Origin of the sequence: Micromonospora sp. URMC 105 (assembly GCF_051386295.1) — a bacterium.
Taxonomy (GTDB): Bacteria; Actinomycetota; Actinomycetes; order Mycobacteriales; family Micromonosporaceae; genus Micromonospora.
In genome coordinates, this window is record NZ_JBPQTL010000048.1 from 1 (window position 1) to 41,893 (window position 41,893).

The 41,893-nt window shown below is 73.6% G+C and carries 35 protein-coding genes and 2 pseudogenes; 18 read left to right on the forward strand and 19 right to left on the reverse strand.

Annotated features, from left to right (window positions below; genetic code table 11):
* The first annotated feature begins 186 nt into the window (after positions 1–186).
* Positions 187–1,191 (forward strand): NAD-dependent epimerase/dehydratase family protein, encoded by a 1,005-nt coding sequence (locus ACSNN7_RS16960; RefSeq protein ID WP_436681772.1) that lies wholly within the window; start codon positions 187–189, stop codon positions 1,189–1,191.
* Positions 1,192–1,259: 68 nt separating this feature from the next.
* Here the strand turns inward: ACSNN7_RS16960 and ACSNN7_RS16965 are convergent, their stop codons facing one another.
* Positions 1,260–2,234, reverse strand: coding sequence for an Acg family FMN-binding oxidoreductase (locus ACSNN7_RS16965; RefSeq protein WP_436681773.1), 975 nt, complete (start codon positions 2,232–2,234; stop codon positions 1,260–1,262).
* A 185-nt stretch (positions 2,235–2,419) separates the two neighbouring features.
* Between ACSNN7_RS16965 and ACSNN7_RS16970 the strand changes: the two genes are divergently transcribed.
* On the forward strand, positions 2,420–3,058 hold the full coding sequence (locus tag ACSNN7_RS16970) for a response regulator (RefSeq protein WP_436681774.1): 639 nt from the start codon (positions 2,420–2,422) through the stop codon (positions 3,056–3,058).
* 42 nt (positions 3,059–3,100) lie between these two features.
* Here the strand turns inward: ACSNN7_RS16970 and ACSNN7_RS16975 are convergent, their stop codons facing one another.
* From ACSNN7_RS16975 to ACSNN7_RS17005, 7 genes are all read right to left on the reverse strand, one after another.
* Positions 3,101–4,774 carry a GAF domain-containing protein gene (locus ACSNN7_RS16975; protein ID WP_436681803.1) on the reverse strand — a complete coding sequence of 558 codons (1,674 nt, stop codon included), beginning with the start codon at positions 4,772–4,774 and terminating at the stop codon, positions 3,101–3,103.
* 95 nt (positions 4,775–4,869) lie between these two features.
* On the reverse strand, positions 4,870–5,883 hold the full coding sequence (locus ACSNN7_RS16980) for an Acg family FMN-binding oxidoreductase (RefSeq protein ID WP_436681775.1): 1,014 nt from the start codon (positions 5,881–5,883) through the stop codon (positions 4,870–4,872).
* 157 nt (positions 5,884–6,040) lie between these two features.
* Positions 6,041–6,889: a universal stress protein gene (locus ACSNN7_RS16985; protein ID WP_436681776.1), complete on the reverse strand. Its 849-nt coding sequence runs from the start codon at positions 6,887–6,889 to the stop codon at positions 6,041–6,043.
* A 31-nt stretch (positions 6,890–6,920) separates the two neighbouring features.
* Entirely contained in the window at positions 6,921–9,323 is a 2,403-nt protein-coding gene (locus ACSNN7_RS16990) for a phosphoketolase family protein (RefSeq protein ID WP_436681777.1), read from the reverse strand.
* A 126-nt stretch (positions 9,324–9,449) separates the two neighbouring features.
* Positions 9,450–10,280 carry a universal stress protein gene (locus ACSNN7_RS16995; protein WP_436681778.1) on the reverse strand — a complete coding sequence of 277 codons (831 nt, stop codon included), beginning with the start codon at positions 10,278–10,280 and terminating at the stop codon, positions 9,450–9,452.
* A 116-nt stretch (positions 10,281–10,396) separates the two neighbouring features.
* The gene (locus ACSNN7_RS17000; protein WP_436681779.1) at positions 10,397–10,960 is read right to left on the reverse strand and encodes a TetR/AcrR family transcriptional regulator; all 564 of its coding nucleotides are present in this window, start codon (positions 10,958–10,960) and stop codon (positions 10,397–10,399) included.
* A 30-nt stretch (positions 10,961–10,990) separates the two neighbouring features.
* Positions 10,991–11,797 carry a PP2C family protein-serine/threonine phosphatase gene (locus ACSNN7_RS17005; protein ID WP_436681780.1) on the reverse strand — a complete coding sequence of 269 codons (807 nt, stop codon included), beginning with the start codon at positions 11,795–11,797 and terminating at the stop codon, positions 10,991–10,993.
* Positions 11,798–11,911: 114 nt separating this feature from the next.
* Between ACSNN7_RS17005 and ACSNN7_RS17010 the strand changes: the two genes are divergently transcribed.
* From ACSNN7_RS17010 to ACSNN7_RS17055, 10 genes and pseudogenes are all read left to right on the forward strand, one after another.
* Complete coding sequence (locus tag ACSNN7_RS17010) at positions 11,912–12,148, forward strand: helix-turn-helix domain-containing protein (protein ID WP_436681781.1); 237 nt, start codon at positions 11,912–11,914, stop codon at positions 12,146–12,148.
* A pseudogene (locus tag ACSNN7_RS17015) lies at positions 12,148–12,333 on the forward strand (Clp protease N-terminal domain-containing protein); the annotation flags it as partial. The gene ACSNN7_RS17010 and the pseudogene ACSNN7_RS17015, both read left to right, overlap by 1 nt.
* Positions 12,334–12,522: 189 nt before the next feature.
* Positions 12,523–12,699: pseudogene (locus tag ACSNN7_RS17020) on the forward strand (Clp protease N-terminal domain-containing protein); the annotation flags it as partial.
* Between the two features lie 191 nt (positions 12,700–12,890).
* Positions 12,891–13,898: a diacylglycerol/lipid kinase family protein gene (locus ACSNN7_RS17025; protein WP_436681782.1), complete on the forward strand. Its 1,008-nt coding sequence runs from the start codon at positions 12,891–12,893 to the stop codon at positions 13,896–13,898.
* Positions 13,891–14,895, forward strand: coding sequence for a YihY/virulence factor BrkB family protein (locus tag ACSNN7_RS17030; protein ID WP_436681783.1), 1,005 nt, complete (start codon positions 13,891–13,893; stop codon positions 14,893–14,895). The genes ACSNN7_RS17025 and ACSNN7_RS17030 overlap by 8 nt, the downstream gene beginning before the upstream one ends.
* A 79-nt stretch (positions 14,896–14,974) precedes the next feature.
* Positions 14,975–16,465: a phosphatase PAP2 family protein gene (locus tag ACSNN7_RS17035; RefSeq protein WP_436681784.1), complete on the forward strand. Its 1,491-nt coding sequence runs from the start codon at positions 14,975–14,977 to the stop codon at positions 16,463–16,465.
* Positions 16,466–16,475: 10 nt separating this feature from the next.
* Positions 16,476–17,285, forward strand: coding sequence for an endonuclease/exonuclease/phosphatase family protein (locus ACSNN7_RS17040; protein ID WP_436681785.1), 810 nt, complete (start codon positions 16,476–16,478; stop codon positions 17,283–17,285).
* A gap of 266 nt (positions 17,286–17,551) precedes the next feature.
* Positions 17,552–18,325 (forward strand): hypothetical protein, encoded by a 774-nt coding sequence (locus ACSNN7_RS17045; RefSeq protein WP_436681786.1) that lies wholly within the window; start codon positions 17,552–17,554, stop codon positions 18,323–18,325.
* A 74-nt stretch (positions 18,326–18,399) separates the two neighbouring features.
* Positions 18,400–18,921, forward strand: coding sequence for a SigE family RNA polymerase sigma factor (locus ACSNN7_RS17050; RefSeq protein ID WP_436681787.1), 522 nt, complete (start codon positions 18,400–18,402; stop codon positions 18,919–18,921).
* The gene (locus tag ACSNN7_RS17055; RefSeq protein ID WP_436681788.1) at positions 18,918–20,090 is read left to right on the forward strand and encodes a hypothetical protein; all 1,173 of its coding nucleotides are present in this window, start codon (positions 18,918–18,920) and stop codon (positions 20,088–20,090) included. The genes ACSNN7_RS17050 and ACSNN7_RS17055 overlap by 4 nt, the downstream gene beginning before the upstream one ends.
* A 113-nt stretch (positions 20,091–20,203) precedes the next feature.
* Here ACSNN7_RS17055 and ACSNN7_RS17060 read toward each other — a convergent pair whose 3' ends face one another.
* Both ACSNN7_RS17060 and ACSNN7_RS17065 read right to left on the reverse strand, forming a co-directional pair.
* On the reverse strand, positions 20,204–21,103 hold the full coding sequence (locus tag ACSNN7_RS17060; RefSeq protein ID WP_436681789.1) for an alpha/beta fold hydrolase: 900 nt from the start codon (positions 21,101–21,103) through the stop codon (positions 20,204–20,206).
* Positions 21,100–22,062, reverse strand: a complete 963-nt coding sequence (locus tag ACSNN7_RS17065) for a TIGR03557 family F420-dependent LLM class oxidoreductase (protein WP_436681790.1) — start codon at positions 22,060–22,062, stop codon at positions 21,100–21,102. The genes ACSNN7_RS17060 and ACSNN7_RS17065 overlap by 4 nt, the downstream gene beginning before the upstream one ends.
* Positions 22,063–22,476: 414 nt before the next feature.
* Here ACSNN7_RS17065 and ACSNN7_RS17070 point away from each other — a divergent pair, with 414 nt between their 5' ends.
* Positions 22,477–23,823, forward strand: coding sequence for a cellulase family glycosylhydrolase (locus ACSNN7_RS17070; RefSeq protein ID WP_436681791.1), 1,347 nt, complete (start codon positions 22,477–22,479; stop codon positions 23,821–23,823).
* A gap of 88 nt (positions 23,824–23,911) precedes the next feature.
* Positions 23,912–24,274, forward strand: a complete 363-nt coding sequence (locus tag ACSNN7_RS17075; protein WP_436681792.1) for a DUF4440 domain-containing protein — start codon at positions 23,912–23,914, stop codon at positions 24,272–24,274.
* Between the two features lie 223 nt (positions 24,275–24,497).
* Here the strand turns inward: ACSNN7_RS17075 and ACSNN7_RS17080 are convergent, their stop codons facing one another.
* The 6 genes from ACSNN7_RS17080 to ACSNN7_RS17105 form a co-directional block, all read right to left on the reverse strand.
* Positions 24,498–25,751, reverse strand: coding sequence for an RNA polymerase sigma factor (locus ACSNN7_RS17080; protein WP_436681804.1), 1,254 nt, complete (start codon positions 25,749–25,751; stop codon positions 24,498–24,500).
* Positions 25,752–25,754: 3 nt separating this feature from the next.
* Positions 25,755–26,147, reverse strand: coding sequence for a YciI family protein (locus tag ACSNN7_RS17085; protein WP_436681805.1), 393 nt, complete (start codon positions 26,145–26,147; stop codon positions 25,755–25,757).
* 113 nt (positions 26,148–26,260) lie between these two features.
* Positions 26,261–28,507: an alpha-galactosidase gene (locus ACSNN7_RS17090; RefSeq protein WP_436681793.1), complete on the reverse strand. Its 2,247-nt coding sequence runs from the start codon at positions 28,505–28,507 to the stop codon at positions 26,261–26,263.
* Positions 28,508–28,643: 136 nt separating this feature from the next.
* Entirely contained in the window at positions 28,644–29,555 is a 912-nt protein-coding gene (locus ACSNN7_RS17095) for a carbohydrate ABC transporter permease (protein ID WP_436681794.1), read from the reverse strand.
* Positions 29,552–30,511: a carbohydrate ABC transporter permease gene (locus ACSNN7_RS17100; RefSeq protein ID WP_436681795.1), complete on the reverse strand. Its 960-nt coding sequence runs from the start codon at positions 30,509–30,511 to the stop codon at positions 29,552–29,554. The genes ACSNN7_RS17095 and ACSNN7_RS17100 overlap by 4 nt, the downstream gene beginning before the upstream one ends.
* A gap of 22 nt (positions 30,512–30,533) precedes the next feature.
* Positions 30,534–31,859 (reverse strand): ABC transporter substrate-binding protein, encoded by a 1,326-nt coding sequence (locus ACSNN7_RS17105; RefSeq protein ID WP_436681796.1) that lies wholly within the window; start codon positions 31,857–31,859, stop codon positions 30,534–30,536.
* A gap of 278 nt (positions 31,860–32,137) precedes the next feature.
* Here ACSNN7_RS17105 and ACSNN7_RS17110 point away from each other — a divergent pair, with 278 nt between their 5' ends.
* The 3 genes from ACSNN7_RS17110 (at position 32,138) to ACSNN7_RS17120 (ending at position 36,089) form a co-directional block, all read left to right on the forward strand.
* Entirely contained in the window at positions 32,138–34,174 is a 2,037-nt protein-coding gene (locus ACSNN7_RS17110; RefSeq protein ID WP_436681797.1) for a beta-galactosidase, read from the forward strand.
* Between the two features lie 40 nt (positions 34,175–34,214).
* The gene (locus ACSNN7_RS17115) at positions 34,215–34,991 is read left to right on the forward strand and encodes a DeoR/GlpR family DNA-binding transcription regulator (protein ID WP_436681798.1); all 777 of its coding nucleotides are present in this window, start codon (positions 34,215–34,217) and stop codon (positions 34,989–34,991) included.
* A gap of 147 nt (positions 34,992–35,138) precedes the next feature.
* On the forward strand, positions 35,139–36,089 hold the full coding sequence (locus ACSNN7_RS17120) for a sporulation protein (RefSeq protein WP_436681799.1): 951 nt from the start codon (positions 35,139–35,141) through the stop codon (positions 36,087–36,089).
* 67 nt (positions 36,090–36,156) lie between these two features.
* On the opposite strand, the gene ACSNN7_RS17125 is transcribed toward ACSNN7_RS17120, so the two are convergent.
* Together ACSNN7_RS17125 and ACSNN7_RS17130 are read right to left on the reverse strand one after the other, a co-directional pair.
* Positions 36,157–36,537 carry a hypothetical protein gene (locus ACSNN7_RS17125; protein ID WP_436681800.1) on the reverse strand — a complete coding sequence of 127 codons (381 nt, stop codon included), beginning with the start codon at positions 36,535–36,537 and terminating at the stop codon, positions 36,157–36,159.
* A 193-nt stretch (positions 36,538–36,730) separates the two neighbouring features.
* The gene (locus ACSNN7_RS17130; RefSeq protein WP_436681806.1) at positions 36,731–38,764 is read right to left on the reverse strand and encodes a glycerophosphodiester phosphodiesterase family protein; all 2,034 of its coding nucleotides are present in this window, start codon (positions 38,762–38,764) and stop codon (positions 36,731–36,733) included.
* Between the two features lie 183 nt (positions 38,765–38,947).
* Here ACSNN7_RS17130 and ACSNN7_RS17135 point away from each other — a divergent pair, with 183 nt between their 5' ends.
* A complete protein-coding gene (locus ACSNN7_RS17135) occupies positions 38,948–39,370 on the forward strand; it encodes a hypothetical protein (RefSeq protein WP_436681802.1) in 423 nt (140 codons plus the stop codon).
* Positions 39,371–39,460: 90 nt separating this feature from the next.
* Here ACSNN7_RS17135 and ACSNN7_RS17140 read toward each other — a convergent pair whose 3' ends face one another.
* Positions 39,461–41,680: a HelD family protein gene (locus tag ACSNN7_RS17140; protein WP_436681807.1), complete on the reverse strand. Its 2,220-nt coding sequence runs from the start codon at positions 41,678–41,680 to the stop codon at positions 39,461–39,463.
* Positions 41,681–41,893: the final 213 nt, after the last annotated feature.

Genomic DNA, 41,893 nt, shown 5'->3' on the forward strand with positions numbered 1-41,893 from the left:
CCCGTGACCGGCGGCATCCCGGGGGCGGAATGGCGGCCGGGCCGGGACACCCTTGGACGGGGTGCTGCCCGGACCACCCGCGAGCCACCACGCCCACCGCCTCGGACGCCCGGTTCTGCCGATGGCAGATCCGCTACCGGTGAACGGGGGGTCCGTCGGCGCCCGGGACAGGACACGCTGGGACGCATGAGACTCCTGGTGCTGGGCGGAACGGGGTTCGTCGGCGGCGCGACGGTCGCCGAGGCGGTACGCAGAGGCTGGTCGGTGACGGTGTTCAACCGGGGTGTGCACGGCGCCGTGCCGGCGGGCGTACACCGGTTGCGGGGTGATCGGACGGCGCCGGATGGCCTGGCGGCGCTGGCCGGTGGGGAGTGGGACCTGGTGGTGGACACCTGGGACGGCGCGCCCCGGGCGGTGCGGGACGCGGCGCGGGCGTTGGCCGGGTCGGTGCCGCACTACGTCTATGTCTCCAGCGGCTCCGTCTACGCCCAGCCGGTGCCGGCCGGGGTGGGGGAGGAGGCGCCGGTGGTGGACGCCGCGCCCGACGCCGACGACGGCGACTACCCGCAGAACAAGGCGGGCGGGGAGCGGGCCGCGGTCCAGGTGTTCGGGGACGCCGCGCTGCTCGTCCGGGCCGGGCTGATCCTCGGGCCGGGGGAGGACATCGGCCGGCTGCCCTGGTGGCTGGAGCGGGTCGCCCGGGGCGGGGACGTGCTGGCACCCGGCCCGGAGGACCTGCCGATCCAGTACGTGGACGTGCGGGACCTGGCCGCCTGGATGCTCGACCGGGGCGCGGAGCGGGTCGGCGGGGCGTTCAACGTGATCGGCCGCACCGGGCACGCGACCATGGGGGAGTTGCTGGCGGCGGTGGTGGCGGCGACCGGGTCGGGCGCCCGGCTCCGGTGGACGGATCCGGAGCACATCCTGGCGGCCGGGGTGCTGCCCTGGAACGACCTGCCGGTCTGGGTGCCGCGCGGCCACGAGTTCCGCTGGTTGCAGGAGCGGGGCGTGGAGAAGGCGTACGCGTCGGGGCTGACCTGCCGTCCGGTGGCCGAGACGGTCGCGGACACCTGGCGGTGGCTGCGGCAGGTGGGGTCGGTGCCGGCCCGGGCCGGGCGGCCGGCGCGCGCGGCGGTGGGGCTGGACCCGGAGCGGGAGGCGGTCCTGCTGGGCAGCCCGCGTCCCGCCTGAGTCCCTGCCGGCCCCGGCGACGGGGGCGGGGCCGGCAGCCGCCCGGCGGCGCGGGCGAGGGGTACGGCTCAGGCCGACACGACGGGCAGGTCGAGCACCTCGTCCACGCTCCGCCGGGGGGTGGCCACGCCGGGCAGGCCGTAGCCGACCCGCATCACCATCTGCGGCGTGCCGAACCGGCCGAGCGACAACCGCAGCGCCTCGCGTGCCCCCGGCACCTCGATCGGCTGGGACAGCAGGGAGACGCTCAGCCCGGCGTCGGTCGCGGTGAGCAGCACCCGTTGCAGGGCCTGCCCGGCCAGGACCTGGTCGGCGGCGGTGTTGCCGGCGGAGCCGAGGACGGCGACCAGTGGCTCCGGCTCGAAGTCCCGGCCGGGGGCGCGGCTGTGGTCGCCGAAGCCGCGCATCGGCAGCAGATCCTGCGGTTCGCTCTGCGGGCCGCCGGCGGCGGCCGGTACTCCGTCGGGCGCGGGTTCGCGGCGGATCCACGCCGCCCGTTCCCGCCGGTAGTCGGGGTCGCGTTCGAGCACCCGGTGGGCGCTGCGGGCGACCGCGGCGAAGGCGTTGACCGCGCTGGTGCCGATGACCAGCTCCAGCCAGCACTGCTCGGCGCGGGCCGCCTCGCCGAGACGCCATCGAACGTCGGCCGGCACCGGGTCCGGCCAGAACGGCGCGCGGTTGCTGAACCGGCGCGGGACGGCCGCGTACAGGCTGCGGTCGGTGGGGGTGGCGGGCCGTGGGGTGGCCGGGACCAGCCGGGCGAGCACGTCCGGTTCGGTCGGGTACGGCCGTAGCCGCACCGTGGCCGGGGTGCCGGCGACGGCGAGGGCGAGGCGCAGGTTGAACAGGGCCGCCCCGCAGGAGATCCGGGCGCCCCAGCCGCTCGGGTCGGTGGCGGGCAGCCGCCGGGCCGGGTCGAGCGACAGCTCGATGCCGCCGTCGCGGAGCCGGAACCGCCAGGGCTGGGTGTTGTGCAGCGACGGCGCGCGGACGGCGTCCGCGGTGGCGGAGCGCAGCTGCGCGACGGTGAAGCCGGTGTCCATGGTGATGCTCCTTCCGTGGCAGGTCGGGCCGCCACCCGCTGGTTCACCTGTAGAGTGCGTCACCGCCCGGTGGGCGGGGCAGGGCCGGACGTCCCGTCCGCCCGGGCCCCCCTTCCCGCGCTGACGCCGCAGGGTAGGGACCTTCGGCCCGTGCCGACGACGGCCGGGGCGGGTAGAAACGAGGAATGATCCGGGTGTTCCTCCTCGACGACCACGAGGTCGTCCGTCGTGGCCTTGCCGACCTGCTGCAGAGCAGCGGTGACATCGAAGTGGTCGGCGAGTCCGGCTCCGCGCAGGAGGCCGTCCGGCGTATCCCCGCCCTCCGGCCGGAGGTGGCGATCCTCGACGCCCGGCTGCCCGACGGCAACGGCATCGACGTGTGCCGGGACGTCCGGGCCGTGGACTCCTCGATCAAGGGCCTGATCCTCACCTCGTACGAGGACGACGAGGCGCTCTTCGCCGCGATCATGGCGGGGGCGGCAGGTTACGTGCTCAAGCAGATCCGCGGCACCGACCTGGTGGACGCGGTGCACCGGGTGGCGGCCGGTCAGTCCCTGCTGGACCCGGCGATCACCACCCGGGTGCTGGAGCGCATCCGCAGCGGCGTCGAGCAGCCCCGGGAGCTCAAGACGCTCACCGAGCAGGAGCGCCGCATCCTGGAGTACGTCGCCGAGGGGCTGACCAACCGGGAGATCGCCGGGAAGATGTTCCTGGCCGAGAAGACGGTGAAGAACTACGTCTCCAGCGTGCTGGCCAAGCTGGGCCTGGAGCGGCGTACCCAGGCGGCGGTGCTCGCCACCCGCCTGCTCGGCAAGACCCGCTGAGCGCGTCGCCACCCGGGCACCCGCCGCCCTGACGGCACCGGCTCAGTCGCGCAGTGGGACGGACCAGAACAGCTCGGTGCCGTGCGGCTGCGCCCGGCTTACCTCGAACTCGCCGCCGTGGCGCTCGGCGCGCTCGCGCAGGTTGACCAGCCCGCCGCGCGCGGCGGCCGGGTCGCAGCCGACGCCGTCGTCGGTGACGGTGACGGCGACCCGGGCGGCGTCGACCCGGACGGTGACGGCGACCCGGGTGGCCTCGGCGTGCCGGACGGCGTTGGACAGCGCCTCGCGCAGCACGGCGGTGAGGTCGGGGCGGACCGGTTCCGGCACGGCGCTGTCGATCGGCCCGTCCAGCTCCACGGCGGGGCGGAAGCCGAGCGACTCGGCGGCCAGGTCGATCGCTTCCCGGATCTCGGTGCGCAGCGCCGCGCTCATCGGGGTGCGCAGCTCGAAGATGGTCCGCCGGATGTCCCGGATGGTGGCGTCGAGGTCGTCGACGGCGGCGTTGATCTGCTTGGTGACCTCGGGCCGGGCGGTCATCGGGGCGGCGCTCTGCAGTTGCAGGCCGGTGGCGAAGAGCCGCTGGATCACCACGTCGTGCAGGTCACGGGCGATCCGTTCGCGGTCCTCCAGGACCACCAGCAGCTCCCGTTCCTCCTGGCCGCGGGCGCGTTCCATGGCCAGCGCGGCCTGGCCGGCGAAGCTGCCCAGCAACCGCACGTCGTCGTCGGCGGTGCGCGCGGAGTCCGGCCGGTGCGCGATCACCAGCACGCCGTGCAGGGTGTCGGCGGCGGCGAGCGGGGACACCACGGCGGGGCCGGCGACCACCGGCGCCGGCCAGGGGGCGGCCTGGGCGAGGTTCTCCACCAGCTCGTGCCGGTGCTCCGTGACCGGGCCGGCGAAGCTGGTCTCGGCGGCCGGCAGCACCGCACCGACCAGCCCCCGGTCGGTGCCGTCGGCGGTGTCGACCACCTCGACGGTGAACTGGCCGGCGTCGGCGTCGTAGAGCAGCACCAGAGCCAGCTCCGCCTCGGCGACCTCCCGGGCCCGGCGGGCCACCAGGGTCAGCGCGTCGGTACGCCGGACCTCGCCGAGCAGCACCGAGGTGATCTCGGCGGTGGCGGCGAGCCAGCGTTCCCGCCGGTGCGCCAGCGCGTAGAGGCGGGCGTTCTCGATGGCCACGCCGGCCGCGGCGGCGAGCGCGACCACGATCTCCTCGTCGTCCTCGGTGAACTCCGGGCCGCCCTGCTTCTCGGCCAGGTAGAGGTTGCCGAAGACCTGGTCGCGGATGCGGACCGGCACGCCGAGGAAGCTGTGCATCGGCGGGTGGTGCAGCGGGAAGCCGTACGACTTGGGGTGCCGGGTGATGTCGGGCATGCGTACCGGGCGCGGTTCGTCGATGAGCAGGCCGAGCACGCCCCGCCCGTGCGGCAGGTCGCCGATCCGGGCGTGCAGCTCGTCGCTGATGCCGTGCACGATGAAGTCGTGCAGCAGCCGGTCCGGCCCGATCACGCCGAGCGCGCCGTAGCGGGCGCCGACCAGCTCGCAGGCCGACTCCACGATGCGTTGCAGGGTGCTGCGCAGGTCGAGGTCGGTGCCGATGCCGACCACGGCGTCCAGCAGGGCGCGCAGCCGCTCCCGGCTGGTGACCACCTCGCCGACCCGGTCGAGCATCTCCTGGAGCAGCTCGTCGAGGCGTACCCGGGACAGCGGGCTCAGGCCCAGCGACGGGGCGAGGGGCTCGTGCCGGGGGCTCGGCGTGCTGGCGACCACGCAGGCGATGCTATCGCCGGTGGCCGCCGGGCACGAGATCGTCAGGAGTGCTGATCGCGTACGGCCGAGGTGTCGACCACCTGCTCGGCAGGGAGCCGCGGGGTGTGCGGCGGCCCCGCGTGAGCCGGGTCCGCGATCCCCAGCCGCACCACGAGGTACGGGAAGCCGAGCCCGCTGAGCAGCTGACGCAGCGTCTGCCGGGTGCCGGGCACCTCGGCCACGCCGGAGAGCGGCACCACGGACACGCCGAGGCGGGTGGCGGTCAGCCAGAGCGCGGAGAGCGCCTCACCGGCGCGCAGCCAGCTGTCCGGCTCGTCCTCGTCGCCGTAGAGCAGCGCGTACACGGCGGCCTTGTCGTGGCCGGGGCCGACCGGCAGGGTGCCGGGGCGGCCGAAGTCGCGGCCGGGGACGGTGGTCTGCGGCTGCTGCTCGGGCAGCACCTCCGGCGGCAGGCCGGTGCCGGCATCGGCCGCCCGGCTGGTCCAGTACTGCAGCTCCTCGCGCACCTGCGGGTCCTTCGCCTCGACCACCTCGGCGCGGGAGGCGGCGGCGGCCAGCTCCATCACCTGGTCGGAGTCGAGGAGCTGCAGGCGGGTGCCCTCGGCGGCGGCCGCCCGGGCGAGGTCACCGACGGCGGCGGTCGGCACCGGCTCGTCACTGACCGGCCGCCGGTCGGTGTGCCGCACCTGCATGCACTGCACCATGCGCATGGCATCCGGATCCGTCCCGGAGCGGTGCAGCCCGGTGAGCCGGGCCAGCAGGTCCGGCTGGGCCGGGTCGGGCAGCCGCTCCACGACCGCCGTCCAGCCCTCGGCGGCCAGCGCGAGCCGGGCGTGGTGCAGCGCCGCGCCGCAGCTGATGGCGAGCAGCCGCCCCTCCGGGTCGGTGGCGGTGAGCTGACGGTCCCGGACGATCCGCAGTTCCAGCGCGTCGGGCAGGACCACCCACCGCCAGGGTTGCGTGTTGTGCACCGAGGGGGCGTAACCGGCGGTCGCGGCGGCCTCCGCGAGCGCGGTGGTCAGCGGGCGATCCTGGGCCGGCTTCTCGTGGCTCATCGTGACGACCTTTCCGTGTTGCTCATGTTGCCCGTCGCACCCATCCCGGCGGGCAGCGGGGCGGGTCGCATTCCATCCATCCTGCGCGATGTCCGGGTCCGCCGCAGCGCAGGCGGACCGGGCCCGGCCACCGGGCGCGCAGCCGCGCCCGGTGCCGTCAGCGTTCCCGGGCCACCACGACCGGGCACGAGGCGTGCTGCAGCAGTTGCTGGCTGACCGAGCCGAGCAGCATGCCGCGCAGCCCGCCCAGGCCGCGGCTGCCCACCACCACGAGCTGGGCGCTGCGGCTGGCTTCCACCAGGGCCGCGGCCGGGTTGCCGGGCAGCACCTCGACGTCGACGCCGGCGTCGGGGAGGGCGTCCCGCCAGGGGGCGAGGGCCTCCTGGACGGCCGCCCGTCCCGCGGCGACGGCGGCGCGCTCGTCCTGTTCCGGCGGTGCCGCGAGGACCCGCACCACCCGCAGCGGCACCCGCCGCTGCGCGGCGCTCTCGACGGCGAAGCCGAGCGCCACCCGCGCGGCCTCGGAGCCGTCGACGCCGACCACCACCGGCCCGGCCGCGGGGGCCTGCCCGGCCCGGACCACCGCCACCGGGCAGTGCGCGTGGGCGGTCACCGCGACGGCGGTCGAGCCGGCGAGCAGGCCGGCGAAGCCACCGTGCCCGCGACTGCCCAGCACCAGCAGCCCGGCGTCGGCGGACCGCTCCTGCAGCACCAGGGCGGGCGGCCCGTCGTACACCTCGCCCCGCACCGTCAGGCCCGGCCGCGCGGCGGCGGCGTCGGCGACCGCCTTGCGGACCAGCTCCTCGACCTGGCGGCGGGCGGTCTCGTCGGGCCAGATGCCGGGGGCCACCCCGGGGCCGATCCAGCCGGTCACGGCCAGCCACTCGAAGACGTGCGCCAGGCGGACCGCCCGGCCGCTGCGCTGCGCCTCGTCCAACGCCCAGTCCAGTGCCACCCCGGCGTCGGCGGAACCGTCGTAGCCGACCAGGATCTCGGCGCCGCTCATCGGGCCCACCGTCCCGCGCCGGGCGATCGGCTCACTGCCCACTCCGCAGGGCGGGGTCGGTCTCGCGGATCCAGCGCCACTCGGCGACCCGGGGGTCGTCCTCGCCGTGACGGCGGGTGTAATCGCGGCAGGACTGCCGGGCGTCGACCATCTCCTGGCGCAGGTGGGCGGCGCGCGCGGCGAGCCCCGGCACCCGGTCGATGACGTCGATGACGAGGTGGAAACGGTCCAGGTCGTTGAGCATCACCATGTCGAACGGCGTGGTGGTGGTGCCCTCCTCCCGGTACCCGCGCACGTGCAGGTTGTCGTGGTTGGTCCGCCGGTAGGTGAGCCGGTGGATCAGCCACGGGTAGCCGTGGTACGCGAAGATGATGTGCTTGTCGCGGGTGAAGATGGTGTCGAACTCGTTGTCCGTCAGGCCGTGCGGGTGCTCCGACGGCGGCTGCAGCCGCATCAGGTCGACCACGTTGACCACCCGCACCTTCAGCTCGGGCAGGTGCCGGCGCAGCAGGTCCGCCGCGGCGAGGGTCTCCAGGGTCGGCACGTCGCCCGCGCAGGCCAGCACCACGTCCGGTTCCGCGCCCTCGTCGGTGCTGGCCCAGTCCCAGATGCCCAGGCCACGGCGGCAGTGCTGGATCGCCTCATCCATGGTCAGCCAGTTCGGCGCGGGCTGCTTGCCGGCCACCACCACGTTGATGTAGTGCCGGCTGCGCAGGCAGTGGTCCATGGTGGAGAGCAGCGTGTTGCCGTCCGGCGGCAGGTAGACCCGGACCACCTCGGCCTTCTTGTTGACCACGTGGTCGATGAAGCCCGGGTCCTGGTGCGAGAAGCCGTTGTGGTCCTGCCGCCAGACGTGGCTGGAGAGCAGGTAGTTCAGCGACGCCAGCGGCTTGCGCCACGGGATGCCCCGGGTCACCTTGAGCCACTTGGCGTGCTGGTTGACCATCGAGTCGACGATGTGGATGAACGCCTCGTAGCTGGTGAAGATGCCGTGCCGGCCGGTGAGCAGGTAGCCCTCCAGCCAGCCCTGGCACAGGTGCTCGGAGAGCACCTCCATCACCCGGCCGTCGGGGGAGAGGTGGTCGTCGCCGTCGACCGTGCCGGCGACGAACGTCCGGCCGGTGACCTCGAAGGCGGCGCCGAGCCGGTTGGAGGCGACCTCGTCGGGGCCGAAGAGGCGGAAGGTCTGCGGGTTGGCGGTGATCACGTCGCGGACCCACGGGCCGAGGACGCCGGTGGCGCCGGCGGCCGGCTTGCCCGGCTGCTGGACGTCGACCGCGTAGTCCCGGAAGTCCGGCAGCTCCAGGTCGCGCAGCAGCAGGCCGCCGTTGGCCACCGGGTTGGCGCTCATCCGGCGGGCGCCCCGCGGTGGCAGGGCGGCCAGCTCGGCGACCGGGCCGCCGGTGGCGTCGAAGAGCTCCTCCGGGCGGTAGCTGCGCAGCCAGCGCTCCAGCTCGGCCAGGTGGGCCGGGTTGCTGCGCACCTCGGAGACGGGCACCTGGTGGGCCCGGAAGGTGCCCTCGACCCGCTTGCCGTCGACCTCGCGCGGACCGGTCCAGCCCTTCGGCGTGCGCAGGATGATCATGGGCCAGCGGGGGCGCTCGACGGCGCCGCCGGAGCGAGCCCGCCGCTGGATCCCGGTGATCTCGTCGACCGCCCGGTCCAGCGTGGCGGCGAGGGCCTGGTGCACCGTGGCGGGGTCGTCGCCGGCGACGAGGTATGGCTGGTAGCCGAAGCCGTGCATCAGCTCCATCAGGTCCTCGCCGGGGATCCGGTCGAGCACCGTCGGGTTGGCGATCTTGTAGCCGTTGAGGTGCAGGATGGGCAGCACCGCCCCGTCGCGGGCCGGGTTGAGGAAGACGTTGGAGAGCCAGCTGCCCGCCAGCGGCCCGGTCTCCGCCTCGCCGTCGCCGATGACGCAGGCGACCAGCAGGTCCGGGTTGTCGAAGGCCGCGCCGTACGCGTGGCTGAGGGCGTACCCCAGCTCACCGCCCTCGTGGATCGAACCCGGCACCTCCGGCGCCACATGGCTCGGGATGCCGCCGGGGAAGGAGAACTGGCGGAACAGCCGGGCCATGCCCCGCTCGTCCTGGCTGACGGCGTGGTACAGCTCGCTGTAGGTGCCCTCCAACCAGGTGTTCGCCACCAGGGCCGGACCGCCGTGGCCGGGGCCGGTGACGAAGATGGCGGACAGGTCGCGCTGGACGATGACCCGGTTGAGGTGCGCGTAGAGCAGGTTCAGACCCGGGCTAGTGCCCCAGTGGCCGAGCAGGCGCGGCTTGAGGTGCTCGGGCCTCAACGGCTCGCGCAGCAGCGGATTGTCCAGCAGGTAGATCTGCCCGACGGTGAGGTAGTTGGCCGCCCGCCAGTAGGCGTCCAGCCGGCGCAGCTCGTCTTCGGTCAGTGGGCTGTGCAGGTCGAGAGCGGTGTCCATGCTGCAATAGCCTCTCGCGCGTCGGGGACTTCTGCGTCCCTAAGGCGGATATCCACCCGGGCCGGTCCAGCGTCGCCTGCCGGGGCGCGAGCGGATCAGGGTCGTTGGTCCCGGAACCGGGGGGCGTCATGGCCCGTCCGGCGAGGTGCCGGTCAGTCCGCGTACGACGATCACCGGCGACGGCGCGTGGTAGAGCAGGCTCTGGCTCACCTCGCCGAGCATCCCGCGCCACGGTTCGTCGCCCCGGGCGCCGACCAGCGCCAGCTGGGCCGACCGCGACTGCTCGACGAGGACGGCGCTCGGGTCGCCGTGGATGGTGTGGCACTCCGCGGCGACGCTGCCGTGCCGCCGCCCGGCCTCGGCCACCGCCTCGATGAGCAGGTCCTCGCCGTCGTCGGGGCGTCCCGGCTCGATGACCCGCACCGCGAGCAGCCGGGCCTGCCGGCGGGCGGCGCAGTCGAAGGCGAAGTCGAGCGCGATCCGCGAGCTCGGTGATCCGTCCACCCCGATCAGCACCGGCCCGGCGACGGGCGGGTCAGGGCGGACCACCAGCACCGGGCAGCCGGCCCGGGCGGCGAGCTGCACCGCCGGGGCGTCGGCCGGCGCGCAGCCTCCGCGACCGGCCATGCCGCTGTCGCCGATGGCCACCAGGAACGCCGACTGGGAGCGGCGGATCAGCGCCGCGACCGGCGGCCCCTCGACGACCTCGCCGCTTACCGACAGCTCCGGCTCCACCGCGGTGGCGGCCGCGGTGGCCTGGGAGATCATTTCGTCGGCCTCGACGCGGGGTTCGAAGACCGAGCTGGCCTCGAACGCCGCCTGCCAGTTGAAGGCGTGCAACAGGGCCAGGTCGCGGCCGTGCTCGGCGGCCTCCCGGGCGGCCAGCCGGACGACCTCCAGCGCCCGCGGTGACGTGCTGACGCCGGCCACCACGGGCGCGCCGCTGGATGTGGTCATCCGGCTCACCTCCCGGGCGTCCCGCACCGTACGGCCACGCCGACGCCACCGACGCTAGTCGCGCCGCCGCCCGGGCGGGCCGGGATCGGTACACCGGGGCGGGCGCGTTCGGCGTGTCAGGCGGGAGTTGCCGGGTGGGCGAGGCCGGCGACGACCAGCGCGACCCCGTCGCGCAGCCGCCGCCGTGGCAGGTCGGGGTCGGTGAGGTCGGCCTCCAGGCCGCGGGTGAGCGCGACCAGCACGTCGGCGACGGCGCGGGCACGCGGGCCGGCGGCGTCGGCGAGCGCGCCGGCGACCACGTCGGTCAGCTCCCCGGTGTACGCCTCGACGAGGTCCCCGGTGAGCCGGGTGCTGGTGTCGAGGAGTTCGGCGGCGTGCCGGCTCTCCCGGTGCAGCCGCAGGGTGAGGTCGAGCTTGGCGGCGAGCACGTCGTGCAGGCGCTGCGCCAGGTCGGCGCCGGGCGCGGTGGCCGCGCTGCGGGCCTGGGCGAGGGAGTCGGCGAATAGTCGTTCGGCCAGCCGGCGGTACGCGTCGTCCTTGTTGCGCACGTACTGGTAGACGGCGGGGCGGGACATCCCCGCGGTGGTGGCGATGTCGTCCATCGTGGTGCGGCGCACGCCGTGCCGGGTGAAGCACTCGTACGCGGCGGCGAGGATGGTCTCCAGACGCTCGGTCGACATGCTGACGATAATTGCACGGAATGTCAGCAATCAGGGGTGTGCGCCGTCACCCTCGCCCGCGGGCTGGACGCGGAGCACCACGGCGGTGGCGTTGTCCTCGCCGCCCTCGGCGAGGCTGATGGCCAGCAGGCTCCGGACCGCCCGCGTCGGGTCGCCGCCCGCGAGGGCCTCCCGCATCCGGTGGTAGTCGACCTGGTCGCTCACCCCGTCGGTGCACAGCAGCCAGGTGTCGCCGATCCTCAGCGGCACGGTGAGCAGGTCCGCGTCCGGGTTGTCGGGGTGACCGACGTAGCGCAGCAGCTGGTAGCGGGCCCGGGCGGCCTCCGGGGAGCCGGCCCGGTGCCAGCCGTGCAGCAGCCCCAGCCAGGCGGCCGTGTGGTCGACGGTCATCAGCTCCAGCACGCCGTCGCGCAGCCGGTACGCCCGCGAGTCGCCGAGCTGGAGCAGCCACACCTGCTCGCCGTCCGGCTCGACCAGCAGGGCGGTCACCGTGCAGCCGGTCAGCTCGGTCAGCCGCGCGCCGGCGGCGCGTACCAGGGAGCGGGCGTCGGCTACCGCCGCGCGCAGCTGGCGCGGGCCGACGGCCGGCCAGTCGGCGCGCACCGCCTCGACCAGGGTGGTCATCGTCGTGGTGCCGGCCACCCGGGCACCCTCGCCGGAGCCCATGCCGTCCACCACGGCGGCGAAGGGCAGCGTCGGGTCGACGTGCAGCACGTCGAAGTTGGCCGGATAGCGGTGGCCGACCACGCTGCCGCCGGCGATCTGCAACGCGACCCGCCCGGCGGTGAGACGGCAGGTCGTCGGCTCGGGTCGGTGGGTGGGGGCGCGGCGGAACATCAGCGGACCGTAACACCGCCGACCCCCTCGGTACGGGCCGTCCGGGGCCGTGTCGGCGACCGAACCTGTCAACGAAGGTTGACAGACCGGCGAGTGTCAACGTAAGTTGACGGCATGAGTCAGGCAACGGAACTCGCGGCGGCCGCCGGCAGCACCGACCCGAAGGTCGGGCTCCGGGCGGTGCTCGCCCTGCGCCGGCTCCTCGAACGGCTCGAGGTGGTCCAGGTGGACAACGCCCGACGGCAGGGCTGGTCCTGGCAGGACATCGCCGACGCGCTCGAGGTCAGCCGGCAGGCGGTCCACAAGAAGCACGCCGGGCGACCGGCGGTCCACCGAACCTGGGAGGCGTGATGTTCGAACGGTTCACCGACCGGGCCCGTGCGGTCGTCCACCGGGCGCTCGACGAGGCGCGGGCCGAGCGGCAGCGGCCGGTCGGCACCGAGCACCTGCTGCTCGGCGTCCTCGCCGACGACGACGCCCTGGCCGGCCGGGTGCTCGCCGAGGCGGGGGTGCGCGCCCAGGACCTGCGCGCGGCCATCGCCCGGCACACCGCGCCGGGCGCCAGCGGGCTCGGCGAGGCCGACGCCGCCGCGCTGCGGGAGATCGGCATCGACCTCACCGCCATCGTCGCCCGCATCGAGGAGTCCTTCGGCCCCGACGCGCTGCGCGAGGCCGTGCCCGCGCCGCGCCGCCGCTGGGGCTTCCGGCGGCACGACGCCGGACGGTTCTCACCCCGCGCCAAGAAGGTGCTGGAGCTCTCGCTGCGCGAGGCGATCCGGCTGCGCCACCGCCACATCGGCACCGAGCACATCCTGCTCGGACTGCTCCGCGAGGGCGGCGGCCTCGCCGCCCTGGTGCTCACCGAGGCCGGGCTGAACCTGGACGACCTGCGCCGCCGGGTCGAAACCGCCCTGCGGACGGCGGCCTGAAACGAGGGTGCTCCTCCGGCGCCGGCCGGGCCGGGGACGACCGAGCGCGCGGGCCGGGGCGAGCGGGCCGACCGGTGGCGGCGGACTTCAAACCTGATTGCGGCTTGTGCAACGTCGCCCCGCGTCGGCTCGCTGACCGGCCCCGCTTGCTGCACACTTGCGCCGTGGATGGTGGAGAGCAGACGCGCCCGGTGACCGCCGACGACGCCCCGCCGCGCTCGGCGGTGGTGGTCAACCCCTCGAAGGTGACCGATCTGGACCAGTTCCGCCGTATCGTGGACGACGCCCTCGCCGCGGCGGGCTGGCCCGCGCCGGCCTGGTACGAGACCACGGTCGAGGACCCGGGCCGGGGCCAGACCGAGGCGGCCGTCGAAGCCGGCGCCCAGGTGGTCTTCGCCTGCGGCGGCGACGGCACCGTGATGGCCTGCATCAGCGGACTGGTCGGCACCGAGGCCGCCCTGGCCGTGCTGCCGCAGGGCACCGGCAACCTGCTCGCCGCCAACCTCGGGCTCTCCAACGACCTCGCCGCCGGGCTGCAGGTGGCGGTGGAGCGCGGGATGCGCCGGCTGGACGTCGGCGCGGTCGAGGACCGGTACTTCGCGGTGATGGCCGGAATGGGCTTCGACGCCCAGATGCTCCAGGACACCTCCGAGACGACCAAGGCGCGCATCGGCTGGCCGGCGTACGTCGTGGGGGCCGCCAAGCATCTTCGCGACCGGCCGATGCGGGTGTCGATCCGCGTCGACGGCCGGCCGCCGCTGCGCCGCCGGGCCCGCACCGTGCTGGTCGCCAACGTCGGCCGGCTCCAGGGCGGGGTGCGCCTGCTCACCGACGCCGAGCCCGACGACGGCTGGCTCGACGTGGCCGTGCTCACCCCCCGTACGCTGCGCCACTGGCTGGCCATGGGCTGGGCCCTGGTACGCCGGCGGGGCAGCGTGCCCCGGATGGAGGTGTTGCGGGCCCGCCGCGTGGAGATCACCAGCAACCGGCCGCAGCCGCGGCAGCTCGACGGCGACCTGATCGAGCCCGGGCGCTCGCTCAAGGTCGAGATCAAACCGGAGTCGCTCTGGCTCTGCGTGCCACGCCCGGAGCGCCATCCCGACCTGGCCGCCGACGCCGACGCCGCGGCGGAGCGGGGTGAGCGGCTGATCGAGGAGGCCCGCCGTGAGTAGCACCAGGCTCGTCCCCGAGACCCGGTTGATGTCGGAGGAGGAGCTCTCCGCCGACGACGCCTGGCACACCCTGCGCCGGCAGGGCGGCTGGTGCCTGCTGCGGGACGCCTTCATCCGGTTCCGCTACGGCGACGGGTTCAGCCACTCCCGCGCCTTCGCCCTCCAGCTCTGCCTCGCCGTGGTGCCGTTCATGATCGCGTTGACCGGTCTGATCACCGAGCTCGGCGTGGAGGAGGGCGGCCAGGTGGTCGCCGACACCGTGCTGGCCCTCACCCCCGGCCAGAGCGAGTCGGTGGTCCGCGAGCTGCTCGGCGACGGGGAGCGCACCGAGCGGGCCGGGGAACTGGCGCTCACCCTCGGTCTGCTCACCGGCCTGGTCGCGCTGACCACCACGATGGCCCAGATCGAACGCGGCGCCAACCGGATCTACGGCGTGGAACGGGACCGCCCGGCCCTGGCCAAGTACGCCCGGGCCGCCGTGCTCGCGGTGACCGCCGGCGTACCGGCGCTGGCCGGGTTCCTGATCCTGGTCGGCGGCGGGGCGATGGGCGAGTCCGTGCAGCGGCACTACGAGTGGGGCGCGTTCGCCGCCGGCGCCTGGGACGTGATCCGCTGGCCGCTGAGCCTCGGGTTGACGGTGCTCGCGGTCGCGGTGCTCTTCCGGCAGGCGCCCCGGCGCAACCAGCCCGGCCTGTCCTGGCTCTTCTTCGGCGCCGGGATCGCCACCGTGCTCTGGTGGGTGGCCAGCCTGCTGCTCGCCGGGTACGTGCGGTTCAGTGACGGGTTCGGGCAGACCTACGGCGCGCTGACCGGGATGATGGCCCTGCTGCTCTGGGCCAACCTCACCGGCGTGGCACTCTTCGGCGGCCTGGCCTTCGCCGCCCAGCTGGAGGCGATGCGGATCGGGGTGCAGGAGCCGGCCCAGCCGGACCTGTGGGAGCCGGAGTCCGAGCGGGGGGAGCCGCTCTACGACACCGGTGAGATGACCTCGCTGTAGCCGTCGCCGCGGTCACCCCCGGTGTACGCGGAGCGCGGATCGGGTACAGCGCCTCGCCAGGAGCGAGAGGGAGGCTGCCGTGAGCGCGGTCATCGACGTGTTACGACGACCACTGGGTCACTTCACCGAGCGGACGCTCGCCGGCCTGGCACTCGTGCTCGGGACCGGCGTCGGCTTCGGGCTGCTGCTGGTGCTGGTCCGGGTCCGCTGGACCCCGCTCTACGACGTCGACCACGGCGTGGCGGCCTGGCTCAACGACCTGGTCGCGCCGCACGGGCCGCTGGTGACCGTGCTCAACGCCCTCACCGACCTGGGCGGCCGGGCGGTGCTCATCTGGCTGATCTCGGTCGCCGTGATCGGGCTGCTGATCCGTCGGCAGAGCCGGCTCGCGGTGTTCCTGATCGTGACCGGGCTCGGCGCGCTGATCCTCGACCCGGCGCTGAAGACCCTGGTCGACCGGTTGCGCCCCGAGGTGGAGGTGCCGATCGGCACCTACGCCGGGGACAGCTTCCCCAGCGGCCACGCGCTGGGCTCCTTCGTCGCGTACGGGGCGCTGCTGCTGGTGTTCCTGCCGGCCCTGTCGCCCCGCTGGCGCAAGCCGGCGATCGCCCTGGTCGCCCTGGTCGTCTTCCTCATCGGCCTGACCCGGGTCGCGCTCGGCGTGCACTTCGTCTCCGACGTGCTCGGGGCCTGGCTGCTCGGTGCCGCCTGGCTCGGCGTCACCGCGTACGCCTTCCGGCTGTGGCGGCTGGAGCGCGGCCGCCGGGTGCCGGCGCTGACCGAGGGGCTGGAGCCCGAGGCCGCGCACGAGGTCGCCCCCGCCCCCGACGAGGCGCACGTGCTGCCGCACCCCCGGGCCGCCGTCTTCGAGCTGCTGGCCGGCTGGGTGCTGGTGCTCGGCGCGCTCTACGGCTTCGGGATGTTCGTCAGCTACTACGCCGGCGGAACCTTCTTCGCCACCTTGGACACGGAGGTGCCGAGGTGGTTCGCCGAGCACCGCACCCCGGGCCGGGACGACGTCAGCTACTGGTGGAGCAAGGCCGGCGACACCCACGCCATCCTGCTCATCTCGCTGGTCTTCTGCCCGCTCGTACTGGCGGTGTGGCGGCGCTGGCGGCCGGTGCTCTTCGTGGCGCTGACCATGTTCGGCGAGCTGAGCCTCTTCCTCGCCTCCTCCGCGGCGGTGGACCGGCCGCGCCCGCCGGTGGGCAACCTGGACGGCCCCATGCCGACCTCCTCCTTCCCCTCCGGCCACATCGCGGCGACGATCTGCGTCTGGGCGGCGATCACGCTGGTCGTCCTGCCGCGCACCGACCGCTGGTGGCGCTGGCTGTTCGTGGCGCTGGCCGTGATCATGCCGGTCGGGGTGGCCGTCTCCCGGATGTACCGGGGCATGCACCACCCGACGGACTTCATGGGCGCGATCCTGCTCAGCGCGCTCTGGATCGGCCTGCTCTACTGGGTGGTCCGCCCCAACGCCGACGTCTACGAGGGCAACCGGCCGGCGATCGAGTCGGAGCAGATCGGCGAACTCGACGACGAGCTGGCCAAGGCCGCCCGGCCGCAGTGAGGCGGCGCCCATGCTGCGGGTGATGACCTGGAACATCAGGACCGGCGGGCGGGACCGGCACGGGCCCGACCGCCGGGACCTGCTGCTCGGGGTGGCCACCGCGCAGCGGCCGGACGTGCTGGCCCTGCAGGAGCTGCGGGGCTTCGACCGGGGCGGGCTGCTCGACGACGTCGCGCGCCGGGTGGGCATGCGCCCGCACCTGGCGCGTTCCTGCTTCGGGCAGCCGGTGGCCGTGCTGGTCCGCCCGCCGCTGCAGGTGCTGGCGACCGGCCCGGTGCGCCGGCCGTTCCACCACGCCGCCGCCTGGGTACGGGTGGCGACCGCGTCGGGGCCGTTGACGGTGTTCAGCACCCACCTGCATCCGTACTCGGGCGGCCGGCGCCGGATGGAGGCGGACTGGCTGGCCGCCGCCGTGCGGCGTACCGGCTCCCCGCTGGCGCTGCTCGCCGGTGACCTGAACACCCTGGAGCCGACCGCGGAGCACACCGACCGGCTGGCGGGCCTGCCAATGCACTACCGCCGCCGGCACCTGCGCCGCGACGGCGGCACCGTCGACACCCGGGCCGTCGCCCGCCTGCTCGACGCCGGCCTGGTCGACCTCTGGCGGGCCCGCGCCCCCGGCGCGAGCGAGGCGGACGGGCTGACCGTGCCGACCCGGCACGGCGGGGCGGAGTTCGCCGGCATGCGGCTGGACTACCTGCTCGGCACGGCGCCGGTCGCCGCGCTGACCCGCGAGGTACGGGTGGTCCGGGGCGGCGACGCCGACCGCGCCTCCGACCACTATCCGGTCGTCGCCGAGCTGGACCTGCGCCCGGCCTGACCCGGCTCGCCGCCAGCGCACGAAGGCCGGCCGCCCGATCGGGGAGGTGACCGTCCGCGTCACCCGCGAGGGCGGGGAAGCTGTGCGCCGCCCACAACCCCCAATCGCGGCGGGTCGGGGCATCCCCGCCGCCGGTCACCCCGACACGCCGCATGTCGTGTCGACCGACGGCATCCCGGCCGCACCCCGGCGGCTGCCGGTGCAACCCTTCCGGCCGCCACGGCCATCACCACGGTGACGGCACTGACGACGCGGGGGAGCGGCCGATGCACGGCAGGGAAGACCTGGACCTGGTACGGCCGCTGTTCCGCACGGACTGGCTGCCCGACGGGATGACCCACCGGACGTGTGCCAGCCACCGGGGCGAACGGTCCCTGATCGCCTGGGAGGGTCCGGTGACGGGGCCGATGGCCGGCAGCCGGGTGGTGTCGGTGCGGGTGGGGCCCGCCGTCGACCTGACCGCGACACGGCGCGGCTGGCGGCGCGGCCCGGACGTGTCCGTGCAGGGCCGGACGGCACGGCTGGACGCCGACCCGGACGACGGGCACACCTCGCTGTCCTGGGAGCACCAGCCCGGCGTGGCGGTGACCGTGCTGGGCACCAACCTGTCCCGCCCGGCGCAGACGCTGGGCCGGATCGCCGAGGGGCTGGTCTGGACGGACCATCCGGCCCGGGTGCCCTTCCGCACCGTCGCCGCACCCGACGGCGCGCGCTGGGCGACGACGGTCCTGGACTGGCGGCACGGGCGATGGCACCGGGCGCGGTGCGGATACCGGGTGCCGGGCGCGGCGGGCCCGCACGAGGACCTGACCGTCGGTGTGGTCCGGGACGCCACGCCGGCCGCCGGAATGGCTGCCGCGCCGGGCGGCCTCGGGGCGTACCGGGTGGGTGGGCTGGGTGCGGACTGCGCCGCCGAGGTCGTCGTGCTCACCATCCGGGGTCTTGCCGCGCTGGGCGGCCCCGACGGCGCCCTCGCCCTCGCCGCCGCCGTGCGGCTGGTCGACCGTCCCGGAGACGAGGCGGCGTGGCTGCTTCCCTGACCCGTGCAACCGAACCGGGCCCCACGCCCATCCGTACGGTAAGGACGCCGGCGTCCGGGAACGGGGAGTGGTCGATGCATGCCGCGCAACGGCAGGAGTACGTCGAGTTCGTCGAGGCGGCGACACCGAAGCTGCGACGGGCGGCGTACCTGCTGACCGGTGACGCGCACCGGGCCGACGACGTGGTGCAGCAGACCCTGACCCGGCTCTACGTGAAGTGGGGCCGGGCGCGGGGCGCCGACGACATCGGCGCGTACGTGCACCGGATGCTGGTCAACGCGTTCCGGCAGGAGCGGCGCTCCCGCTGGTTCGGCGTGCAGCTCTTCGAACGGTCACCCGAGCCGGAGTCCCGGGGCGGTCCGTCCGGCCCCGGCGACTCGGTCGTGGACGCGGTGGCGGTGCGGACCGCGCTCGCGGCGGTGCCGCCCGGCCAGCGGGTGGTGCTGGTGCTGCGCTTCTACGCCGACCTCAGCGTGGAGCAGACCGCCGAGGTGCTCGGCTGTTCGACGGGGAACGTGAAGAGCCAGACGGCGCGCGGGCTGGCCGCGTTGCGCCGGCACTTGCCGGTGGGCGACGGGACGGAGGTGAACCGGTGAACCGGGACGACGAGACGCTGGTCCGGTCGCTGCTGGCCCGGGCGGCCGACGACCTGCCGGCCGGTGGCGTGCCGGCGCAGACGCTGCTGGCCGCGGGGGAGCGGGCGGTGCGCCGTCGCCGTGGGCTCGCCGCCGGTGCGGTGGCGGGCGTCGCCGCGGCGGTCCTTCTCGGGTCGGCGGTCCTGACGGGGGGCCTGCGTCCCGCCGTGACGCCCGGCGACGAGAAGTCTCCCCAGCCCAGCCGTAGCGCGCCGACGGCGACCCGGGGCTCCGCACCGACGGTGGCACCCGAAGCGCTGGATCCGAGGCAGCGGATGTTCCGCCTCGGATCGCTCCCCCCGAACGCCGGTCACCAGTCGTACCGCTCCGACCGAAAGATGATCATGGCGAGTGCGGACGTGCCGGACGCGATCAGCCCGGGCGGTCCGGTCGAGGCGGGCCCGATCATGGCATTCACCGGTTCGGTGATGGTGCGGATGGGAGCGCGTGGGGTCGACGTGCTCGCCGAGCAGCGGGAACCACAGCTGGGCGGCGGCCCGACTCCACCCCCGTTGCCGGGCAGGCCGGTCGCGCCGGTGGACGGTCACCCCGCCCACCTCTGGACCGGTGACGGGGAGACGGTGCTCTCCTGGGAGTACGCGCCGGGCGGCTCGATCTCCGTCACCGTGCGGGAGCTGCCCAGGCCGGAGGCCGTCGCGCGCCAGATCGTGGCGGGTCTGATCTGGGAGACGACGGCGATGACCGTGCCGTTCGCGCCGGTCGCCGATCCGCCCGGCAGCGTCCTTGACGGGGTGGAGGTGCGGACCTTCCGAGGACGGTGGCTCAGCGTCTTCGCGTACTACGCGGTGTCGACCGCGGCCGGTCGGGCCACCGGACGGGACGTCCTCGTCGGGGTGACCGACGGGATGTACGCGGGCGACGGCTCGGACTTCGGGGATACGAAGCTGACCGTGGCCGGCCGTCCGGCGTACGCGGTCGACGGGCCGAAGGGGTTCGGGGCGTACCGGGTGGCGCAGGTGCCGAGCTGCGCGCGTTGCGTGGCGGAGGTGAACCTCGAGAGCGAGGCGGGGTCGGCTTCGGTCGGAGGGCGGGACGGTGCCCTCGACCTCGCCGCGTCGATCCGCATGGTCGAGGGCAGCGACGACCCGGCCGCCTGGCGTCCCCTCTGAGCGTGGCCACCGCCGTCGGAGACGACGGCGGTGGCCCACCGGACGGGACGCCTAGATGATCACGTTCAGCAGCACCGTCAGCACGACCGAGGCGAGGATCGAGAAGAGGATCATCAGGAGGCAGCCGAGGCCGCCGCCGAGGAACCGGACCTCCGTGTTTCCGATGCGCATGGTTCCACCTTCGCAGTCTGGGGAGTGAGCAGGACTCGGATCGCGCCGGCCACCTGCCGGGGCGCGGTGGCGACCACGTTGTGCGCGGCGCGCGGCACGCTCGCCGTGCGCGCGCGGGGGATCAGCCGGGCCACCTCGGTCCGCCAGGCGGGCGGCGCCACGGTGTCCCTGGCCCCGCCCAGCACCAGGGTCGGCGCGGTGATCCGGACCAGGTCCTCCTCCACCGGGTTGCGCACCGAGTGCGACACGGTGGCGGCGACCCGCCAGGGGCGGGCGTCCCACACGTCGCGGAGCAGGACGGGCGCCTGTAGCGGCGCTTCCGCCACGGTGTCCAGCAGCCAACGGCCGATCAGGCCCCGGCGGGACCGGGCGGCCGGGTCGCTGGTCGGGCCGGCCAGCACCACTGCCCGGACCACCGAAGGCCGGCGCGCGGCCAGCGCGGCGACGACCTCCGCGCCGAACGAGTGCCCCACCAGGCAGGCGGGCGGCAGCCGGTACGCGGCCAGCCAGGCCGCCAGGAACGCGGCGTGCCGGCCGACGTCGTACGCCCGCCCGGGGCGCTCGGTCAGCCCGAAGCCGGGCAGGTCCGGCACGTACACCGGATGGGTGGTCGAGAGTTCGACGGCCAGCGGGGTGAGGTAGCGGTGGGAGACCGCGAGCCCGTGCACCAGCACCACCGGCGGCGCGTCACTGCCCGGGTTGCGGGAGCGGCGGGTGTGCGTGCGCAGGCCGTCCACCAGCCGCCACTCGCTGGTGAGCCCGGCGGCCGGGCGGGGTGCGGCCAGGGCGAGCCGCAGCTCCGCCGTCCCGAAGCGTCCCGGTGCGCGCCGGCGCAGCCTCACAGTTCGCGCAGCCGGGGGAGCAGTTCCTCCTGTGCCCAGTCCAGGAACATCGGCTGGGTCTCCCCGCCCACCTGCACGATCGCCACGTGGGTGAAGCCCGCGTCGACGAACTGCTTGAACGCCTCGACGTGCCGGTCGACGTCGGGGCCGCAGGAGATGCCCTCGGCGACGTCCTCCTCGCGGACGTACTGGGTGGCGGCGGCGAAGGCCTCCGGGCCGGGCAGGTCGGCGTTGACCTTCCAGCCCATGCCGAACCAGCGGAACTGGTCGTGCACGATCTTGCGGCATTCGGCCTCGTCCGGGCCGTAGCAGATGGCCACCTGGCCGTAGCGGGGCTGACCGGCGCCGCCCGCGTCGTCGTAGAGCTGGATGATCCGGCGGTCGGGTTCGGTGGCGACGATGCCGTCGGCGTACTCGGCGGCGAGCGCGGCCGACGACGGCCCGGAGGCCGCGACGGCCATCGGCACGGGCTCGTCCGGCCGGTCCCACAGGTACGCCTCCGGGACGTCGAAGTGGTTGCCGGAGAAGGTCAGGGTCTCGCCGTTGAGCAGCGGCCGGATGATCTGCAACGCCTCCTCGAACATCTCGTGCCGCTGCTGCACGTGCGGCCAGCCGCCGACCACGTGCTCGTTGAGGTTCTCGCCGGCGCCGAGGCCGAGGGTGAACCGGCCGTCGGAGAGCGTGCCGATCGTGCTGGCCTTCTGCGCGACCACGGCCGGGTGGTAGCGCAGGATCGGGCAGGTCACGAAGGACATCAGCTCGGCGCGGCTGGTGGCGTGGGCGACCGCGCCCAGCACCGACCAGGCGTACGGGGAGTGCCCCTGGGAGTCCAGCCACGGGTAGTAGTGGTCGGAGATCACCAGCTGGTCGAAGCCGGCCGCCTCCGCCCGCACCGCATAGTCGACGAGCTGCTTGGGGCCGGCCTGCTCGCACATCAGGGTGTAGCCGACGGTGACCATCCTGGTTTCTCCTTCCGCCCGACCGATCGTCACGGGATACCCCACCGGGTGCGGGTCAACCCCGGCCGTCCCCTTTCGGCGCGGCGTCCGCCCCGGTTCCCGCCGCCCGCCGCCTGCCCTTGACGACGGTTCGGGCGGCGGCCTAGGGTCCGGGCTTAACCGGTTCGGCGCCCCATGGCGGCACATCTTGTGGTGGGGTGCCGCCCGGTGGCGGGCCGCGGTCGGCGTGGGCTGCCACCGTTCGCGCCGCAGAGGCGGGGTTCAACTTAACCGGTTGCTTTCCCGATCGCATCGGCCTACGCTGATGCCTGCGCGCGACCAGGGAGTCGAGCGGCGGCTGCCGGGCTACAGCCGCCACGACCGTCGTCACCACCGCCACCCCGCCAGGGCACGGGGTCGACCCTGAGGAATGCCATGAGAAAGCGACTCACCGTCGCCGGCGCCGCCCTGCTCACCCTCCTCGCCGCCGTCTTCGCGTTCGTCCAGCCGGCCCACGCCGCAACCGGGTTCTCGGTCGCCAACGGCCGGCTCTACGACGCGGGAGGCGTCGAGTTCGTCATGCGCGGCGTCAACCACGCCCACACCTGGTACCCGCAGCAGACCAGCTCCTTCGCCAACGTCAAGGCGCTCGGCGCGAACACCGTCCGGGTGGTGCTGTCCAGCGGCGACCGCTGGACGAAGAACAGCGCCGCCGACGTCAGCAACGTCATCTCGCTCTGCAAGGCCAACCGGCTGATCTGCGTGCTGGAGGTGCACGACACCACCGGCTACGGCGAGCAGAGCGGGGCGATCACCCTCGACCGGGCGGTCGACTACTGGCTGAGCATCGCCGGTGCGCTCAACGGCCAGGAGAAGTACGTCATCGTCAACATCGGCAACGAGCCGTACGGCAACCAGGGCTACGCGACCTGGGCCACCGACAACGCCAACGCGATCAAGCGGCTGCGCGCCGGCGGGATCGCGCACACCATCATGGTGGACGCCCCGAACTGGGGCCAGGACTGGTCCTTCACCATGCGGGACAACGCCGCGACGGTGTTCAACGCCGACCCGGCCAGGAACACGGTCTTCTCGATCCACATGTACGGCGTCTTCGACACCGCCGCCGAGATCACCGACTACCTCGGCCGGTTCCGCAGCGCCGGGCTGCCCATCGTGGTCGGCGAGTTCGGCTTCAACCACTCCGACGGCAACCCGGACGAGGACACCATCCTGTCCTACAGCCAGGCCAACCGGATCGGCTGGCTCGGCTGGTCGTGGAGCGGCAACGGCGGCGGCGTCGAGTACCTGGACATGGCCACCAGCTTCAATCCGGCCCAGCTGACCAGCTGGGGTCAGCGGATCTTCAACGGCGCCAACGGCATCAGGGCGACCGCCAGAGAGGCCTCGGTCTACTCCGGCAGCACGCCGACCCCGCCGACCCCCACCCCGACCACGCCGCCGCCCACAACGCCCCCGGCCGGCGGCTGCACGGCCAGCTACACCATCGTCAACCAGTGGCAGGGCGGCTTCCAGGGTGAGGTGAAGGTGACCGCCGGCTCGGCCGCCATCACCGGCTGGACGACGAGGTGGACCTTCGCCAACGGCCAGACGGTCAGCCAGTCCTGGAACGCCGCGCTGAGCAACTCCGGTGCGTCGTACACCGCCCGCAACGTCGACTACAACGGCCGGCTCGGCGCCGGCGCCAGCACCAGCTTCGGCTTCGTCGCCGGCTGGAACGGCACCAACGCCGCGCCCGCGGTGACCTGCACCGCGAGCTGAACGACGGGGGAGCACCGGTGGCCGGGTCCGCGCGGACCCGGCCACCGGTCGGCTTCCACCCGAACGCACGGTCGGGCAGGATCTGCTCGTGCTCTCAGACATCCTTCGGCTCCAGAGTGCCTTCGACGAGGCCGAGCTACGTGCCGACACCGAAGCGCTGAACGCGTTGCTGGCCGACGACTTCCGGTCCATCGGCGAGCAGGGCTACGTGCTCGACAAAGCACAGTGGGTCGGTAAGTTCGCCGAGTTCGGCTACACCAGCCTGGAGAGCAGCGAAGTCGAGGCGTCTTTCTACGGTCATGCGGCCATCGTCCGGTGCGTCCAACGCAGCCGCTCGGCCTGGCGCGGGCAGGAGATGGCGTTGACGGTCCGCGTCAGCCAGACCTGGGTCGAGCTGCCCGAGGGCTGGCGGCTGGCCGGCATCCAGTTCAGTTCCCTCGGCGGCGCGTGACGGCGACAGTCGACCGGGCAAGAAAGTGCTTCTCCAATGTCAGGCGATCGGGCCAATGCGGCAGGCCGTGGCACCGGAACCCGCTACGGCTGGAAGTACTCCGACATCACGCGGCTGACCGATTCCGGCTGCTTGACGTCGACCGGGAGGAACTCCGCCATCGTCGGCAGGCCGATGACCGGGGTGCCCGAGACCGCATCAGTGGGCTCGAACGAGTGCCGGCCTACTCGCCCACCGACAGTCGGGCTGCCCGCATCCGCAGGTAGCGCTGCTCGGGCAGGCTCGTCGTGCCGCCGGCCGCCGCGCGGTAGTGGGCGACCGCCCGTTCCCGGTCCCCGGACATCTCGTACAGGTGGGCGCGGGCCGCGTCGAGCCGGTGCTGCCCGGCCAGCCGGGGGTCGGTGGCGAGGGTGGCGAGCGCGGCCAGCCCCGCCTCGGGGCCGTCCACCATGGCCGTCGCCACGGCCCGGTTGAGCGCGACCACCGGGTTGCCGGAGAGCCGTTCGAGCACCCGGTAGAGGGCGAGGATCTGCGGCCAGTCGGTGGCCTCGGCCGTCGGCGCCTCGTCGTGCAGCGCGGCGATGGCGGCCTGGAGCTGGTACGGCCCGACCGGCCCCCGGGCCATCGCCCGGGTGACCAGTGCCGTGCCCTCGGCGACGGCGGCGGCGTCCCAGCGGGTCCGGTCCTGGTCGGCCAGGGAGATCAGCTCGCCGGAGGGGCCGGTGCGGGCGGCGGCCCGGGCGTCGGTGAGCAGCATCAGCGCGAGCAGGCCGGCGACCTCGCTGTCGTCGGGCAGCAGCGCGTGCATGGCCCGGGTCAGCCGGATCGCCTCCTCCGACAGGTCGACCCGGCGCAGGTCGGGGCCGAGGGTGGCGGTGTGCCCCTCGGTGAAGATCAGGTAGAGCACGTGCAGCACGGCGGCCAGCCGGTCCTGCCGCTCCCGCTGGCCGGGCAGCCGGAACGGCACCCCGGAGTCCCGGATGCGCTGTTTGGCGCGGCTGATCCGCTGCGCCATGGTGGCCTCGGGGACGAGGAAGGCGCGGGCGATCTCGGCGGTGCTGAGCCCGCCCACGGCGCGCAGGGTCAGCGCGATCGCCGACCCGGTCGACAGGGTGGGATGGCAGCAGAGGAAGAGCAGCACCAGGGTGTCGTCCCGCTCCGTGGCCGGTGGCTCGTCCGCCGCCGGGGCCGTCCCCCGCCGGTCGGGCTCGCGCCGGGCGGCGCGGTCCTCCCGCTCGCGCCGGGCGGTCTCGGCCCGGACCAGCTCGATCATCCGCCGGTACGCGACCTGGACCAGCCAGCCGCGCGGGTTGTCCGGCAGGCCCTCGGCGGGCCACTGGGTAACCGCGTCGAGCAGCGCCTCCTGGACGGCGTCCTCGGCGGTGGCGAAGTCGCCGAACCGGCGGGCGAGCACGCCGAGGACCTGCGGCGCCAGCTCGCGCAGCAGGTCCTCGACGGTGCGGTCCGGGGTGTCCAGCCGTCACATCTCCTGCGGCGGTGCCGACATCACCGGGTGGACCTCGATCGGCATGTTCAGCGGCCGGCCGCCGGGGCCGGGCGCGGTGGAGATGTACGCGGCGATCTCGACCGCCCGCTGCGGCGTCTCGCAGTCGACGATCCACCAGCCGGCGAGGAACTCCTTCGTCTCGGCGAAGGGGCCCTCGGTGACCACCGGTGCGCCACCCGCGCCGGCCCGGACGATCCGCGCCTGCTGCGGCCCGCCCAGTCCCTCGCCCTGGACCCACTCGCCGTCGGCGGTGAGCTTGCCGTTCACCTCGGACATGAACGCGATGTGCGCGGCGATCTCGTCCGGCGTCCAGGTGTCGATCGGGGGGAAGTCGGTTCCGGCGGCGCTGAACTGCATCAGCAGCATGTACTTCACGGCTGGCTCCTCACGTCCGAGCACCGATTCTCGGTGCTTGCACCCGGAGGTAGAAGCCGCCGCTCCGCTTCTCTACATCCGCGCGGAAGAAATCCCCAACTTTTTCAGTCGACCGCGGTGACCTCCAGCAGCAGCGCCTGCTCCGGGTGCAGGGCGGGCAGCTGCACCCCGACCGAGCCCAGCACCGCCCCGCCCAGGGTGACCCCCTTCGGCAGCCAGCCCGGCTCGGTGAGCTGCAGCACCGCCGGCTCCGGTACGCCCGCGGGCGGGCGGACGGCGTAGCGGCGGGCCGGGTCGAGGCCCGGCAGGCGTACCACTCCGGGCGTCTGCGCGGCGGAGGTGGTCAGCCGCGACACCGCGTACACGGCGTGGGAGCCGTCGTGGGCGACGACGCCGTGCGCCTGCACGGCCGGGTCCGGGTGGTCGACCCGGACCACCCGGCCGGAGTGCAGCAGCGGGCGGAGCCGCTTGTGCAGTGCGACCCAGGCGGCCAGCTCGGCGCGCTGCGTGGCGTCGACCGACCCGATGTCCCACTCGATGCCGTGGTGGCCGAAGAGCGCGGTGACGGCGCGGAAGCCCAGGTCGTGTACCCGGTGGGTGGTGTGCGAGCGCTCCGGTCCGATGTGGGTGCCGACCAGCTCCGGTGGGAGCAGCAGCCCGGTCCAGCGCTGGATGGCGAGCCGCTCCAGGGCGTCGTTGCAGTCGCTGGCCCAGACCCGGTCGGTGCGGCGCAGGATCTCCAGGTCGACGCGGGCCCCGCCGGAGGAGCAGCTCTCGATCTCGACCCCGGGGTGCCGGCGGCGCAGCTCGTCCAGCAGCCGGTAGACCGCCACGGTCTGCGCGTGCACCCCCGGCCGGCCCCGGTGGCCGGCCTCGGTGAGGTCGCGGTTGTGGTCCCACTTGAGGTACGCGATGCCCGGGTGCTCGGTGAGCAGCGCGTCGAGCCGCCCGAGCAGGTGGTCGTACGCCTCCGGGTGGGCCAGGTCGAGCACCTGCTGGTGGCGCCACTCCAGCGGCAGCCGGCCGGGGGTGGCGAGCACCCAGTCGGGGTGGGCGCGGAACAGGTCGGAGTCGGCGTTGACCATCTCCGGCTCGACCCAGAGCCCGAACTGCATCCCGTGCTCGCGGACGTGGTCGATCAGCGGTTGCAGCCCGCCCGGCCAGACCTCGTCGTCGACGTACCAGTCGCCCAGGCCGGCCCGGTCGTGCCGGCGGCCCCGGAACCAGCCGTCGTCGAGGACGAACCGTTCCACGCCCACCTCGGCGGCCCGGTCGGCCAGCGCGGTGAGCCGGGCCAGGTCGTGGTCGAAGTAGACGGCCTCCCAGACGTTCAGGGTGACCGGTCGGGGGGTGCGCGGATGCCCGGGGCGGGCGCGCAGGTGGCGGTGCAGCACGTCGCTGAGCCCGTCCAGGCCGGCGGTGGAGTGCACGGCGTACAGCAGGGGAGTGGCGTACTCCTCGCCGGGGCCGAGCACGATCTCGCCGGGGGCGAGGAGTTCCCCGCCGCCGAGGGTGGACTCGCCGGTGGGCCGCCGTTCGGCGACCGTGACGTGGTCGCCGCTCCAGGCGGTGTGCACGGCCCAGACCTCGCCGTGGCCGAAGCCGAAGCCGGGCGTGCCGGCCACCAGCAGCAGGGTGGCGTCGTGTCCGGTCCGCCCGTGCCGGCCCTCGCGCACCCAGGCGCCCATCGGCCACGGGTGCCGCTGCGGCGCGCGTTCCCGGCACCAGCGCCCGGTGAGGTCGAGCAGTTCGGTGGCGACCTGCGGTACCGGCAGCACCGGGGTCAGCTCGCGCAGTTCGTAGCGGCCGTCGCCGTCGTTGCGCAACCGGTGTCGCAGCGTCAGCAGGCCCGCCGGGTCGAGGGTGATCTCGACGGTCAGGGCGAGACCGGCCGCCGGGTCCGACGCCCGCACGGTCACCCGGGCCGCGCCGGGCCCGTCCCGGTCGTCGTCCTCTCCTGGTACGCGCACCGGCTCACCGCCGGGGGCCACGCGGCCCGGGTCCGGGCGGCCCGTCCCGTCACTGCCGCCGGTCGTGGTGGTGTCGGCGACGTCGATCCCGTCGAGGCGGAAGGCGGTGGACCAGTCCCGTCCGTCGCGGTGTCCGGCCAGGCCGGGGCGCCCGCTCCAGCCGGCGCTCGCCTCGGGCAGCAGGGACAGCACGGTGGGTGCGTCGAAGCTGCTCGGCACGACCGGCGGGACGGTGGCATCGACCAGCGCGGGCAGGTCGCCGGCGGGCACCGGGCCGAGGTCGGCGCCCCAGTGCACCACCCGGGGCAGGCCCGGGCCGCGCGCGTCGAGCACCAGGCTGGTCCGCGCGCGGCGTAGGTGGATGACGGACGCAATCGTCATGACCGCTCATCTCTCCGTGAGGGCACGCCGGTCTCCGTGGCGGGACCGGGCGGCCGGATCGGGACGAGCGGCATACCGGGCCGGCATGCCGCTCGTCCGTTGGTCCACTGGGCCGGGCGGGGAAGTCCCGGCGCTGTCAGCCCTTCGAGGCGCCCAGGGTCAGCCCCCGGACGAACTGCTTCTGGAGCAGGAAGAAGACCACCAGGGTGGGGATGGCGACCAGCACCGAGCCGGCCGAGACCAGGTTGTTGTCGGTGAAGAACTCGCCGCGCAGGTTGTTCAGCGAACTGGTCACCGGGAACTTGTCGCCGGAGCGCATCAGCACGGTTGCCCAGAAGAACTCGTTGTAGATCCAGGTCACCTCCAGGGTGGCCAGTGCGGCCAGGGCCGGCCGGCACAGCGGCATGGTCACCTGCCAGTACTGCCGCCAGACGCTCGCGCCGTCGACCATCGCCGCCTCGTACAGCTCGCGGGGCAGCGCCTTCATGTAGTTGCTCAGCACGAAGACGCAGAAGCCGCACTGGAAGGCGACGTTGATCAGGATCAGCCCCCAGTAGCTGTCGTAGAGCAGCTCCGAGTCGCTCATGAACTCCGGCAGCGGCACCTCGGTGAAGAGCCGGAAGAGCGGGATCAGCAGCGCCTGCTGCGGCAGCAGGTTGGCCGCGGTGAAGAGCCCGAGCAGGACGATGTTGAGCTTCCAGCTGAACCGGGCGATCACGAACGCCACGCAGGAGGCCAGGAAGAGCGTCGCCAGCACCGCCGGCACGGTGATCCAGACCGAGTTGAGGAAGTGCTTGCCGAACTCGGCGGTCTCCCAGGCGGTGACGTAGTTGTCGAACGTCCAGCCGCCGAGCGAGACGTACCCGTTGGCGGCGGTGTAGTCGTACGACCGCAGCGAGGTCAGCACCGCCCAGACGATCGGGAAGAGCCAGCCGATCGCCACCGCACCCAGGAACAGGTGCAGGACCACCCGGGCCGGCCGCAGCGGCGCGCGCCGGGGGGCCGGCGCGTCGGTCGCCGGCTCGCGGGTCAGCGTCGGGGCGCTCATCGCCGGTCCTCCCTCATCACGGTGGTCAGGTAGATGGTGATGAAGACCAGGGAGACGACCAGCATGATCGTCGCCAGCGCGGAGCCGAAGCCGATCCGGCTGGCCTCGCCCACCACGTTCTGGGTGACCAGCGCGGAGAGCAGTTCCAGGCCGTTGCGGCCCTTGTTGATCACCCAGACCAGGTCGAACGCGCGCAGCGACTCGATCACCGTCACCACCAGCACGATGATGTTGATGGGCCGCATCACCGGGAAGACCACCCGGAAGAAGGTGCTGGTCTCCGAGGCGCCGTCGACCGCGGCGGCCTCGCGCAGCGACGGGTCGACGCCCTTCAGGCCAGCCAAATAGAGCAGCATGATGTAGCCGACGTGCCGCCAGCCGGCGGCGAACATGACCGCCCAGATGTTGACGTCGGGGTCGCCGTACCAGTCGGTGTCGCCGCCGAGCACCGCGTTGAGCAGGCCCTGGTCGCGGGAGTAGATGAGCTGCCAGACGAAGCCGATCAGCGCCAGCGAGAGCACCACCGGCAGGTAGAGCGCGGTCTGGTAGAACCGGCTGCCGCGGATCTCCTTGTCCAGCAGCACGGCGAGGAACATCCCGAACGGGGTGGCGACCACGAAGAGCGCCGCCAGCCAGAGCAGGTTGTTCTGCACCGCGGGTACGAACGGGGGGTAGATGTTGACCACGTCGGAGTAGTTGCGGCCACCCACCCACTCGATCTCGCTCAGCGGGCCGATGCCGTCCCAGTCGGTGCCGGAGAGGGCCACGGTGGCCAGCGCCGGCAGCCAGACCAGCGCGACGACGAGCAGCAGCGGTACGAGCACCATCAGCGTGATCACCACGCGGTCGGTGCGGGACAGGAGCCGTAGCCGGCGGCCGCGACCACCCGTGGAGGTGGTGGTCGCGGCCGGCGACGGCACGGCGTGATCCGCTTGGATCAGGGGCAGGTCGGACACGGTGGTCCTCCCCCTCTCGCCGTCAGCTTGTGAAGATCGACTTCTTCTGGTTCTCGATGCTGTTCAGCAGCCCGTCGATGTCCTTGGGGTTCTTGATGAACTGCTGGAGCGCCGGGATGATCACCGTCGAGGCGAAGTCCGGCCGGGTGTCGCGGTCCAGGAACTGGGCGATCTCGGTGGCCGAGCCGACCAGCTCGGCGGCTTTCTTCTGCAGCGCGGTGTAGCCGCTGGTGTCGGCGCCGCCGTTGGCCACCAGGGTGCTCGGGTCGTTCTTCACGGTGATGTCCGCGGCGGCCTTCGAGCCGACGTACTCCAGCAGCTTCTTGGCGTTCGCCTCGGACTTCGGCTTGCGGGCCATCATGTAGCCGTCGATCGGCGCGTCCAGGGCCTTCGCCCCGATCGTCGAGTCGACCTCGGGGAAGGTGAAGAAGTCGAGGTCGTCCTGCTCCTCGTTGCTGAACTGCTGGGCGACGAAGAGGCCGAGCAGGTACATGCCGCTCTTCTTCTGCTGCAACGACTGGGCGGCCTCCTGCCAGGTGCGGCCCAGGCTGTCGGCCTGGTGCAGGGGGAGCAGCCCGCTCCAGGTGTCGAAGACCTTCTTCACCTTGTCGGAGGTCCAGGCCTCCTTGCCGGCCATCAGGTCGACGTGGAACTGGTAGCCGTTGATCCGCAGGTTGAGGATGTCGAAGGTGCCCATCGCCGGCCAGCCGTCCTTGTCGGCGAAGGCGATCGGGGTGAGGCCGTCCTTCTTCATCTGCGCGCCGAGGGTGTTGAGGTCGTCGAGCGTCTTCGGCACCTGGTACCCGCGCTGCTGCCAGACCGACTTGCGGTAGAAGACCGCCCACGGGTAGTACGACGCCGGCACGAAGTACTGCTTGCCGTCGTCGCCGGTGGAGGCCTTCTTGAACGCGTCGGAGTAGCCGGAGAGCTTGCCCCAGACGTCGCTGAGGTCGCCGGCCAGCCCCTTGGCCGCGAAGAACCGCATCCGGTAGCCGGCGAACCACATGAACACGTCGTCCGGCTTGCCCTGCAGGTAGTTGTTGATGTTCTCCTGGAACGTGTTGTGGTCGACCGTGTTGACCTTCGGCTCGACGCCGGACGCGGTCTGGAAGCCGGCCATCACCTTGGCGATGACCTCCTTCGGCTTCGGGTCCGACTGGTTCGAGCCGATCGAGACGGTTTTGCTGTCCGAGCCGGACTCCGAGTCGGAGCCGCAGCCGGCGAGCAGGCCGGTGCCGAGCAGCGCGCCCGCGCCCGCGCCGGCGAGCAGCGAGCGCCGCCCGATGCCGGAGACGGAGGGCGGTACGAGCCGGGCGAGGTACTCGGCTTCGGTACGGGGACGGGACATGGTGCCTCCTGCGGATGAAGAGGTGCGGCGCCCAAGGGGTTGTCAGAGGTGGCGGGCCGGCGCGTCCCCGAATGCCAACATCGATCCACCGAGATCCAACATTGGCGAACAAGAACAGCCGGTGGCGCTTGAAGCTACCCCTCCCTGCGGCCGTGTCAAGAGGGCTGCTGAGGATCGATACCGCAGTGTTGACAAGGGATCTGAGCGGTAAACGTTGGAAACGAGCCGATGTTGGAAAGTGTTGACTTGCGGCGGCAACGCGGGCACGCTTTCGACCCATGCAGCAGCACGGCACCTGGCAGGGCGAGGGCATCTTCTACGGCGCGGACTACAACCCCGAGCAGTGGCCGGAGGAGGTCTGGGCCGAGGACGTGGCGCTGATGCGCCGCGCCGGCGTCGACCTGGTCTCGGTCGGCATCTTCTCCTGGGCCCTGCTCGAACCGGCCCCCGGCCGGTACGAGTTCGGCTGGCTGGACCGGGCCCTCGACGTCCTGCACGACGGCGGGATCAAGGTCGACCTGGCCACCGCCACCGCCAGCCCGCCGCCGTGGCTGGCCCACCGGCACCCGGAGACGCTGCCCCGCACCGCCGACGGCACCGTGCTCTGGCCCGGCGGGCGGCAGGCGTACTGCCCCAGCTCGCCGATCTTCCGGGAGCGCTCGCTGGCCCTGGTCGAGGCGGTCGCCGGCCGGTACGCCGAGCACCCCGCCGTGGTGATGTGGCACATCTCCAACGAGCTGGGCTGCCACAACGTGCACTGCTACTGCGACGTCAGCGCCGAGGCGTTCCGCCGCTGGCTGCGCGAGCGCTACGGCGACCTGGACACCCTCAACGCCGCCTGGGGCACCACCTTCTGGAGCCAGCGGTACGGCGACTGGGCCGAGATCAACCCGCCGCGTACCGCGCCGACCTTCGCCAACCCCACCCAGCAGCTCGACTTCCTGCGCTTCTCCTCCGACGAGCAGCGGGCCCAGCTGCGGGCCGAGCAGGCGGTGCTCAAGCGGCTGGTGCGCCAGCCGGTCACCACGAACTTCATGATCGGCACCGGGATCAAGTACCTGGACTACCACTCCTGGGCGCCCGACGTGGACGTGGTCTCCAACGACCACTACCTCACCGCCGCCGACCCGCTGTCGCACGTCGGGCTGGCGCTCGCCGCCGACCACACCCGCGGCGTCGCCGGCGGCGACCCGTGGCTGTTGATGGAGCACTCCACCAGCGCGGTCAACTGGCAGCCGCGCAACGTCGCCAAGACCCCCGGCCAGCTGCGCCGCAACAGCCTCACGCACGTGGCGCGCGGCGCCGACGGGGTGTTGTTCTTCCAGTGGCGGGCCTCCCGCGCCGGGGCGGAGAAGTTCCACTCCGCGCTGGTGCCGCACGCCGGGGCCGACACCAAGGTGTTCCGCGAAGTGTGCCGGCTCGGCGCCGACCTCAAGGCCCTCGCCGAGGTGCGCGGCAGCCGGGTCGACGCCGAGGTGGCGATCCTGTTCGACTGGGAGGCCTGGTGGGGGGTCGAGCTGGACTCGCACCCCAGCGTCGACGTCACCTACGCCGACCGGCTCGCCGCGCTGTACGGCGCGCTCTGGCGGGCCGGCGTCACCGCCGACGTGGTGCACCCCTCGGCCGACCTGTCCGGCTACAAGCTGGTCCTCGTGCCCACCCTCTACCTGGTCCGCGACGCCGACGCCGAGGCCCTGCACCGCTACGTCGAGGGTGGCGGCACCGCCCTGGTGACGTACTTCAGCGGCATCGTCGACGAGCACGACCACATCCGCCTCGGCGGCTACCCGGGGGCGTTCCGGGAGCTGCTCGGCGTCCGTACCGAGGAGTTCTTCCCGCTCCGCGAGGGCGAGCGGGTACGCCTCGACGACGGCGCCACCGCCGACGTGTGGACCGAGTGGCTGCACCCGGAGGGCGCCGAGGTGCTCGCCTCGTACGCCGACGGGCCGCTGCCCGGGGTCCCCGCCCTGACCCGGCACCGCCTCGGCGCGGGCACCGCCTGGTACGTCGGGACCCGGCTGGACGAGGCGGCCACCGACCGGCTGGTGGCCCGGCTGCTCGCCGAGGCGGGCGCGCGTCCCCCGGTGGTCGCGCCGGCCGGCGTCGAGGTGGTCCGCCGCCGCGCCGGCGAGCGGTCCTGGCTCTTCGTGGTCAACCACACCGACGCCGAGGTGCGGCTCGACGTCACCGGCACCGAGCTGCTCGGCGGCGCGCGCTGTGCGGGCGAGCTGCGGGTGCCGGCCGGCGAGGTGGCGGTGGTCCGGGAGGAACACGCCGCCGCGGTCCCGCTCGACCGGCCGACGGCGACGGCCTGACCTGCGTACCGTTTCCCCGTCCACCCGGTCAGGAGGTTCGATGCTCGCCCAGCAACGGCAGACCGCCATCCTGGAACTGATCCGGCAGCGCGGCGGCGTGCGGGTCAGCCACCTGGTCAGCAGGTTCGGGGTCTCCGACATGACCATCCGCCGGGACCTGGAGGTGCTCGCCGAGCGGGGGCTGGTCGACAAGGTGCACGGTGGTGCGACCCTGGCCGGTCCCGGCTCCGCCGAGGAGCCCGGCTTCGCCGCCAAGTCGATCCGTCAGCAGGGGGAGAAGCGCGCGATCGCCGAGCACGCGGCCGGCCTGGTCGAGCCGGGCATGGCGATCGCGCTCTCCGCCGGTACCACCACCGCCGCGCTGGCCACCATGCTCGCCGACGTACGTGGGCTGACCGTGGTGACCAACTCGATCCCGGTCGCCGACGCGCTCTACCAGAACCCGCGCGCCGACCAGACCGTGGTGCTCACCGGGGGCATCCGCACCCCGTCGGACGCGCTGACCGGCCCGGTCGCCGAGGCGGCGATCAGCGCCCTCAACGTCGACCTGCTCTTCCTCGGCGTGCACGGGATGAGCCCGCGTACCGGCTTCACCACGCCCAACCTTTTGGAGGCGGCGGTGAACCGGCGGCTGATCAGCGCCGCCCGGCGGCTGGTGGTGCTGGCCGACCACACCAAGTGGGAGACCATCGGCATCGCCACCATCGCTCCGCTGGAGGAGGCGGACCTGCTGATCACCGACTCGAAGCTGCCGCCGGAGGGGCGCCGGCAGATCGGCGAGCAGGTCGGCGAACTGGTCGTCGTCGAGGCCGACTGACCGGCGCCGGGCCGCGTCGCACGTCCCCGGCCGGGCGGCGTGGCCCGCCGCGCTTCCCAGGCAGTTCACAGCGGTTCCGGTTAGCCTGCCCCCGGTAAGCGTTCGCGCTCCACCTCGGAGCGCCTGGTCAGTGCTGCGGGAGTGTCGATGGTCTTCAAGAAGATGCTGAGCGCGTTCGGAGTGGGTGGGCCCAGTGTCGACACCGTCCTGGCCAGCCCGGACACCCGGCCCGGCCTGACCCTCGACGGGCAGGTCAACCTCGTCGGCGGCGAGACCCCGGCCGCCATCGAGCAGATCACCGTCGCCCTGGTCACCCGGGTGGAGATCGAGGGCGGCGACACCGAGTACGCGGGCATCATGGAGTTCCAGCGGATGGCGGTCAGCGGGCCGCTGCAGCTGGCGGCGAAGCAGCAGCTGTCGATCCCGTTCCAGCTGCCCGTGCCGTGGGAAGCCCCGATCACCGACGTCTACGGCCGGCGCCTGCACGGCATGACCATGGGGCTGCGTACCGAGCTGGCGATCGCCCGGGCCGTCGACAAGAGCGACCTGGACCCGGTCAACATCCACCCGCTGCCGGTGCACGAGCGGATCCTGGCGGCCTTCGAGCAGCTGGGCTTCCGGTTCAAGCACGCCGACCTGGAGCGCGGTCACATCCGCGGCACCCAGCAGACGCTGCCGTTCTACCAGGAGATCGAGTTCTTCGCCGCGCCGCAGTACGCGCAGGCGGTCCGCGAGGTCGAGCTGACCTTCGTGACCGGCCCGCACGGCGTCGAGGTGATCCTCGAGTGCGACAAGCGGGGCGGGTTCCTCAGCGCCGGCCACGACATGTTCGGCCGCTACACCGTCTCGCACGCCGACGCCGACCGGCTCGACTTCGCGCAGGTCGTCGACGGCTGGCTGCGCGAAACCACCTCCCGCTACGGCAGCCTGCGCGCCGGCGGGTTCGGGGTTCCGCACGGCCGCCGGGGTCACGGCGCGGGCGGCATGGTCGCCGGCGCGGCCCTCGGCCTCGCCGGTGGCATGGTCGCCGGGGAGATCGTCGAGGACGCCTTCGAGGGCGACTTCGGTGGCGACGACTTCGGTGGCGACTTCGAGTGAGCCGACGACGGTGGCCCTCGGGACGTGTCCCGGGGGCCACCGTTTCTCACGACGTTGAACTCGTGGGTCAGTGGCGAGCCTTGCGCTCGTCACCGCTGCGGAAGTTGCTGCCGGCCTTGGCCAGGCCCCGGCTGCCCATGTAACCGATGGTCAGCAGGGTGATGAAGAACCAGGCCTGCGGGGCGCGGAAGATGTCCACCCCGACCGAGTTCTTGCCGACCAGGAACGACGCGGCCAGAATGCCGATCACGCCGGCGACGTAGACCCAGAATTCGGTCGTCGCGAGCGACGGCTTGGTCTCCGTCCCCGGTGCCTGCATCGGCTGCTCGCGGTGCCCGTCCTGCATCATCGGCATCGGACGGGTCGGAGCCTCGTTCATCGCCGCCCGGTTGGGCGCGTCCTGCATCGGCCGGTTCATGGGCCTGGTGGATGCAGCCTGCGTGCTCATCTGGTCCTCCTCAGGATTTGATGAGTACCTGCACTCCCTCGCCCCGCTACCGCGTTTCGGCCACGGCACGGTTGGCGTTCATGGCGCGGGCACCCCCCGTCTACCCGGGCCCTGGCGAGAGGTAACACCGGCTCGCCGGCGGATTGCCGCCGCCGGTGGCGCCCCGCGCGCAGGGCGCCACCGCCGTGGTACGTCAGCGCAGGCCGTTGCGGACGGCCACCTGGACGAGCAGGTCCGGGTCGTCGGTGATCAGGCCGTCGACCCCCAGGTCGATGACCCGTTGCATCACCGCGGGGTCGTTGACGGTGTACGGCACGACCGTGAGCCCGTGCCGCCGCTGGAGCACCGGCACGCGGGGGCCGTGGAAGTAGGCCGGGTCCTGGCGCAGGTACCAGTCGGCCGAGGCGACCCTGCCTTGAGCCGGGTCGTGCACCTGCCAGTTGGCGGACACCGTCGTCGCGCCGGAGGCGCGCACCAGCTTGCCGAGATCCTGGTGCTGCCACCAGTCCAGGCCGCCCGTCCACGGGCTCTTGACCGAGGGGTCGCCGTAGGCGGCGCGCAGCGAGCACTCGTCGGCGAGGGAGGCGCACTCGGCCGGGCCGTACTGCCAGACCAGGGCGACCGTCTCGATCCGCGGGTCCAGCCGGCGGGCGTAGCGGATGGTGCGCCAGTCGAATGACTGGATCGTCGTCCGGCGGGCGAAGCCGGCGTCCCGGATGGCGCCGACCAGCGCGCGGGTGAAGACGGCGTACGGCGCGGTGTCGTCCACCAGCGGGCTGATCTTCGTCTCCACGTTGAGCCGTACGTCGTTCCGGCCGCTGGTGCGCACCAGGGCGAACACCTCGTCCAGGGTGGGGATCCGGGCGCCGGGCGCGGCGACCTGGGCGGGGAACTCCGGCAGGGTCCGGCTGCCGCAGTCGAGGGTGCGGAGCTGAGCCAGGGTCAGCTCGTGCACCAGCTTGCCGACGTAGGGGAACTCCGGGTCACCGGGGCGGGCCGGCGCGGTGTCCACGCAGTGCGAGCCGTTGACGGTGCGGTCGTGCAGGACGACCAGGTGTCCGTCGGCGCTGACGCCGGTGTCCAGTTCCAGGGTGGAGATCGCCGGGTTCGCCAGCGCGTTCGCGAAGGCGGGCAGGGTGTTCTCCGGGCGGGTGGCCCGGCCGCCGCGGTGGGCCTGGATGTCGAACGGTGCGGCGTACGCCCGGGGCAGCGGCCGGTCGCGCGCGGCCAGCAGGTCGCGCAGCCGGTCCGGGTAGTCGGTGATGATGCCGTCCACGCCGTCGTCGACGAGCTTCGCCATGGTCGGCACGTCGTTGACCGTCCACGGGATCACCTTGAGCCCGTTGCGGTGCGCGTGGTCCACCATGTCCTTGGTGACGTACGGCCGGTAGCCGGGGTCGGTCACGGTGCCGTTCTGCGGGAACCCGTGCACCGGGGAGAACGCGCTCACGCCGAAGCTGCGCACGGCCCGGATCGGGTCGCCGTCGAAGTCGTCGATGTCCAGCCCGCCGAGCCAGGGCGACGCCCCCGGGCGGCCGATTTGGAGGAAGTCGTAGTTGGTCAGGGCGACCAGCGGCAGCCGCGGCTCGACCTGGCGCATCCGCATCAGCGCGCCCCAGTCGAAGCTCTGGACGGTGACCTGCCGCAGCAGCCCGGCGGCGCGGATCTCCCGGGCGGTCACCTGGACGAACTGCTCCCGGGGTGCGGTCTCGGTGGGCGCGCCCGCCTCCACCTTGGTCTCCACGTTGAGCGTCACGTCGTCGGCCCGGTAGCGCTTGACCAGGTCGAAGACCTCCCGCAGCAGGGGCATCCGGGCGCCGGGCACGGCCAGCTGGCCGGGCTTGTCGGGCAGGGTGCGCGAGCCGCAGTCGAGGGTGCGCAGCTGGGCCAGGCTGAGGGTGTTGACGTATCTGCCGACGTACGGGAACTCCGGGTCGCCGGCGCGCACCGGGGCGGTGTCCACGCACTTGGCGCCGCTGACCCGGCGGTCGTGGGTCACCACGGCCTGGCCGTCCTCGGTGATCTGCACGTCCAGTTCCAGGGTGTTCACGCCGAGCTGGAGGGCCTTGCCGAACGAGGCGAGAGTGCTCTCCACCCGCAACCCGAGGCCACCGCGGTGGGCCTGGAGGTCGAAGGTCCGTTCCGGTCGCGGTCGCGCCTGTGCGGGCGCGGCGAGGCCGGACGTCACGGTCGCCACCACCAGGGCGGCGATGGCGGTACGGCGCATTCTGCGCACGCTGTCTCTCCTACGGGGGCGGGCGGGTCCCGCCAACCCGCCGGTCAGCATGGGCAGCGGGAACGGCCGGCAGGCGAGCAGCGGGCGGACGGCCGGTGAACCGGCGCGGACCGGTTTGGTCGGGCCCTGGCCGGGCAGCCAGTGGATTACCGCCAGATCTGCGAGGTGATCGACGTGCGTGAGGACGACAGGATGCGGGAGTCCGCCCGCCGGGCCGAGGACCGGCTCACCGCCGGCGTGTACGGCGAAGGCGCTCTGGACGAGGTGACCGTGCCGCAGACCGACATGCTGCGGGTGATCCAGGAGACGGACCCGGACGACCCGGCCGACTCCCCGGTCGACGCGAACGTGCTGCGCGACGGCGGCCCCACCCGTGGTCAGGGCGCGGTCACCACCACCGGCGGCACCGCCGGCCCGGCCAGCGTCCGGCGCCTGGCCCGCCAGCCGGAGCGACACCCCGGCAAGGTCGCCCCGACCACCACCGGCGACGCCACCACGGGTGGCCTGAGCACTCCCGCCGGCGGCTCGACGAGCGACAAGTCGGCGACCGGGTCCCAGGTGGGCAACTTCACCAACGACCGGGCGAATCCCGGCTGACCGGACGTTCCGGCTCGAACGGAACAACGGTGGCCTCCCCGACCGGGGAGGCCACCGCTGTCCGCACGACCCCCTTGGCGCGGCGAGGGGTCAGGCCGCGGGGCGGAGCACCCCGAGCCGCTGGGTGGCCCGGGTCAGCGCCACGTAGAGGTCGCTGCGCCCGCGCGGGGACTCCGCGACGATGCCGTTCGGGTCGACCACCAGCACCGAGTCGAACTCCAGGCCCTTGGCCTGGCCCACGGTCAGCACCACCACCCGGCTCTCCAGCTCCGGCTGCTCGCCGACCGCCACCTCGGGCAGCGCGGCCACCACCGCGGCGGCCAGCTCGTCGGCCCGCCCCGCCGGCACAATCACCCCGAGCCGCCCGTCGCCCAGGTCGGCGGCCTCCCGGGTGGTCGCCGCCACCAGCTCACCGGCCAGCCCGTCCGCGTCCACCGTGCGGTCCCACGGCGGTACGCCGCCGGCGCGTACCGAGCGGGGTGGGCGTAGCGCGGGGTCGATCTCGGCGAGCACGCCGGCGGCCACCGCCATGATCTCGGCCGGGGTGCGGTAGCTGACGGTCAGCTCCTCCAGCCGCCAGCGCCGGGCCACGTACGGCTCCAGTGCGTCCGCCCAGGAGGGCGTGCCGGCCAGCGCGCCGGTCTGCGCCACGTCACCGACGATGGTCATCGACCGGCTCGGGCAGCGGCGCATCAGCAGCCGCCAGGCCATCGGCGACAGCTCCTGCGCCTCGTCGACGATCACGTGCCCGAACGCCCAGTTCCGGTCGGCGGCGGCCCGCTGGGCGGTGGTCAGCCGGTCGGCCTCCTCCTGCCGCTCCAGCAGCCGGTCCGCGTCGATCAGGTCGGTGACGCCGAGGATCTCGCCGCCGTCGGCCTCGTCCTCCACGTCGATCGAGCGGGAGCCCTTCCAGATCTCCAGCACGCCCTCGGCGTACTCGCGCTGGAAGGAGCGGATTCGCTCGCGGCGGGCGGCGGCGGCCCGCTCGTCCTCGCCCAGCAGTTCGGCGGCCTCGTCCAGCAGCGGCACGTCGGCCGGCGTCCAGCCACCCGGCTCCCGGTGCAGCAGCGCCCGCTCCGCCTCGGTGAGCATCGGTGCGGCGGCGGCGATCCGGTCGGTCGAGGCGTACAGGTCGGCGAGGAGGCGCTGCGGGGTGAGCACCGGCCAGAGCTCGTCCAGCGCGGCCCGCAGGCCCGGCTCCTCACGCAGCTCCCGGCGGATCTCGGCGCGGTCGGCCTCCTCCAGCAGGTTCTCCCCGCCCAGCGGGTCGGCGCCGATCCGCTCGGCGATCTGCGCGGCGAGCGCGTGCACCACCTCGACGTCGAACAGGGCCCGGGCCAGGTTGTGCGGGCGGCCGGAGCGGCGGGCCCGGTCGCGGGCCTGACGGACCGTCTCCGGGTCGAGCCGCACCGTGTCCCGCTCGATCTCGATCTCCAGCGGCTCGTCCGGCACCCACTGCCGGTCGCGCACCGCGGCGGCCAGCACCTCGACCATCACCGTGCGCCCCTTGAGCGCCGCCGTCCCGGCCGGCTCCGCGCGGCGCGCGCTCACCCCGGGGAATAGGTCGCCGGGGGTACGCAGCAGCACGCCGGTCTCGGCCAGCGCGGGCAGCACCTGCGAGATGTAGCGCAGGAAGGTCGGGTTCGGGCCGACCAGCAGCACGCCCCGGCTGGAGAGTTCCCGCCGGTGGGTGTAGAGCAGGTACGCCGCGCGGTGCAGCGCGACCGCGGTCTTGCCGGTGCCCGGGCCGCCCTGCACCACCAGCACGCCCGGCAGGTCGGCGCGGATCACCCGGTCCTGCTCGGCCTGGATGGTCTCCACGATGTCGCGCATCCGCCCGGTCCGCCCGGCGTTGAGCGCGGCCAGCAGGGACGCCTCGCCGGTCAGTTCCTCGTGGGCGGTGGGCGAGGCGGAGGCGAGGTCGAGCACCTCGTCGTTGAGCCCGGTCACCTTCCGCTGCCGGGTACGCAGGTGCCGGCGGCGCTTGACGCCCTGCGGGTTGGCGGCGGTGGCGAGGTAGAACGGCCGGGCGGCGGGTGCCCGCCAGTCCATCAGCAGCGGGTCGTAGTCACCGGTGGTGTCGAAGATGCCGATCCGGCCGATGTAGTGCGGGGTCCCGTCGGTGTCGTCGAGGCGGCCGAAACAGAGGCCGTTCTCCACCGCGGAGAACTGCTCGACCTGATCGGCGTACATCCGGACCGCGCTGTCGCGCTGGGACCGGGCCTGCAACGTGCCGCCGGTGCTCCGCAGCTCCTCGGTGAGCCGCTGGGCGGCCTGCTCACGCATGGCGTCCAGCCGGCCGTAGAGCATCGAGACGTACTCCTGCTCGCGGCCGATCTCGTCGTCGTGCCGCTGCGCGACGGAACCGTCGGATTGCGTTGACAAGCCGTCTCCTCGTCAATTAAGATGGGGCGCAGGAATGGCCTTTTCGCCATTCCTTTTTTGTGTCCGAACGGAGAAAGATACCGCGCGGCGGCCCGCCACACCAAGCATCCCGCCCGCCCGGACACCCACGTCACACCC

Coding starts and splice junctions, on each gene's coding strand:
- ACSNN7_RS16960 (WP_436681772.1), top strand. CDS start 187: ATGAGACTCCTGGTGCTGGGCGGAACGGGGTTCGTCGGCGGCGCGACG.
- ACSNN7_RS16965 (WP_436681773.1), bottom strand. CDS start 2,234: ATGGACACCGGCTTCACCGTCGCGCAGCTGCGCTCCGCCACCGCGGAC.
- ACSNN7_RS16970 (WP_436681774.1), top strand. CDS start 2,420: ATGATCCGGGTGTTCCTCCTCGACGACCACGAGGTCGTCCGTCGTGGC.
- ACSNN7_RS16980 (WP_436681775.1), bottom strand. CDS start 5,883: ATGAGCCACGAGAAGCCGGCCCAGGATCGCCCGCTGACCACCGCGCTC.
- ACSNN7_RS16985 (WP_436681776.1), bottom strand. CDS start 6,889: ATGAGCGGCGCCGAGATCCTGGTCGGCTACGACGGTTCCGCCGACGCC.
- ACSNN7_RS16990 (WP_436681777.1), bottom strand. CDS start 9,323: ATGGACACCGCTCTCGACCTGCACAGCCCACTGACCGAAGACGAGCTG.
- ACSNN7_RS16995 (WP_436681778.1), bottom strand. CDS start 10,280: ATGACCACATCCAGCGGCGCGCCCGTGGTGGCCGGCGTCAGCACGTCA.
- ACSNN7_RS17000 (WP_436681779.1), bottom strand. CDS start 10,960: ATGTCGACCGAGCGTCTGGAGACCATCCTCGCCGCCGCGTACGAGTGC.
- ACSNN7_RS17005 (WP_436681780.1), bottom strand. CDS start 11,797: ATGTTCCGCCGCGCCCCCACCCACCGACCCGAGCCGACGACCTGCCGT.
- ACSNN7_RS17010 (WP_436681781.1), top strand. CDS start 11,912: ATGAGTCAGGCAACGGAACTCGCGGCGGCCGCCGGCAGCACCGACCCG.
- ACSNN7_RS17040 (WP_436681785.1), top strand. CDS start 16,476: ATGCTGCGGGTGATGACCTGGAACATCAGGACCGGCGGGCGGGACCGG.
- ACSNN7_RS17045 (WP_436681786.1), top strand. CDS start 17,552: ATGCACGGCAGGGAAGACCTGGACCTGGTACGGCCGCTGTTCCGCACG.
- ACSNN7_RS17050 (WP_436681787.1), top strand. CDS start 18,400: ATGCATGCCGCGCAACGGCAGGAGTACGTCGAGTTCGTCGAGGCGGCG.
- ACSNN7_RS17065 (WP_436681790.1), bottom strand. CDS start 22,062: ATGGTCACCGTCGGCTACACCCTGATGTGCGAGCAGGCCGGCCCCAAG.
- ACSNN7_RS17070 (WP_436681791.1), top strand. CDS start 22,477: ATGAGAAAGCGACTCACCGTCGCCGGCGCCGCCCTGCTCACCCTCCTC.
- ACSNN7_RS17085 (WP_436681805.1), bottom strand. CDS start 26,147: ATGCTGCTGATGCAGTTCAGCGCCGCCGGAACCGACTTCCCCCCGATC.
- ACSNN7_RS17090 (WP_436681793.1), bottom strand. CDS start 28,507: ATGACGATTGCGTCCGTCATCCACCTACGCCGCGCGCGGACCAGCCTG.
- ACSNN7_RS17095 (WP_436681794.1), bottom strand. CDS start 29,555: ATGAGCGCCCCGACGCTGACCCGCGAGCCGGCGACCGACGCGCCGGCC.
- ACSNN7_RS17105 (WP_436681796.1), bottom strand. CDS start 31,859: ATGTCCCGTCCCCGTACCGAAGCCGAGTACCTCGCCCGGCTCGTACCG.
- ACSNN7_RS17110 (WP_436681797.1), top strand. CDS start 32,138: ATGCAGCAGCACGGCACCTGGCAGGGCGAGGGCATCTTCTACGGCGCG.
- ACSNN7_RS17115 (WP_436681798.1), top strand. CDS start 34,215: ATGCTCGCCCAGCAACGGCAGACCGCCATCCTGGAACTGATCCGGCAG.
- ACSNN7_RS17120 (WP_436681799.1), top strand. CDS start 35,139: ATGGTCTTCAAGAAGATGCTGAGCGCGTTCGGAGTGGGTGGGCCCAGT.
- ACSNN7_RS17125 (WP_436681800.1), bottom strand. CDS start 36,537: ATGAGCACGCAGGCTGCATCCACCAGGCCCATGAACCGGCCGATGCAG.
- ACSNN7_RS17130 (WP_436681806.1), bottom strand. CDS start 38,764: ATGCGCCGTACCGCCATCGCCGCCCTGGTGGTGGCGACCGTGACGTCC.
- ACSNN7_RS17140 (WP_436681807.1), bottom strand. CDS start 41,680: ATGCTCTACGGCCGGCTGGACGCCATGCGTGAGCAGGCCGCCCAGCGG.